General features: G+C 60.4%; 45 protein-coding genes and 1 pseudogene. 23 read left to right on the top strand and 23 right to left on the bottom strand.

All coding sequences use genetic code 11. From position 1 onward, the window contains the following. Positions 1–87 precede the first annotated feature (87 nt). Positions 88–495, bottom strand: a complete 408-nt coding sequence (gene cadR / locus B9Q17_RS15165; protein ID WP_004364961.1) for a Cd(II)/Pb(II)-responsive transcriptional regulator — start codon at positions 493–495, stop codon at positions 88–90. Positions 496–590: 95 nt separating this feature from the next. Between cadR and B9Q17_RS15160 the strand changes: the two genes are divergently transcribed. Then, positions 591–1,487, top strand: coding sequence for a cation efflux transmembrane domain-containing protein (locus tag B9Q17_RS15160; protein ID WP_004574643.1), 897 nt, complete (start codon positions 591–593; stop codon positions 1,485–1,487). A gap of 28 nt (positions 1,488–1,515) precedes the next feature. Further along, positions 1,516–1,896, top strand: a pseudogene (locus B9Q17_RS15155) (transposase); the annotation flags it as partial. A 35-nt stretch (positions 1,897–1,931) separates the two neighbouring features. Here the strand turns inward: B9Q17_RS15155 and B9Q17_RS15145 are convergent. The 4 genes from B9Q17_RS15145 to B9Q17_RS15130 all read right to left on the bottom strand — a co-directional run bounded on the left by B9Q17_RS15145 (position 1,932) and on the right by B9Q17_RS15130 (position 5,245). Beyond that, positions 1,932–2,090: a hypothetical protein gene (locus B9Q17_RS15145; RefSeq protein WP_227508344.1), complete on the bottom strand. Its 159-nt coding sequence runs from the start codon at positions 2,088–2,090 to the stop codon at positions 1,932–1,934. A gap of 34 nt (positions 2,091–2,124) precedes the next feature. After that, the gene (locus B9Q17_RS15140) at positions 2,125–2,769 is read right to left on the bottom strand and encodes a DUF2057 domain-containing protein (RefSeq protein WP_227508345.1); all 645 of its coding nucleotides are present in this window, start codon (positions 2,767–2,769) and stop codon (positions 2,125–2,127) included. A gap of 171 nt (positions 2,770–2,940) precedes the next feature. Beyond that, on the bottom strand, positions 2,941–4,617 hold the full coding sequence (locus tag B9Q17_RS15135; RefSeq protein WP_094625840.1) for a choice-of-anchor I family protein: 1,677 nt from the start codon (positions 4,615–4,617) through the stop codon (positions 2,941–2,943). Between the two features lie 154 nt (positions 4,618–4,771). Beyond that, positions 4,772–5,245 carry a Dps family protein gene (locus B9Q17_RS15130; protein ID WP_022988406.1) on the bottom strand — a complete coding sequence of 158 codons (474 nt, stop codon included), beginning with the start codon at positions 5,243–5,245 and terminating at the stop codon, positions 4,772–4,774. A 224-nt stretch (positions 5,246–5,469) separates the two neighbouring features. On the opposite strand from B9Q17_RS15130, the gene B9Q17_RS15125 reads away from it, so the two are divergent. Then, positions 5,470–5,745 (top strand): DUF2061 domain-containing protein, encoded by a 276-nt coding sequence (locus B9Q17_RS15125; RefSeq protein ID WP_022988407.1) that lies wholly within the window; start codon positions 5,470–5,472, stop codon positions 5,743–5,745. A gap of 36 nt (positions 5,746–5,781) precedes the next feature. On the opposite strand, the gene B9Q17_RS15120 is transcribed toward B9Q17_RS15125, so the two are convergent. Beyond that, a complete protein-coding gene (locus B9Q17_RS15120; RefSeq protein WP_094625839.1) occupies positions 5,782–7,221 on the bottom strand; it encodes a dihydrolipoyl dehydrogenase in 1,440 nt (479 codons plus the stop codon). Positions 7,222–7,403: 182 nt separating this feature from the next. Here B9Q17_RS15120 and B9Q17_RS15115 point away from each other — a divergent pair, with 182 nt between their 5' ends. Then, a complete protein-coding gene (locus B9Q17_RS15115) occupies positions 7,404–8,075 on the top strand; it encodes a LysE family translocator (RefSeq protein ID WP_094625838.1) in 672 nt (223 codons plus the stop codon). Here the strand turns inward: B9Q17_RS15115 and B9Q17_RS15110 are convergent. Next, positions 8,020–9,072 carry a 3-deoxy-7-phosphoheptulonate synthase gene (locus tag B9Q17_RS15110; RefSeq protein ID WP_094625837.1) on the bottom strand — a complete coding sequence of 351 codons (1,053 nt, stop codon included), beginning with the start codon at positions 9,070–9,072 and terminating at the stop codon, positions 8,020–8,022. The genes B9Q17_RS15115 and B9Q17_RS15110 overlap by 56 nt on opposite strands. 303 nt (positions 9,073–9,375) lie before the next feature. Here B9Q17_RS15110 and B9Q17_RS15105 point away from each other — a divergent pair, with 303 nt between their 5' ends. Beyond that, entirely contained in the window at positions 9,376–10,233 is an 858-nt protein-coding gene (locus B9Q17_RS15105) for a secretin N-terminal domain-containing protein (RefSeq protein ID WP_244177409.1), read from the top strand. On the opposite strand, the gene B9Q17_RS15100 is transcribed toward B9Q17_RS15105, so the two are convergent. Beyond that, positions 10,234–10,737, bottom strand: coding sequence for a DnaJ domain-containing protein (locus B9Q17_RS15100; protein WP_094625836.1), 504 nt, complete (start codon positions 10,735–10,737; stop codon positions 10,234–10,236). It lies immediately after the preceding gene. Between the two features lie 292 nt (positions 10,738–11,029). On the opposite strand from B9Q17_RS15100, the gene B9Q17_RS15095 reads away from it, so the two are divergent. Both B9Q17_RS15095 and B9Q17_RS15090 read left to right on the top strand, forming a co-directional pair. Further along, entirely contained in the window at positions 11,030–12,127 is a 1,098-nt protein-coding gene (locus B9Q17_RS15095; RefSeq protein ID WP_094625835.1) for an efflux RND transporter periplasmic adaptor subunit, read from the top strand. Then, entirely contained in the window at positions 12,127–15,207 is a 3,081-nt protein-coding gene (locus tag B9Q17_RS15090) for an efflux RND transporter permease subunit (protein WP_094625834.1), read from the top strand. Before B9Q17_RS15095 ends, B9Q17_RS15090 begins: the two co-directional genes overlap by 1 nt. Here the strand turns inward: B9Q17_RS15090 and B9Q17_RS15085 are convergent. Then, positions 15,177–16,133 (bottom strand): helix-turn-helix transcriptional regulator, encoded by a 957-nt coding sequence (locus tag B9Q17_RS15085; protein WP_244177408.1) that lies wholly within the window; start codon positions 16,131–16,133, stop codon positions 15,177–15,179. The genes B9Q17_RS15090 and B9Q17_RS15085 overlap by 31 nt on opposite strands. A 155-nt stretch (positions 16,134–16,288) precedes the next feature. On the opposite strand from B9Q17_RS15085, the gene B9Q17_RS15080 reads away from it, so the two are divergent. The 4 genes from B9Q17_RS15080 (at position 16,289) to B9Q17_RS15065 (ending at position 20,269) form a co-directional block, all read left to right on the top strand. After that, positions 16,289–16,600 (top strand): DUF3301 domain-containing protein, encoded by a 312-nt coding sequence (locus B9Q17_RS15080; protein ID WP_094625832.1) that lies wholly within the window; start codon positions 16,289–16,291, stop codon positions 16,598–16,600. Positions 16,601–16,735: 135 nt separating this feature from the next. Then, positions 16,736–18,055 (top strand): substrate-binding domain-containing protein, encoded by a 1,320-nt coding sequence (locus B9Q17_RS15075; protein ID WP_094625831.1) that lies wholly within the window; start codon positions 16,736–16,738, stop codon positions 18,053–18,055. Between the two features lie 45 nt (positions 18,056–18,100). After that, complete coding sequence (locus B9Q17_RS15070; RefSeq protein WP_058341932.1) at positions 18,101–19,396, top strand: pyridoxal phosphate-dependent aminotransferase; 1,296 nt, start codon at positions 18,101–18,103, stop codon at positions 19,394–19,396. A gap of 48 nt (positions 19,397–19,444) precedes the next feature. Continuing rightward, entirely contained in the window at positions 19,445–20,269 is an 825-nt protein-coding gene (locus B9Q17_RS15065) for an inositol monophosphatase family protein (protein ID WP_094625830.1), read from the top strand. Positions 20,270–20,521: 252 nt separating this feature from the next. On the opposite strand, the gene slmA is transcribed toward B9Q17_RS15065, so the two are convergent. The 9 genes from slmA to B9Q17_RS15020 form a co-directional block, all read right to left on the bottom strand. Next, complete coding sequence (gene slmA / locus B9Q17_RS15060; RefSeq protein ID WP_036219146.1) at positions 20,522–21,109, bottom strand: nucleoid occlusion factor SlmA; 588 nt, start codon at positions 21,107–21,109, stop codon at positions 20,522–20,524. A gap of 256 nt (positions 21,110–21,365) precedes the next feature. Further along, positions 21,366–22,175, bottom strand: coding sequence for a thiazole synthase (locus tag B9Q17_RS15055; protein ID WP_094625829.1), 810 nt, complete (start codon positions 22,173–22,175; stop codon positions 21,366–21,368). 58 nt (positions 22,176–22,233) lie between these two features. After that, complete coding sequence (thiS, locus tag B9Q17_RS15050) at positions 22,234–22,434, bottom strand: sulfur carrier protein ThiS (protein ID WP_094625828.1); 201 nt, start codon at positions 22,432–22,434, stop codon at positions 22,234–22,236. Positions 22,435–22,451: 17 nt separating this feature from the next. Then, a complete protein-coding gene (locus B9Q17_RS15045) occupies positions 22,452–22,850 on the bottom strand; it encodes a DUF423 domain-containing protein (RefSeq protein WP_094625827.1) in 399 nt (132 codons plus the stop codon). Beyond that, the gene (locus tag B9Q17_RS15040) at positions 22,837–23,640 is read right to left on the bottom strand and encodes a symmetrical bis(5'-nucleosyl)-tetraphosphatase (RefSeq protein ID WP_094625826.1); all 804 of its coding nucleotides are present in this window, start codon (positions 23,638–23,640) and stop codon (positions 22,837–22,839) included. The genes B9Q17_RS15045 and B9Q17_RS15040 overlap by 14 nt, the downstream gene beginning before the upstream one ends. Continuing rightward, positions 23,633–24,463: a 16S rRNA (adenine(1518)-N(6)/adenine(1519)-N(6))-dimethyltransferase RsmA gene (rsmA, locus tag B9Q17_RS15035; protein ID WP_022988427.1), complete on the bottom strand. Its 831-nt coding sequence runs from the start codon at positions 24,461–24,463 to the stop codon at positions 23,633–23,635. The genes B9Q17_RS15040 and rsmA overlap by 8 nt, the downstream gene beginning before the upstream one ends. Continuing rightward, a complete protein-coding gene (pdxA, locus tag B9Q17_RS15030) occupies positions 24,460–25,470 on the bottom strand; it encodes a 4-hydroxythreonine-4-phosphate dehydrogenase PdxA (protein ID WP_058341936.1) in 1,011 nt (336 codons plus the stop codon). The genes rsmA and pdxA overlap by 4 nt, the downstream gene beginning before the upstream one ends. Further along, positions 25,467–26,810: a peptidylprolyl isomerase gene (locus B9Q17_RS15025; RefSeq protein WP_094625825.1), complete on the bottom strand. Its 1,344-nt coding sequence runs from the start codon at positions 26,808–26,810 to the stop codon at positions 25,467–25,469. Before B9Q17_RS15025 ends, pdxA begins: the two co-directional genes overlap by 4 nt. A gap of 69 nt (positions 26,811–26,879) precedes the next feature. After that, positions 26,880–29,201, bottom strand: a complete 2,322-nt coding sequence (locus B9Q17_RS15020) for an LPS-assembly protein LptD (RefSeq protein ID WP_094625842.1) — start codon at positions 29,199–29,201, stop codon at positions 26,880–26,882. A gap of 240 nt (positions 29,202–29,441) precedes the next feature. Between B9Q17_RS15020 and B9Q17_RS15015 the strand changes: the two genes are divergently transcribed. From B9Q17_RS15015 to trpC, 8 genes are all read left to right on the top strand, one after another. Continuing rightward, complete coding sequence (locus B9Q17_RS15015) at positions 29,442–30,488, top strand: aminoglycoside phosphotransferase family protein (RefSeq protein WP_094625824.1); 1,047 nt, start codon at positions 29,442–29,444, stop codon at positions 30,486–30,488. After that, positions 30,485–31,159 (top strand): N-acetylmuramate alpha-1-phosphate uridylyltransferase MurU, encoded by a 675-nt coding sequence (murU, locus tag B9Q17_RS15010; RefSeq protein WP_094625823.1) that lies wholly within the window; start codon positions 30,485–30,487, stop codon positions 31,157–31,159. The genes B9Q17_RS15015 and murU overlap by 4 nt, the downstream gene beginning before the upstream one ends. Before the next feature lie 94 nt (positions 31,160–31,253). Next, a complete protein-coding gene (gene rpe / locus B9Q17_RS15005; RefSeq protein ID WP_022988433.1) occupies positions 31,254–31,940 on the top strand; it encodes a ribulose-phosphate 3-epimerase in 687 nt (228 codons plus the stop codon). Beyond that, positions 31,937–32,626, top strand: a complete 690-nt coding sequence (locus B9Q17_RS15000; protein WP_058341941.1) for a phosphoglycolate phosphatase — start codon at positions 31,937–31,939, stop codon at positions 32,624–32,626. The genes rpe and B9Q17_RS15000 overlap by 4 nt, the downstream gene beginning before the upstream one ends. Positions 32,627–32,862: 236 nt before the next feature. Further along, positions 32,863–34,350: an anthranilate synthase component I gene (gene trpE / locus B9Q17_RS14995; protein ID WP_058341942.1), complete on the top strand. Its 1,488-nt coding sequence runs from the start codon at positions 32,863–32,865 to the stop codon at positions 34,348–34,350. A 16-nt stretch (positions 34,351–34,366) separates the two neighbouring features. Then, entirely contained in the window at positions 34,367–34,945 is a 579-nt protein-coding gene (locus tag B9Q17_RS14990; RefSeq protein WP_094625822.1) for an aminodeoxychorismate/anthranilate synthase component II, read from the top strand. A 15-nt stretch (positions 34,946–34,960) separates the two neighbouring features. Beyond that, positions 34,961–35,989, top strand: coding sequence for an anthranilate phosphoribosyltransferase (trpD, locus tag B9Q17_RS14985; protein ID WP_094625821.1), 1,029 nt, complete (start codon positions 34,961–34,963; stop codon positions 35,987–35,989). A 164-nt stretch (positions 35,990–36,153) separates the two neighbouring features. Next, positions 36,154–36,975, top strand: a complete 822-nt coding sequence (gene trpC, locus B9Q17_RS14980; protein WP_094625820.1) for an indole-3-glycerol phosphate synthase TrpC — start codon at positions 36,154–36,156, stop codon at positions 36,973–36,975. A gap of 132 nt (positions 36,976–37,107) precedes the next feature. Here trpC and B9Q17_RS14975 read toward each other — a convergent pair whose 3' ends face one another. The 5 genes from B9Q17_RS14975 to B9Q17_RS14955 form a co-directional block, all read right to left on the bottom strand. After that, complete coding sequence (locus tag B9Q17_RS14975) at positions 37,108–37,719, bottom strand: DUF4202 domain-containing protein (protein WP_094625819.1); 612 nt, start codon at positions 37,717–37,719, stop codon at positions 37,108–37,110. Between the two features lie 63 nt (positions 37,720–37,782). Next, the gene (locus B9Q17_RS14970; protein ID WP_022988440.1) at positions 37,783–38,400 is read right to left on the bottom strand and encodes a glutathione S-transferase family protein; all 618 of its coding nucleotides are present in this window, start codon (positions 38,398–38,400) and stop codon (positions 37,783–37,785) included. A 77-nt stretch (positions 38,401–38,477) separates the two neighbouring features. Beyond that, on the bottom strand, positions 38,478–39,218 hold the full coding sequence (locus B9Q17_RS14965; RefSeq protein ID WP_094625818.1) for an alpha/beta fold hydrolase: 741 nt from the start codon (positions 39,216–39,218) through the stop codon (positions 38,478–38,480). A gap of 1 nt (position 39,219) precedes the next feature. Beyond that, the gene (locus tag B9Q17_RS14960) at positions 39,220–40,320 is read right to left on the bottom strand and encodes a M14 family zinc carboxypeptidase (RefSeq protein WP_094625817.1); all 1,101 of its coding nucleotides are present in this window, start codon (positions 40,318–40,320) and stop codon (positions 39,220–39,222) included. Between the two features lie 82 nt (positions 40,321–40,402). Continuing rightward, positions 40,403–41,380, bottom strand: a complete 978-nt coding sequence (locus B9Q17_RS14955) for an META domain-containing protein (protein ID WP_094625816.1) — start codon at positions 41,378–41,380, stop codon at positions 40,403–40,405. Positions 41,381–41,530: 150 nt separating this feature from the next. Here B9Q17_RS14955 and B9Q17_RS14950 point away from each other — a divergent pair, with 150 nt between their 5' ends. From B9Q17_RS14950 to modA, 4 genes are all read left to right on the top strand, one after another. Beyond that, entirely contained in the window at positions 41,531–42,268 is a 738-nt protein-coding gene (locus B9Q17_RS14950; RefSeq protein ID WP_094625815.1) for a glutathione S-transferase family protein, read from the top strand. 106 nt (positions 42,269–42,374) lie between these two features. Then, positions 42,375–43,358 carry a sterol desaturase family protein gene (locus tag B9Q17_RS14945; protein WP_094625814.1) on the top strand — a complete coding sequence of 328 codons (984 nt, stop codon included), beginning with the start codon at positions 42,375–42,377 and terminating at the stop codon, positions 43,356–43,358. Continuing rightward, positions 43,324–44,256 carry an alpha/beta hydrolase gene (locus B9Q17_RS14940; RefSeq protein WP_094625813.1) on the top strand — a complete coding sequence of 311 codons (933 nt, stop codon included), beginning with the start codon at positions 43,324–43,326 and terminating at the stop codon, positions 44,254–44,256. The genes B9Q17_RS14945 and B9Q17_RS14940 overlap by 35 nt, the downstream gene beginning before the upstream one ends. Beyond that, positions 44,190–44,917, top strand: a 728-nt coding sequence (gene modA / locus B9Q17_RS14935) for a molybdate ABC transporter substrate-binding protein (RefSeq protein WP_094625841.1), incomplete at its 3' end; no start/stop codon positions are given. The genes B9Q17_RS14940 and modA, both read left to right, overlap by 67 nt.

Here is a 44,917-nt window from a genome sequence, read left to right as displayed (position 1 = left end):
GGGTAAGCGGATTAAATGGTTGATCTTACCTTTGCATGAGAGTGAGACAGACCGGCATCTCATCGGATTATCTGGTTGATGCTTCACCTACTGCTGGTGCATGTTTCCTTCGCTAATTCCAGCAAGAACCCCACACGCCTCAACTTCCCGGTCATCGTTGCAACTCGCTCTCAGTGAAACGAGTTGTTTCTCAAGCGCTTGCAGAGCGGTTATCTGCGACCGCACATGAGAGATGTGATCATCGAGCAAGGCGTTGACGGCGGTACAAGGCTGATGAGGGTCGTCCTGATAGCTCTGTAGTTCGTGAATCTCAGCCAGTGACAGGCCCAGGATTCTGCAGCGACGGATGAAGGCCAGCCCCTCACCATGCTTCTCGGTATAGACACGGTAACCGTTGTCCTGCCGATCAGGCGGCGGCAACAAGCCCTGCTGTTCATAGAAGCGGATCGTCTGTGTTTCGACCCCTACCAACTGCGCCAACTGACCAATGCGCATCAGCCTCCTCCCCAACGGATTCTTTACTCTATTGACCTTATAGTAGCTTTATAGTTTTAAATGGTACCACAACATTGTTCAAGTGGAGTCGTATCATGAGCAAATCCTGTGGTGGCGCCTGTGGCGGTGATGCAACGTCCGCAGCGGATACCGATATACAGGCCTCCTCCGAGGCGCCAGGGAGATGGGTCAGTGTTTATGCCGTGCCGAAGATGGACTGTCCATCAGAAGAACGAATGATTCGCCTAGCCCTGAACGGCTTTGAGGAGATTCGGGCGCTGTCCTTCGACTTGTCGAACCGCCGGCTGAAGGTCGTGCATGACGGCGAGGTCGAGCCCGTCACCTCGAAACTGAAGACCTTGGGGCTAGGCGCCTCGCTTCAGGAAACCGTCGCTGCAAATCCGGAGACCATCAAGGCCGCCGAGTTTTCGGCAGCTTCTGCTAAGCAAGAATCCGGGACCCTGCGCTGGTTGCTCGGCATCAATGCACTTCTGTTCGTGGTGGAAATGACTGCCGGTCTGATCGCCCAGTCCACCGGCCTGATTGGAGAATCCCTGGACAATTTTGCCGATGCGGCGGTGTACGGGCTTGCCCTTTATGCGGTTGGACATAGCGTGAAAATGCAGGTACGTGCCGCGCATCTTGCTGGTGTACTGCAACTGATCTTGGCTGTGGGCGTGCTCGTAGAGGTGGTGAGACGCTTTGTATTCGGTAGTGAGCCTGAATCGCTGGTGATGATGGCTATCGCATTCGTCGCATTGATTGCCAATACCAGTTGTCTGCTGCTCATATCCAAACATCGGGAAGGCGGGGCGCACATGAAGGCAAGCTGGATATTCTCGGCCAACGACGTGGTGATCAACCTGGGGGTCATCACCGCCGGCGCCCTGGTCGCGTGGACCGGTTCCAATTATCCGGATCTGATTATCGGCACCATCGCGGGGGGCATTGTACTTAACGGTGCCAGACGCATTTTGGCGTTGAAGGGTTAAATAATGCTCATTATTGGCAAAAAGCTCTTGGGACGCCACCACACGGCTCCAGGCAGAAGCCGCCCTGGACGAGTGGATAGCCACCATCCCGAAGGGCCAAAAGGAAGTCTGGAGCGATCTGGTCAGGGCAGTGGGAAACTGGCGCGAAGAGACCATGACCTACTTCGAGACGGACATGCCCGTCACCAACGCTTACACGGAGTCCATCAACCGACTGGCCAAGGACAAGAACCGTGAAGGGCGCGGTTACTCCTTCGAGGTGATGCGGGCACGAATGCTCTACACCACGAAGCACAAGAAAAAGGCACCGACTGCGAAGGTCTCTCCTTTCTACAAGAAAACCATCGGTTACGGACTGCCGGACTTCGCAGAGGAACTCAACTACGGAGTCGATCTATCAACCATCTGAGGGTGGTATCAGATTGATGGGGTGAAGGTGCCCCATCAACCATTAAATCCGTATACCCCAATTTTCTTACGCAGCTGAATCTGGAAATCACCGTTGAGCTTGTAGGTGAATCCGTCCTTTTCGTAGATGGTCGCAGCGTTTACAGAACCTGCGGCAACAGTAGACACAGCAACAGCCAGAAGAAGCTTCTTCATTTCTTATAACTCCACTTTCAGTTTGGTTTGGTGTTTATCGGTTGCTGGAATCGACCCAGCTGTCCCACTCTTTTCGAGTTTGTTCGTCAGCTTTCAGATACCAGTAGCGCAGCATCCTGCTGACCATTTCCTGATCCGGATCGACGTGCGAATCCAGCAACAACCCTTCCTGGTTGGTTAACGGTGCCGGGCCTGCGGTGGCTGCCGGTGCAGTCACTGCGGCTGCGGCGCCGGAACGGTTATAGGCGGCCAGCTCACGGGCATAGTCCCGCACCAGCTGGAAACCTTCTTTCTCGAGCACATCGGCGGTGAACGCCACTCGTTCGCCCTGGCGGTCTGTCAGCTGCCAGTCGCCCTGCTGATTGAAACTGTCCATCTCGTTCCGGGAATCAATGTCAGGTGCGCTCAGAGTCAGCTCGGTGTCAGTAGCGTCAAAACGCACAACAAAGGCGTCGCTGGTTTCCAGCACTTCTTCCCGGCCGATTTCGGTGGTGCACTCCACCACCAGTTGCGCGGTGCCATCGGCCAACGTCATAGCCTGGCCAGCCGAAGCCGTTTGTTCACTGCCCTGAACCGCCTGAACGTTCACGCAGGGCCCGAGAGTCAGCTGTACCTCGGCCAAAACCGGCAGCGGCATCAGGGCCATCATCAAACTGGTAATGCGGGTAAATCTCGTCACGTTCTGAATCCGATGACTAAGGTGTTAACTCAACTGAGACGACACTATGGAGGGGGGTTGTGACAGAGTTATTACAAAGTGTTATGGAAAGTCGGTTTTTAAGACTCAGTATCCGAAAAAACAAAACCGCACCCGAAGGCGCGGTTTTGATGGGCAATAAAGGCTTCAGGATCAGTTGGCTGAGTCGCCCACCACGTCAATGCCATAGAACGTGGTGGTGCCGCTCACCTCGTTACCCACGGCCAGGATCGGCTGGCCGTTAGGGCTGTCTTCGGCGCGGATAAAGGCCAGGCCTTCCGGGCCCAGGTCACCGGCCTTACCAGCTTCTACCGCCGCCTTGTCGGCAGAGAAATCCCGGTTGTTCAGGTACTGCACAAACTGCGGGTTCTGGGGGTTGGTCACGTTGTACACCATGATGCCACCCACCCGTTCCAGGCCGATAAAGGCGTAGTTCTGGCCGTTGATCTCGCCAATGGTGACCGCTTCCGGCTCCGGGCCTTTGTCGTCTGAACGGTCGTCGGCTCCGTTTTCATCGTTACTGGCGTTAAAGCCGTGAGGGATCAGGTTGCCGGTGATGCGCTCGAAATCATTGCCGGAATCGAACACCCGCTGGCCCTGCTCGTTCCAGATAGAGAAAGAACGGGCGCCGTAGCTGTAGAGTTCACCGAACACACAGTCTTTCTCTACATCAGTGGCACTGCTGGACGGATCGCAATCATTAGCCATGCCCAGGGTGCCGGTCACTTTCAGACGGCCCAGGTTGGCGCTGTCCTGCAGTTCCTTGCGCTGGGCCTCGGTGCCGAAAGCCTCGCTCAGCTGAAGGTCTTTAACCCGGTATTCTTCACTGAAGCCATCGTAATCCCGGGAGTCGCCCTCGTTGGCGGTGATGTAGTAGGTCTTGCCGTTGTAGCCATAGCTGGCCATGGCATCCGGCAGGTACATGCCCTTGATGGGCCAGTTGCGCAGGTTGATGCCGCCATCCTTGTTGCTGGCATCCAGCTCGTTACCCAGCATGCGGTGGTCTTTGAAGCCCAGCGGCAGCACGTCCAGAATGCGGGTATTTTCAATGTCCAGCACCGCGACGGCGTTGTTTTCCTGCAGGGCGACCCAGGCGCGGGTGTTATCAACCGAAACCGCAATGTATTCCGGCTCGAAATCCTGGGCGGCAGAGGCACCCGGGCCAAAGATACGGATACCGGCTTCACGCAGGGCCTGCTCGCGGCCGTTGAAGGCGCGGAAGTCGGCGGTTTTCACTGTCGCTTTGTCCACACCGTTAGCCAGGTCGATCACACTTACAGAACCTTCGGGGTCTCGGGTGTAGTCGTCATTCGGTTCACCTTCGTTGGCAACTAGCACTTTTTGACCATCGCGGGTGAAAGTCACCATGTCTGGCAAGGCGCCCACGGTCACTTCACCGGCCTTGGACAGGTCAGATGCGTTGTAGAACACCACCTTGCCGTTGTCCTGCTTCACCTCGGCTTCGATGGCGACGGCGACCAGGTCACCATACACCGCCACACTGTTAGCGGAGGCGCCTTCTCGGCTGGCGTCGATGGTGTTAACCAGCACCGGTGCAGACGGGTTACGAATATCCAGTACGTCCACGGTGGCCGCATTGGCATTCACCACAAACAGGCGCTGGTTGGCAGCATCATGAGCGACGATTTCGGCGGCGCTTTCATCGAACACATTGCCCGGAGCCTTGTAGCTTCCCAGTACATTGAGTTCGATCAGACCCGGCAAGGAAGCCTTGGGCTGGGTGTCAGAACCGCTGCCGGTAGCGCAGGCAGCAAGGCCAACGGTGGCGGCCAGAATGGCGGAGGTCAGAAGGGTTCGCTGGAAAATCATGTTTACCTCGGGTTGTGTCGTCGGTGTGTAAATGACGACCCAAGCTATGGCAAACAGATGACAAAACCGCGTCAGAAAAAAGACAAGTCGATGACGCACATACAAAAATGGCGGCTCCGGGGAGCCGCCATTTCAGGTTACCGTTCTGCCTGGCTTACTGGCCCAGGTAGCTCCGGTACATCCACACGTCTTTCTCCTGCCCGGAGATGTAATCACTCATCAGGGCGGAGGTGCCTTCATCACCGGCTTCACCGGCCAGTTCCAGCAGTTCGCGCTGCTTGGCGATCAGCTTGCCGAAGCTTTCAACAATGTTCTCAACCGCTTCTTTACCGTTGGATACGTCTTTGCGCTCCGGTACTTCGGCGGTTTCGATGTAGGTGCTGAACGCGTGAGCCGGGCGGTGGCCCAGGGTCAGTACACGCTCGGCAATTTCATCCACTTTCAGCAGAAGGTCGTTGTACAGCTCTTCGAATTTCTCGTGCAGCAGGAAGAAGTTCTCACCCTTGATGTTCCAGTGGTAACCACGCACGTTCATGTAAAAGATCTGGTAGTTGGCCAGCAGATCATTCAGTGAGCTAGCCAGTGCGGCGGTTTTTTCGGTATCCAGACCAATAAAGTTCTTACCCATTTGAACCTCCTGATTCGTCGTCGGGTTGTCTCTGGTTACTACTCTAAGTCAGTTCCGGGCCCTGAGCCCAGTTCCATTACTTAATGTCATTAATAGTAAAAGCTTATTCGATAGCCTGAAACCTTATAGCTCGAACCTATCGCAGGATATCGCATGATCTATTTGAAAATAATTCTCGTTTGTCCTTAAATTGAATCATAGACCTGATAAACGCGGAGTTGATCATGAGCACACTGAAACTGTTTGTCCACGAGCACAGCACGAAAGGTGATCAGTCGGTTTTGAAAACGATTACCTTCGCCATCACCCACTTTACCGTGGCCTTCACAGTGGCCTATCTGCTGACCGGTGACATCCTGATCGGCAGCCTGATTGCCATGGTGGAACCGGCCATCAACACCGTGGCCTACTTCTTCCATGAGAAGATATGGGCACGGCACCAGCAAAATGCAAGGGACGCTGCCGCCGCACCGGTAAGCTTGCAACATCACACGTCATAGTGAACTGACACAGGTCAGCTCCCACTGCGGCCCGGGTTAAACACCCGGGCCGCAGTCCATGCAGCCTTCCGCGGGCTCCGGGCCCAGTTTCAGGTTTCTGTTCAGGTCTTTCAGGGCTGATCGCAAGCCCTCTTCAATCACCGGATGGTAGAACGGCATTTCCAGCATGTCGCTCACGGTCATCCGCTTCTGGGCGCACCACGCCAACAGGTGGGCAATGTGCTCGGCCGCAGGGCCGAACATTTCCGCGCCCATGAACAATCCGCTGCCATGCTCGCCGTACACCCGTAGCAGGCCCCGGTTCTTGCCGATCACCTTGCTGCGGCCCTGGTTCTCGAAACTCACTTCACCGACGGCAAAGCAGCCCCGGCACTTTTCATCCACCTGGTGAATGGTCAGGCCCACCGAGGCAATCTGGGGGTCGCTGAACACCACGGCCAGCGGGGTTTTGCGCAACCCGGTCTGTACCTCCGGATATGCCGCCGCGTTGTCTCCGGCGATGCGGCCTTCATCTGCGGCCTCATGCAGCAACGGCCGGTGGTTATTCACATCCCCGACGATAAAAATATGGCTGTCGCCACAGCGCAGGGTGTAAGGGTCGAACTCCGGCATGCCCCGGTCGTCCAGCTCGATGCCGGCGTTCTGGATGTCCAGGTTATCGATATTCGGCCGGCGCCCGGTGGCCGCCAGAAGATAGTCGAAGGTTTCCTGGTGCTCTTTGCCGTCTTCCAGCCAGGTAATCTGCACACCACCGTCTGTCCGTTCCACCCGGCGGGTTTCGGTTTTCGGGCTGAAGGCAAACTCTTCGCTGAAGGTTTTCAGCGCGTAGTCACGGATTTTCTCATCCCGCAGGCCGCCGATGCCGCCGCTGACGCCGAACAGGTGCACCTTAACCCCCAGCCGGCTTAATGCCTGCCCCAGCTCCAGGCCGATGACCCCGGGGCCGAAGACCGCGACAGAGTCTGGAAGGTCCTGCCAGTCGAAGATGTCGTCGTTCACAATCAGCCGGTCCCGGGCTTCCTTGAAGATACCCGGTATGTTGGGGCGGGAGCCGGTGGCGATGATGATGCGATCGGCACGGACTTCGGTATGGTCGCCGACTTCCAGGCGGTGGGCATCCAGAAAGCGGGCATGGCCCATCAGGCGATGTTCTTCCGGCAGTTTCTCCATGGAGCGGACCACCGGCGCCACAAACTTGTCCCGCTCGGCACGTACCCGCTGCATTACCAGCCGGCCATCAATTCGGACATCGCCAGCCAGCACACCGAAGTCGCCGGCGGATTTCAGGTCGTGGGCCCGCTCGGCAGCGGCAATCAGCAGTTTGCTGGGCATGCAGCCCACCCGGGCACAGGTTGTGCCGTACTGTTCGCCCTCGATCAACACCACACGGTCGGTTTTCTTTGCCACCCGCTGATAAGCCACCATGCCGGCAGTGCCGGCGCCGATGATCGCTACATCCACGTCACGCTTGTTCATCTGGCCTCCTATGAAAACCGGAAATTCCCGTCTTTTCTGCAGGTTAAGTTATAAGTATAGAAAGCTTACGGAATCCTGACAGGTGAAACCGGAAAAAAATCCTTCTATGCTTGCCGGCAACCACCTTCACAGGTTTACGACCATAACGCTCAACAGGTGACTACGTTAACAGGAGCAAACAGGTGCAGAATTACTGGCTGGAGTTTCTGACGGTCGCACTGGTGCACTTACTGGCGGTTGCCAGCCCGGGGCCCGATTTTGCAGTGATGCTGCGCCAGGCCCTCACTCAGTCACGGCGCAACGCCTTGCTGACCGCCATCGGTATTGGCCTGGGTATTCTGCTGCACGTGGGTTATTCGTTGCTGGGCATCGGGCTGATCATCCAGCAGTCGGTGATGCTGTTCACCGTGTTGAAGGTGGTTGGCGCGGTTTATCTGCTGTACATCGCCTGGCACTGTCTGCGGGCCAGGCCGGGCGGAGTGCATGTGGATGCGGCTGAAAAGACCCTACAGACAGGAATGGCAGCCTTCCGGCTCGGGTTTCTGACCAACGCCCTGAACCCCAAGGCAACGCTGTTCTTTGTGTCCCTGTTCTCGGTGGTGATCAACCCGGGCACACCCATTGTGCTGCAGGCAGGCTATGGCCTGTACATGGCACTGGCCACGGGCCTGTGGTTTGCCATGGTGGCGGTGTTCTTTACCCACCCCCGTGTCCGCCGGGGTTTCAACCGGTTCGGACACTGGCTTGATCGGGCCATGGGGGGCATCCTGGTGCTGCTGGCCGGGCAGCTGTTGTTGTCTACAGTGAGCGGATCAGAGCCTCCGTCTGTTCCCAGCCCAGGCACGGATCGGTAATCGAGCAGCCGTAGACCAGCTCTTTACCGTCATCCTGGCGACCGAATTCCAGGAAGCTCTCCAGCATCAGGCCCTTGATGTGCCGGTTGCCGTTGCGCTTCTGGGCCATCACATCCCGGGCAATATCCACTTGCCGCTCGGCCTGTTTGCAGGCGTTGTCGTGGCTGCAGTCCACCATCACAGCCGTTGATACGCCAGCTTTTTCCAGTTCTGCCACTGCCTTGGCGATGCTCAGCTCATCGTAGTTGGTCACGCCCCGGCCGCCGCGCAGCACCAGGTGGGTGTCCGGATTGCCAACGGTGGAGATCATCACCGGTGAGCCACTGTGGGAAATGCCCATGTGGTGGTGAGGGTGCGAGGCAGACTTCATGGCATGGCTGGCCACGGTAATGCCGCCATCGGTACCGTTCTTGAAACCGGTAGGCATGGGCAGGCCGCTGACCATTTCCCGGTGGATCTGGGATTCGGTGGTGCGGGCGCCAATGGCGGTCCAGCTCACCAGGTCACCCAGGTAATCCATCATGAATGGACTCAGAGCTTCGGTGGCCAGCGGCAAACCAAGCTCGGATAACGCCAGCAACAACTTGCGGGAACGCTCCAGGCCCTGCTTCAGGTCGCCCTGGCCGGTGCGTTCCGGATCGTACAGCAGACCTTTCCAGCCCACGGTGGTGCGGGGTTTTTCCAGGTAGGCGCGCATGACAATCAGGAACCGGTCACTGACGTCGTCTGACAGCGCTTTCAGGCGGGTGGCGTAGTCCAGGGCGGCCTGTTCGTCGTGAATGGAGCAGGGCCCCATAACAATCAGGGTGCGGTCGTCCTGACCGTGCAGTACAGCGCGGATCTGTTCACGGTAACCGGCAATGGCCCGAACCAGTTGCTCATCGGCAGGAAACTGCTGGCGCAACTCGGCGGCGGAGGGCAGTCTGGCTTCCTGGCGGTGCTGGCAGGCGCTTGAGGTTTGCGCATCCAGTGTTTCAGATTTCAGCGGCATGTTCATGTCTGTGTTCCCGTTTCCCTGTATCAGAATCAAAAAAGCCCCGGCTGGGCTACCAGTCGGGGCTTTTCGGAGTCCGGTGGCAGCCTGGGTTGCTTGCCGGGCTGCCTTCCTCGTTGTGTTCGGTCGATGAAGATCTTACGGGCGGCCCGGGCTCTGGCTAAAATAAAAGCCATAATCAAACCACCAAAAATACACAGCAGAACCTGCGGCCTTCAGTTTTTCACCGAAAGCTTTCAGAACGTTCAATTGACAGGCTGTGTGTAGAGTCTTCATGCTTTTCACTATATACCCGCGGTTTTCAGATTGGCAACCCGCAATCCGGATTATTTTCCGGTGGGTGTCGTTAACGTGGCTTCGGAGGCCCAGATGCACAATCCTTTCGCCCGGTTTTCCACTCTGGCCCTGCTGGCCGTTCTGATACTTGGCCTGGCGGCTCCGGCGGCGGCCCGGGCAGAACAGGAAACCCGCATTTACCAGCTGCAGAACCGCACCGCCGAAGACATGGCGCAGCAGGTACGCACCCTGTACCAGCAAGCTCCAGTGTCGGTAACGGCCCGTGGAACACAACTGGTTGTAAGGGGAGAGCCAGTGTTGCTGGATGAAATCGGCACCCTGGTCGGCTCGCTGGATGTACCTCCGGTACAGATGCGCATTACCGTGCGCTACCGGCAGAGTTCAGACAGCTCGGGTTCCGGTGCTGGTGTCAGCGTAAACCGTAACCGGGTATCCGCCGGGGTCGAGCAAAGCAGCCGTTCCAGCAACTCAAGCTCCCAGCGCCACCTGGTGGTTCAGGACGGGCAATCTGCTCACATTACCTCCGGCAGCGTGCGCCCCCTCCCCTTCGCCGTTCAGGGTGGCCGCAACCCGGCGGTGATCCTGGAACAGGTGGAAACCCGCAGCGGGTTTGTGGTCAGCCCCCAGTCGATTTCCGGCCAGGCAGTGGAGCTGAACATTGTATCGTTCGAGGAAGACCCGGCAGCACTGCCCGGCTATGAAACCGAGGCGCTGGTGACCATCCGCCGGGTGGAGCCGGGGCAATGGGTGTCTCTGGGCGGGGTCAGCACATCGGAAAGCCGCCAGCAGGGCGGCCTGGTCTATCAGCGCAACAGCAGCCTGGCGGAACAGCTGGCCATCGATGTGAAAGTGGATATCCTGCCCTGATCAGGCGCCGCGTTTGCCGATCAGCAGGTCCCGGGCTTCGTTGAGCTTGGCGGCCAGGTAATCGTTACCACCGCGATCCGGATGCACCTTCTGCATCAGCTTGCGGTGGGCAGCCACCACCTCTTCACGGGTGCAACCCGGCGTCACTCCCAGAATATCGCAGGCTTCCCGCTCGGTCATAGCGCCGGCAACCGGTGCACGCTGGTCACCCGTACCGGCCTGTCCCGAAGCTTCCGGCCCGGAGGAATCGTCCATGGCCTTGCGGAACATCGGCGCGTAGCGCATCAGCGCCGGCAGTTTTCTCAGCAGTGGAATCAGGGCCGCAATGCCGGCAGTGATCACGTGCACCCGGCCGGTCAGCACCATAAACAGCAACAGGGCACCGCCAGCCACCAGCACCACTTTCCAGATGGCCGCTTTCTGGCCTTCCGGCGACAGCGCACCCCATTTTTTCAGGATGACAAACACGGCGGCCGCCAGGGCCAGGCCGAGAATCAACTGCATTCCAAATCCTCACCCGCTTGTATCGTCACCGGAGCATAACAGATTACCGCGGAGATCAGATCCACCCCCGTCATTTAGACGTAAGACGCAGCAGTACATATACTGCGTTTTTTCTGCAAACGGGTGACAAACTCAAGTGCTTTTTGTAGCATCCTATTGGTTAACGCTGAGCTGACGCCCGAGTGAGCAGCAAGCGTCTGGTCGCTGTCATCTGATGCGCAAGGAAAGCTGTCAGCCTTCCCATCCCAGCGACGTTATCAGTCTCAAGAACTCTATTCCCAGGAACAGACCTATGCGCACCGCATCCCGTTTTGTCATCGTCATCATTTTCCTTGGTGTCGTCCTTGGCGGCATCTTCGGCTACAAGTTCATGCAGTTTGGCCAGATGAAGGAAATGCTGTCACAGCCGCAGCCGCCGGCGATCATTTCCGTGACCGAGGCAACCACCGAAAACTGGCAGCCGGCCATCAAGGCGGTGGGCAGCGTAGAAGCCATCAACGGTATTGAGGTGGCCAACGAGGTGCCGGGAGTGATTGAAAGCATCAGCTTTGAATCCGGCGATACGGTTAAACAGGGAGACGTCCTGGTTCGCCTGGATGCCGCTATCGACGAAGCCGCCCTCCGCACCCGCCGGGCCGAGGCTCAACTGGCGCAGCAGGAGTTCAAGCGGATTTCCGACCTACTGCCGCGGCGCGCCGTGTCCCAGTCCCAGTACGACGAAGCCAAGGCCAACTACGATGCCGCCCGGGCACGGGTGAACGAGGCCGAGGCCCAGCTGAACAAAAAGGTGATCAAGGCCCCGTTCGACGGCAAGCTGGGTATCCGGATGGTGGATCAGGGCCAGTACATTGGCACCGGCACTCCGATCGTCGAGATCAACATGCTGCATCCGATCTACGTGGACTACACCCTGTCCGAGAAATACCTGCCGGATGTCGACCAGGGCTATCCGGTGTCTGTCACTGTAGCCGCAGTGCCTGACCGCACCTTTGAGGGTGACGTCAGCGCCATTAACACCTCGGTGAACCCGGAAACCCGCACCGTGCGCATACGCGCCATCCTGAACAACGAAGATAACCTGCTGCGCCCGGGTATGTTTGCCACTGTCCAGACCGGCCAGCCCCGGGATAACGAAGTGGTCACCCTGCCCCGCGAGGCTATTTCCTATAACACTTACGGCAACTTCGTGTTCGTAGTGGAAGAAAACGATGAAGGCCAGCTGGTGGTCAGCCGCCGCAGCGTCACCACTGGCGAAGTCCGTGAGGGCAGGGCCTCCGTAACGTCCGGCCTCGAATCCGGTGAAACCGTGGTTGCCAAGGGCCTGCTCAGGCTCCGGGCCGGCCAGCGGGTTGAGATTCAGGACGAATCCGGCCAGGAGGCGTCTGAGTAATGAAATTCACCGATATATTTGTCCACCGGCCAGTCCTGGCCACGGTGGTCAGCCTGCTGATCCTGCTGCTCGGTGCCCGGGCCGCCATGGAAATGGAAATCCGCCAGTACCCGAAGCTGGAAAGCACCACGGTGACGGTAACCACCGCCTACCCCGGTGCCAGTTCGGACCTGATCAAGGGCTTTATCACCACGCCGCTGCAACAGGCCATTGCCGAAGCCAGCGGCATTGATTACCTGACCTCCACCAGCTCCCAGAGCGTGTCCACCATCCAGGCCAAGATGGTGCTGAACTACGACGCCAACGATGCCCTGGCGGAAATCCAGGCCAAGGTGGCCAGCCAGCGCAACGTGCTGCCGGCAGAAGCCGAAGACCCGGTGATCACCTCCACCACCGGTGACGACACCGCACTGATGTACATCGCCTTCTACAGCACCGAGCTGGATGTACCCCAGATTACCGATTACCTGACCCGTGTTGTTCAGCCCAAGCTGCAGGCACTGTCTGGCGTGGGTAAGGCCCAGCTGCTGGGCCGTACCTTCGCCTTGCGGGTATGGCTGGACCCGGAGCGACTTGCGGCGGTCGATATGACGCCGGTGGAGGTGGCCGCCAAGCTGCGCGCCAACAACTACCAGGCCGCTGTGGGCCAGACCCGGGGCAAGTACACCGAAGTGAGCCTGACCAGCGACACCGACATCGCAGACCCGGAAGCCTTCCGCAACCTGGTAGTGAAGCAATCCGGCGGCACGCTGATCCGCCTTCAGGACATTGCCAGGGTGGAACTGGGCTCCCAGAACTACGACCAGCTGGCCCTGTACAAAGGCCAGCCGGCCACCTACGTGGCCATCGAAATGGCGCCCGGAGCCAACCCGCTGACGGTAGCCGGACTGGTGAAAGACGAACTGCCCGACATCGAAAGCCAGCTGCCCAGCGGCCTGAATGTACGCCTGGCCTACGATGCCTCGGACTTTATCGACGACTCCATCAACGAAGTTATCCGTACCCTGATCGAAGCCATGATCATCGTACTGGTGGTGGTGTTCCTGTGCCTGGGCTCGGTGCGGGCCTCGGTAGTGCCGTCGGTGGCTGTGCCGCTGTCGCTGATTGGTGGCGCGTTCGTGATGCTTATGTTCGGCTTCTCCCTGAACCTGCTGACCCTGTTATCCATGGTGCTGGCCATCGGCCTGGTGGTGGATGACGCCATCATCATGGTGGAGAACGTGCACCGGCATATCGAACAGGGCGAATCCCGGTTCGAGGCCGCCATTAACGGCGCCCGGGAGATGGCTACCCCCATCATCGCCATGACCACCACCCTGGTGGCGGTGTACGCCCCCATCGGCTTTATGGGTGGCCTGGTGGGCTCGCTGTTTACCGAGTTCGCCTTCACCCTGGCCGGCACCGTGGTCATCTCCGGCATCGTGGCCCTGACCCTATCGCCCATGTTGTCCGGCAAGGTGCTCAAGCCACACGGCAACCCGGGCAAGTTCGAGCAACTGGTCGAGAAAACCTTCAACGGCCTGGCCAATGCCTATAAAGCAGCACTGACCTCTCTGATGCAGACCAAGTCGGTGGTGGTGTTCTTCGCTGTGGTGGTACTGGGCTCCATTTACTTCATGGTAATGATGAGCCAGAACGAGCTGGCCCCCACCGAAGACCAGGGCATCCTGTTCTATCAGGGCCTGGGGCCGGAAACGTCCACACTGGACTACCTCTATGAGCACGGCCAGGAAGTGCAGGACCGCATGGCCACCGTGCCCGGCTACAACGAAGACTTCATGATCCTGGGTGTGACCAGCCCGAACGCCGTGTTTGGCGGCTTCAAAATGTCGCCCTGGAGCGAGCGGGAAATCAGCCAGTTCGAGGCCCAGCCGCTGCTGGATGCCGAGCTGAAGAATGTCACCGGGCTGCAGACTGCAGTGTTCCCGCTGCCGGCCCTGCCGGGCTCCGGCGGTGGCCTGCCGTTCCAGTTTGTGATCACCACCGGCGGCAGCTACGAGCAGCTGGACCAGGTGGCCGATGAACTGCTGGGCAAGGCCATGCAGAGCGGCAACTTCATGTTCCTGAAGAAATCCATTAACTTCGACAAACCTAGCACCCGCATTAACGTGGACCGTGACCGGGTGGCAGACCTGGGCCTGTCGATGCAGGATGTTGGCCAGTCGCTGGCCAGCATGCTCAGTGGTGGTTACATCAACCGTTTCAACATGGAAGGCCGCTCCTACCAGGTGATTCCGCAGGTGGACGACCAGTTCCGCGCCAGCCGTGAAGCACTGGATGACTACTACATCCGCGCCGGCAACGGCGAGCTGGTGCCGCTGTCCAGTGTGGTCAGCTTTACCGAGGAAGTGGAACCATCCAACCGCACCCAGTTCAACCAGCTGAACTCGCTCACGCTCGAAGGGGTGGTCATGCCCGGCGTGGCAGCCGGTACCGCCATGGAGTTCATGGAGCAGACTGCTGGAGAAGTGTTCCCGCAGGGCTTCAGCTTCGACTACACCGGCGAATCACGGCAGCTGGCGACCCAGGGTAGCGCCCTGGTGGTGACCTTCTTCCTGTCCTTGCTGGTGATCTACCTGGTACTGGCGGCGCAGTTCGAAAGCTGGCGTGACCCGATCATCATCCTGGTGTCGGTGCCTATGTCCGTTGCCGGCGCCATGGCGTTCATCGTACTGGGCTTCGCCAGTATGAACATCTACACCCAGGTGGGCCTGATCACCCTGATTGGTGTGGTGTCGAAGAACGGCATCTTGATTGTGGAATTCGCTAACCAGCTACAGAAAGAGCAAGGCCTGAACAAGGTAGAGGCGGTGATTGAGGCTGCAGCTATTCGCCTGCGGCCGATCATCATGACCTCACTGGCACTGATCTTCGCCATGGTGCCGCTGCTGATTGCAGTAGGGCCTGGCGCCGAAAGCCGGTTTGCCATCGGCCTGACCATCAGTGCCGGCCTGGGCATTGGCACCCTGTTCACCGTGTTCGTATTGCCGGCGTTCTACATCCTGCTCGCCCGTGATCATCACGGCTCCGCCGCTGATGAGCACGAAGATCAGGAAAGTGCCGGCGCCAGCAGCTCCTGAGCCTGCATACGCCGGCGCCACTGAACCGTTTCGCTGGGCAGCTCTCCGAAGTGTTCCCGGTAGAGCGCCGCGAAACGGCCAAAGTGGCTGAAGCCTTCATCACCTGCGTAGCGGGAGATATGGGGCACTGCGCACTGGCAATCCACCAGCCGCCGGCGCACGCGAATCAGCCGGCAGCGCTGGTAATAGCGGTAGGGTGTCATGCCGGTCTGCCGTTTCATCAGGTAGTAGAGGTTACGCTCGCTCACTCCGGCGTGGCTGGATAAATCCTGCAGGTCAAAGGGCCAGTCCGGCTCTGTCCGTATCTTGATGATGGCCTTGAGTAGCCGCCGGTCGGGCTCCGGAATGGCTGTCGTTGCCGAGGCAGCAGCGGTGTTTCCGCGAAGTATCCCGTTGATCTCCTGCAACAGGGTTTCCGCCGCCCGGCATCCGTGATCGTGGTCTTGCAGAAATCCGACCTGGAACAGGAACCCGTGGATACAACGGGTGATCGCATCACCAATGGCCGGGCCTGTATGCGGCGCATCGGGCTGGTCTGCCAGCCGGAGCAGGAGCACACGGCTGTCTGCCGCCACCCTCAGGCTGAAGGTTTGAGCAGGCGGAAATACCTGAAACGGAAAGACCGTGGTCGCTGCCTTACCGGCAGACACAACCTCACACCGCCCCTGAACCCGGAACACCAGCAAGGGCGAATCCAGGCAGCAGTGTTTCAGGATGAGGTTCTGGCTGACCGACAAAGCGGCAACCATGCCCGCTCCGACTTCCAGCGCCGACAACGAGCCGGCTTCGGCTTTCGGCCGGGACAAATCACAAACCAGCCCGGTGCAGCCCAGCAAATCCTGAAGGGCCAGCGTCCACTCCCCGCAGGCGGCGCGGTTCAGGCGAAGGTAAGATTCCAGCTCGGAATTGACGATAAAGTTCTGCATACTACTCAGACAGGTAAAAGGTGAGACTGCTGTTGTAAGCAACATTCCCACAAATCCCTAGCCAGATCTCGCAAAACCCCTGCATTCTTTGTGGTTAATAGGGATTTATTGATGCTTATCAAACTCTCACACAGGCAACATAACAGGACACACCCTTGACCCTCGGAACCCTTTTCTGGCTTTTCGTTGCCGGCTTTCTGGTCTGGTACTGGTGGCAGGCCAAGGCCATCAAAGACTCGGTACTGCAAGCCGCTCACCGTTATTGCAAAAGCATGGACGTGCTTCTGCTCGACGATGCCGTGTACCTGCGGGGCCTGTGGTTCAAGCGGGACCGACAAGGCAGCCTGAGGGTATGGCGCCGGTTCCTGTTCGACTTCGCCACCACCGGTGAGGAACGCTATACCGGCCGGGTGATCATGCTCGGCCGCAAGATCGTGCATATGGAGCTGGACCCACACCGGTTCTGACTGAAGACTGCTTACAATTCGCTACCTGAAAATTCCGAATCCAGGCCTTGCCCGGCCGACCTGAAACATAACTGTCATATTTATGTAGCATCCTTGCGCCAGCACAACTTCTTGTCCTGAATAGGTTTTCTGGCGATGTCTTATTCCGTTTCTGCAGCTTTCAAAGCCGGCGCACTGGCGCTGTTGACTGCCCTGCCCCTGTCTTCCACCCTGGCCCATAACCTGGAAATTCACGGCTCCAACACCGTAGGTGCCACCCTGGCCCCCATGCTGGTGACCGGCCACCTGGAACACATCGGTAGCGGCGCGGTTAAGACCGACTCCACCGGCGTGGAAAACGAAAAGATTCTGAGCATTGCCAGCGAAGGCGGCACCGTGAGCGTGCTGGTGGCTGCCCACGGTTCCAGCACCGGTTTTCGTACCCTGGCCAGCGGCCAGGCCGGCATCTGGGCGTCCTCGCGGCCGGTGAAACCGGGGGAAGCGCAGCAGGTCAGTGCACAGGCCGACCTGACCGCACTGGAAAGCGAGCACGTAATTGCCATCGATGGCCTGGCCATCCTGGTGCACCCGTCCAACCCGGTCAGCAAGATGAGCATACAGACGCTGGGGCAGATCTATGCCGGCGAAATCCGCAACTGGTCACAACTTGGCGGCCCGGACCGCGACATCAGCCTGTACGCCCGGGACGACCGTTCCGGCACCTGGGATACCTTCAAATCCCTGGTTCTCGGTAAAACCTACACGCTGGACAGCGGCGCCCTGCGCTATGAATCCAACGACCAGCTTTCCGACGACGTGTCCCGGGACCCGGGCGGCATCGGTTTCTCCGGCCTGGCCTCGGTGCGCAACAGCAAGCTGCTGGCCATTTCCGACGGCAATGCCCCGGCCCTGAAACCGAACCAGCTCACCGTGGCCAGCGAAGACTATCCGCTGTCACGCCGGCTGTTCATGTACACCATGGGCAACCAGACTCCGGAATTCGCCCGCGGACTGATTGAGTTCGCCCTCGGCACTGAAGGGCAGGCGCTGGTGGCCGAATCCGGCTTTATTTCCCAGAACCCGATTGCGGTAAAGCCGGAGCTTGATAGCTCGGTGCCGGAAACTTTCAAACGCCTGACCGCCGAGTATCAGCGCCTGACGGTGAACTTCCGGTTCTCGGAAGGCCGCACCAAGCTGGATAACAAGGCCCAGCGTGACCTGCTACGAGTCATCGATTACCTGGAACAGCATGGCCGCTCCGCGGACGACCTGTTGCTGATCGGCTTTGCCGACGCCCAGAGCCACGAACTGCGGGCCCAGATGATTTCCGAACTGCGCGCGCTGTCCGTTCGCAAGGCCCTGCACCAGACAGGACTGCCCCGGGTGGCCTACACTGGTTACGGACAATACATGCCTGTCGGTGGCAGCGGTAACCAGAGAAACGGCCGGGTGGAAGTGTGGATCAGGGCGCGATAATTTTCCTATACTGCCATTGTCACCTCCAACCAACAGACCGGGACAATGGACATCAAAAACGACCACCGCTTCGCCATCAACCTGAACGTTCGGGGCATCCAGCCTTCCTCTACCCTGCGTATCAACGAACTCAGCAACCAGCTGCGATCGGAAGGTAAGGACATTATCAAGCTGGGACTGGGCCAGTCTCCGTTCCCGGTACCGGAACGTGTGGTTAATGCCCTCAAAGAACACGCCCACGAGAAAGACTACCTGCCAGTGAAGGGGCTGAAAGGCCTGCGCCAGGCCATTGCCGGTTACATCAACCGGGCCGAGCGCATGCGCTGTACCTGGGAAGACGTGCTGATCGGCCCGGGCTCCAAGGAGCTGCTGTTCATCCTGCAGCTGGCCTACTACGGCGACCTGCTGATTCCGCGCCCGAGCTGGGTGTCCTACGCGCCCCAGGCCCGCATCATTGGCCGTTCGGTGCACTGGCTGCCCACCCACGCAGAGAACAACTGGCAGCTGACGGCGGAAGAGCTGGACATCATCTGCCGGGACGATCCTTCACGCCCGCGCATCCTGATTCTGAACTACCCGTCGAACCCCACCGGTTGTACCTACACCGACGATCAGCTGCTGGCCATCGCCAACGTGGCGCGCAAGTACAACCTGATCCTGTTGTCGGATGAAATCTACGGCGAAGTGCACTTCGAGGGCCGGCACAAGTCCATCGCCCGCTACTACCCGGAAGGCACCATCATCAGCACCGGCATGAGTAAATGGCTCGGCGCCGGCGGCTGGCGTCTCGGCACCTTCATCTTCCCGCCGGAACTGCGCCCGCTTCAGGACGCCATGGCAATCATCGCCAGCGAGACCTTCACCTCCACCAGTGCGCCCATCCAGCATGCGGCAATCACGGCATTCGAAGGCGGTGAAGACATCGACGAGTACCTGAAACAGTCCCGCCGGGTGCTGAAAGTGGTGGGCGAGTACATGTACTCCCGCCTGAGCGCCATGGGCGCCGTGGTTCGTAAGCCCGAGGGAGCTTTCTACCTGTTCCCGGACTTCTCCGCCTTCAGTGAAAAGCTGGCCCGCAAGGACATCAAAACCTCCCAGGCCTTCTGCACCGCCCTGCTGGAAGACACCGGCGTGGCCATCCTGCCCTCCAGTGATTTCGGCTTTGTGCCAGACCACATGGGCGCGCGTTTGGCGTTCGTGGATTTCGACGGCACCCAGGCACTGGAACTGGCCGGCGGAAGCTATGCAGACCAGGAGCTGGGGGAGGACTTCGTCCAGGAAGCCGGCCCGCGCCTGGTACTGGCCATGGACAAGATGGAGAAGTGGCTGAACAGCCTCTGATTCTGTCGTGCTAGACTGGCACCCTCATGTTTTCTGACCGGGGGTGCCATGTCTGACTCTGTTTCTCTGCGCGAAATCACCGATTTTGCCGAAGCCCTGGCTGTTGAAGCCGGCGAACTGATCCGCCACGAGCGTGACCAGAACACCCTTCGCACCGACTACAAACACCAGACCGAACTGGTCACCCATGCCGATGTGATGGCGGATGAGTTCATCACCAACGCCATCCGCGAGCGCTTCCCGGATCATCGCATCCTGTCTGAAGAAACCATGCCGGACCTGTCCCAGGCCGAGTCCCTGGACACCCCGCTGTGGGTCATCGATCCCATCGACGGCACGGTAAACTACGCATACGGCCACCCCCAGGTGGCGGTGTCCATTGCCTATGCAGAGCGCGGGCAGGTGCAGGCGGGCGTGGTACACGCGCCCTTCCCCGGCGAAACCTTCCGGGCCACCAAGGGCGAAGGCGCTACGCTGAATGGCAGTCCCATCAAACACAGCGGTGCGACGGACCCCAGGCAATCCCTGTTCGCCACCGGTTTCCCCTACACCAAGGACAACCTGGAACCGCTGGTACGCCGGCTGGATGCGATGATCCACCAATGCCGCGACCTGCGCCGCATCGGTTCAGCGGCACTGGATATCTGCTGGGTGGCCTGTGGCCGTCTGGATATCTACTACGAAAACGTCAGCCCCTGGGACTTCGCCGCCGCCCGCCTGATCGCCTGGGAAGCCGGCGCCACGGTGGGCCACTTCGGCGATGTACCCGATGACTACCCGGCCGACCTCTGGGGGCGCGACATCCTCATCTCCGCCCCGGCAATATGGGAGCCGATTCGCGCCATACTCCGTTCTGCGTCTGGTTACGACTGAGTTTCAGTGTTCGTTCACACCTAGCTTGCAGGTTTCGGGGGCATAGTCTTAGTAGCCTTCAGGTTGGGCGGTAGGGCGCTGGCTGGATACCCTTTCCCGAAATTTCGGAGGCCATGAATGGCCGAAGACAAGCGCCACATGGATGTGCCGAAGGAGCGCTTCTGCGAAGGGCAAGCCCCACCCACAACACCCCCGACCTCGCAGGCTACCAAGACTATGCCCCCGAAACCTGCAGGCTAGGCGTACCAGAACTCAGCCCCAGACGGCCTCGGCAACCAGGCTCCAGGCCTCGTCGAAGTCGGTGGAGGGCAAACGGGAGAACGAGGAGCGGACGAAGCGCTGGATGCGACCTTCGAGGAACACCATTACGAAATCGGCACCCCGGGCTGCGCTGGTGCGGGGCCGTAGACCCTGGCGGATTTCGCCTTCTTTCAGGGCCTGGCGGAACTGGGTTTCCAGGCGCTCGAAAAACTGGGACGCGCGCTTGCGCAGCGACTCGTCTTCGCCCATCAGGGCATCGCCGGTCAGCACGCAGCACAGGCCCGGGTTGCGCTCGGCGAACACCAGTACCAGGTGCACCAACTGCTGCAAACGCACGCGAACGTCTTCCTGCTCCTGCAACACCACCTGGCAACGGGAGAAAACTGCTTCCTCGGCAAACTCGATCAGGGCTTCGAACATTTTGCGTTTGCTGGGGAAGTGCCGATACAGGGCGGCTTCGGTTACACCCACGGTTTTGGCCAGGCCAGCGGTGGTGATCCGGGCCCCGGGGTCTTTTTGCAGCAATTCAACAAGGGCCTGCAGGATTGTGTCCCGCCGGCTGGGTTTTTGAGTGGTCATATCAGGACTACAGCGCTCTGTTTTTTTGCCACGGAATCCACGGAAAAACACGGAAGGAAAAAACGAAAAGATTCTTTTGCCACGAAATCCACTAAAAAACACGAACAAAGATGACTGATTAGAAAACCAAAAGGCCTTTGGCTTTTATTTCGTGTTCTTTAGTGGATTTCGTGGCAAAACAGTCCTTATCCTTTCATTTTTCCGTGTCCTTCCGTGGATTCCGTGGATTCCGTGGATTCCGTGGCTAATTATTAAATCAAAAAAAGGTGCCGTCGATCGGCGACGACGCACTGGCGTACAGCTTCTTCGGCATACGTCCAGCAAGGTAGGCCTCGCGGCCGGCTTCGATGGCCAGGCGCATGGCGTTGGCCATTTTGATCGGGTCTTTGGCCTGGGCGATGGCGGTGTTCATCAGTACGCCGTCGCAGCCCAGCTCCATGGCGATGGTAGCGTCTGACGCGGTGCCTACGCCCGCATCCACCAGTACCGGCACCTTCGCGTTCTCGACAATCAACCGGATGTTGTAGCGGTTCTGGATGCCCAGGCCGGAGCCAATGGGGGCGCCCAGAGGCATGATGGCAACACAGCCCATTTCTTCCAGGCGCATGGCCAGCAGCGGGTCGTCGGAGCAGTACACCATTACCTTGAAGCCGTCTTTGATCAGCTCTTCGGCGGCTGCGAGGGTTTCCGGCATGTTGGGGTAAAGGGTCTTGTGTTCGCCCAGCACTTCCAGCTTCACCAGGTCGTGGCCATCGAGCAGTTCCCGGGCCAGTTTGCAGGTGCGTACCGCGTCTTTGGCGGTGTAGCAGCCGGCCGTGTTCGGCAGGATGGTATAGGCATCCGGGGAAACCACGTCCAGCAGGTTGGGCTCGTCCGGGCTCTGGCCGATGTTGGTTCGGCGTACCGCTACGGTCACAATCTCGGCACCGCTGGCTTCAATGGCGTGGCCGGTTTCCATCAGGTCGTGGTACTTGCCGGTGCCTACCAGTAAGCGGGACTGGTACACCTTGCCGGCAATTTCCAGGGGTTTGTCTTCGGGGAGCTGAATCTCTGGTGTGTCTGTCATAGCCTGCCTGATTTCTGTCGAAATGAGAGTCGGGAGTGGTCGTTCGCAGCAAGGAGGATTAACCGCCTCCGATGGCGTGTACCACTTCCACACGATCACCTTCGCTGAGGGAAAAGTCCGGGTGCTGGCTGCGGGGTACGATGTCTTCGTTCACTTCCACCGCCACGCGTTTGCCGGCCAGTGCGAGTTGCTCAATCAAGGCGGCAATGGTGGCTCCGTTCGGGAGCTCCACGGCTTCGCCATTAACCTTTACCTGCATGGTTGTGATCACCTTTGTTATTTCTTCAGGGCTGCGATGGCCAACAGTGCCCAGCCCACCATGAAACACAGCCCGCCTACCGGAGTAACCGGCCCAAGCCAGTGGGTTCCTGTCAGCACCAGCAGGTACAGACTGCCGCTGAACAGCAGGATGCCCACCAGCCAGAAGCCGCAGGCCACAGCCAGGAGTTTCCGGGGCAGGCCGAGTACCGGCATCAGGCTGGCCACGACTAGGATCAGAGCGTGGTACATCTGGTAGCTGACCGCGGTCTGGAACACTTCAAGGCCCCGTTCGCTCACCAGGTTACGCAAGCCGTGGGCACCGAAAGCGCCGGCCATCACCGCCAGCAAACCGGCAACGGCGCCGGCTACCAGTGCCCAGCGTACAATCCGGGTGTTACTGTCAGCTGCAGTCACAGTGAATTTTTTCTCCGGTATCCAGGTTCATCATGGTCAGGGCACCGCCCCATACACAGCCGGTGTCCAGGCCGATAAACCGTTCGCTGCCGGTTTTACCTTCCAGGGCCGCCCAGTGGCCGAACACCACAGTTACGTCGTCCTTGCGCGGGTAGGTAAACCAGGGTGCGAAACCTTCCGGGGCGTTGGCAGCAGCTTCCTTGGTGGCCAGTTCCAGGCTGCCATCCTGTGCAATAAAGCGCATACGGGTGAAGTAATTGGTGATCACCCGCCAGCGATCCATGCCGGTGAGGGTATCACACCAGCGTTCGGGCTGATTGCCATACATTTGGCTGAAGTATTCGCCGGCATTGTCGCCGCGGATCACCGTTTCCACTTCCCGGGCACAGGCCACGGCCTGTTCCACGCTCCAGATATGGGGCAGGCCTGCGTGGGCCATCAGCAGGTTGCGATCGGCATCGTGCACACACAGGTGTTGCTGGCGCAGCCAGTGAATCAGCCGCTCATGGTCCGGGGCTTCCAGAATGTCGTGCAGGGTGTCTTTCTTCTTCGGGCTGTGGCCACCGAGCGCTACCGCCAGCAGGTGCAGGTCATGGTTACCCAGCACCACCACCGCGGAACTGCCCAGGCTTTCGATGTAGCACAGAGTTTCCAGCGAGGATGGCCCCCGGTTGATCAGGTCACCGGCCACCCAGAGCCGGTCCCGGGACGGTGAAAAATCCACCTTGGCCAGCACGTCCCGCAGGCGGTCATAGCAACCCTGAATATCGCCGATGGCGTAGTCAGTCATTACTTACCTCGTTGTTCCCGGCCGGCGCGGCGCCGCTGTCCACCAGCAAATCCGCAATCTTTACATAGTCCGCCAGGCTCAGGTTTTCCGGGCGTAATCCGTCGTTGATGCCGAGGGATTGCAACTGCTCCACCGTTACCATCGCCCCCAACGCCTTGCGCAGGGTTTTGCGACGGGCATTGAAGGCAGTACGCACCACGGCCTGCAGGGTTTTCAGGTCTTTCGCCGGGTGCGGCAGTTCTTTGTGGGGCACCAGCCGGACAATGGCGGAGTCCACCTTCGGGGCCGGGCGGAAGGCGCCGGGGCCGACTTCAAACAGCGGCTGCACCTTGCAGAAATACTGGGCCATGATGCCCAGGCGGCCGTAGTTGTTGTCGCCGGGTACCGCCGCCAGCCGCTGGACCACTTCTTTCTGCAGCATGAAGTGCATGTCCTGCACCACGCCACTCTGCTCCAGCAGGTGGAAAATCAGCGGGGTGGAAATGTTGTACGGCAGGTTGCCGACAATGCGCAGGGGGCGGTCGGTCATCAGCTCACGAAAATCGAAGCTCAGGGCGTCGGCCTCGTGAATCTGAAATTCCGGGTAGTTGAAAAACTTGGTGCGCAGCACCGGGATCAGGTCCCGGTCCAGCTCCACTACCTGCAGGCGCGGATTGATCGCCAGGATCTCTTCGGTGATGGCGCCCAGGCCGGGGCCGATCTCGACAATGGCATCGTCCGGCTTGGGGTTGATGGAACGGACAATGCGTTCGATCACGCCCGGATCGTGCAGAAAGTTCTGGCCGAAGCGCTTGCGGGCCTGGTGGCCGTGTTTGTTACTCATGATGATTCTCCGGCCTGTGCGGCCTTGCGGCAGCGGGCCATATGCTCGCCCACCCGAATGGCGGTGTGCAGGCTGCCGGCGTCGGCCTTGCCGGTGCCGGCCAGGTCAAGCGCGGTGCCGTGGTCGACCGAGGTGCGGACAATGGGCAACCCGAGGGTGATGTTTACGGCACGGCCAAAGCCCTGGAATTTCAGCACCGGCAGGCCCTGGTCGTGGTACATGGCCAATACCGCATCGGCATTGTCCAGCCAGTGCGGAGTAAACAGGGTATCCGCCGGCAGCGGCCCGGTCAGCTGTGTGCCTTCGGCGCGCAACTGTTCCAGGGTTGGCTCGATCACCTCGATTTCTTCCCGGCCCAGGTGGCCGCCTTCCCCTGCGTGGGGGTTCAGGCCCGCCACCAGGATGCGCGGCTGCTCAATGCCGAAGAAGGTTTGCAGGTCGGCATTGAGAATACGGGTTACCTGGGTCAGGCGCTGCGGCGTGATGGCCGCCGATACGTTTTTCAGGGGTAAGTGGGTGGTTACCAGCGCCACCCGGAGTTCTTCCGTGGCCAGCATCATCACCACCCGTTCAACGCCACACAACTCCTGCAGGAATTCGGTGTGGCCGCTGAAGACAATGCCGGCTTCGTTGATCACGCCCTTGTGCACCGGCGCGGTGACCATGCCGTCAAAGTCGCCGTTCAGGCAGCCCCTGGCCGCAACGGTCAGGGTATCCAGCACATACTGGCTGTTGGCGGCATCCAGCTGCCCGGCTAGCGTTGACTGGCAACCATCCACATGCCGAACCGACAGGTGTCCGGCCCGGATTTCCGGCACCATGCCCGGTTGCCAGTCGTGAAGCTGGACCTCAAGGCCAAGCGCGCTGGCCCGGGCCTGTAACAACTCGCGACTGGCAATCACCACCAGCCCGGCGTCCCGGGCTTCGGTAGCCAGCTGCAGGCACAGTTCCGGGCCGATGCCGGCCGGCTCGCCCGCCGTCAGCGCCAGGATGACCGGTGTACTCATGACGGGTCTGCTTCCTCGCTTTGCGGGTTCATATCGGCGAACTCGCCCTTGAACTCCACGAAGGCTTCATCACGGACTTCCCGCAGCCAGTTCTGCAGTTCCTGCTCGAACTTGCGCTGATAGATGGCCTGGCGGGCCTGGGATTCGCGGGCCTCGGCGGTGACATCCTGCTTGCGACGTTCCTGAACCTGCAGAATATGCCAGCCGAACTGGGAGCGCACGGGGCCGTAGATTTCACCCACGTCGGCATCCAGCATGGCCTGCTCAAACTCGGGGACCATCTGGCCCGGGCTCACCCAATCCAGGTTGCCGCCATCGGAGCCGGATACCGGGTCGTCTGACAGCTCACGGGCCAGTTCGGCAAAGTCGGCACCGTCCTGCAACTGTCGGTAGATATCGCGGATCCGCTGCTCGGCCTGGGCCTCGGTCACCGCTGCCGACGGGCGAACCAGGATGTGGCGAACCTTGTGCTGTTCGATAATCTGCTGCTGCTCGCCACCACGTTTGTCCATCACCATCACCAGGTGGAAGCCGCTGTTGTTCTCCAGCACGGCAGACGGCACACCCGGCTCCAGGCCCGGCACCACCGGCGCCACCAGTGACGGCAGCTGGCTCTCAGAGCGCCAGCCCATATCACCACCCTCAAGGGCGTTGCTGGCATCGGATTCGGCAACAGCTACTTCCCGGAAATCCCGGCCATCCAGAATCTGCTGGCGCAGGTTATCCGCCAGGTTACGGGCCTGGCGCACAGACGCCTCGTTACCCGGCTCGTCTACCTGGATAAAGATATAGGCCAGGCGGTATTCAGCACCATCGCTGCCGGCACCGGCCTGGGCTTGCAGGTAGTTTTCCACTTCGTTGTCGGTAATGCGCACCCGGTTGCCCACCTGGCGCTGCTGCACCCGGCTGGTGAGCATCTCGTTGCGGATCTGCTCCCGGGCCTGCTGGTAGGTCACACCTTCTTCCGCCAGCTGGCTTTCGAACTGGGCCATGGTCATGCCATTGCTGCGGGCGATGTTGGCCAGGGTTTCGTTCAGCTCGTTATCGCTGATGCGCATGCCCATTTTGTCCGCCATCTGCAGCTGGACGGATTCAGCAATCAGCTGTTCCAGTACCCGCTGCTCCAGCATCTGGCGTGGTGGCAGGCCGGTACCCTGGGCACTCAGCCGGCCCACAATGGTGTTCACCCGGGCTTCCAGCTGGGTCTGCAGGATGACATCGTCGTCGACAATGGCGACCACCCTGTCCAGCAGCTTGCGTTCAGCCTGTACCGCCAACGACATGGTCATCATGGCCATGGTCAGCAGCAGGGTCAGTCCGTGGCGTAAAGTCGCCTTCATAGTCACCTCTTGGTTTGTGCATTCCGGGTCGTCAGCCAGGCAAGGCCCGGCTAACGGTATTGGTTCGTTTTAGCGGCGCTGAGTTCCGAAACGGCGGCGCTCGCGCTCGTCATAGCCGTAGATGGCATCGGCAATGTTGTCAGATGCTCCGCCACTGCCGCCCAGGCCTTTCAGCTCGATCCGGAACAGCAGTCGGGTATCCAGTTCTTCATCGTCGGTCAGGTAGTTCTGGTGCACTACCTGCACACTCCAGCAGCAGTTGTTGTATTCCAGTCCGGCCAGGGTACCCACGGTACGGTCCAGTTCCGAATCCCACACCCAGCGGCCGATGGCACTGACCCGGTTGGTGACCGGCAACACGGCACCTACATCGGTCTGTTCAATGTCATCGGGCCGGCTGTAGGTATGGCCCAGCGTTGCCAGGTACCGATAATCCTCGGAATGGAAAATCAGCTGGCTGCGGCCTTCCTCGGTTCTCTGGGTGTCATGGTCCCACAGGCCGGAGCTGCGGATTTCCAGGTTATCAACCGGGTTCAGCACCAGCTCACCGGCCAGCGGCGAGTTACTTCGGTCAGAAGCACCCTGCCCGAACAGGCTCACTTCCCGGTCATCAAAATAGCGCACCTGGCCAATACTGACCCGGGCCCGCTCGGCGCCGGTCAGCAGGTCGTTGAAGCGACTGGTCAGGGCCACGGTCAGCTGGTTGGCGTCCCCTACCCGGTCACCGCCGGTGAAGCGATCGCGCTGGAACAACTGGTCGAATCGGAAGCTTTTCAGGCCGGTGTCAAAATCCGGGATGTCGTTCTGGTCGGCCTCTGCATCAGCCCAGGCATAATACAGCCGGGGTTCCAGGGTCTGGTTATAGGGAATATCGAACAGGCTGGAGCGGCGGTCAAAGTACAGGCCGTTGTCCCACTCGAACACCGGCACCGTACGGTCAAAACTGCTGTTGCCGAGCGTGTAGTCTTCCAGGTCGTAGCGGGTGTAATCCAGGCTCACCGACGGCCGGCTGAAGCCCCAGAGCGCGCGCATGGGCAGGGCTAGTTCAGGAATCGCCCGCACCCGCTGGCCATTGGCCCGGTTCAGGCCGGTCAGGTTTTCGTTATCCCGATAGAACCAGGAGTACTGGCTTTCGATGCCCGCCTCGAAGGCCCCCACTTCAGTGGTTCCGGCATACAGCACTTCCGGCAACAGGTTATAGGGTTTGTTGACGTCGGCAATACGTTCGGCAATGGTCTGGTAGCCATTCAGGTAGGCATCAAAATACTGGTTCTGGTCGGAATAACGTACACCACCGCGACGCTGCAGGTGAGTCGCCTGGTCAATTTCCAGGGAGCGGTTCAGGTCGCTCAGGTAGTCTTCGTCAGACACCACCGAGTAGTCGCCGTAACCGGTCCAGCCACCGCCGAAGGCTGCCCGGGTCGACAGATCCAGGGCCCAGCGCTGGCCGTCCGCGCCCGGATTCTCGTCTTTGTAGTAGGAATCGTCATCGATGTAGCCCAGCTGCAGCACCGACTCCCCGAACCGGCTCAGATACCGGCCTTCCAGTTCGGTAAACAGGCCCCGGCCATGAATGTACTGAGGCGTGAGCGTGGCGTCGTAGTGGGGCGCCAGGTTCAGGTAATAGGGCAAGGCCAGGAAGGCGCCGCTACCGGCACTGGACGAGCCGAACTGCGGGTACAGAAAACCGGTCTTGCGGCGGTCATCAATGGGGAAACTGATGTAGGGCCAGTAGAACACCGGGGCATCCAGCACCTCAAGGCGCACATGCCTGGCGGTGCCAAAGCCTTCAGCCTGGTCCAGCTCGATATCCGAGGCAACGATGGCCCAATCGTTCTGGCCCGGGCCGCAGGTGGTCAGCAGGCCATCGGTAATCAGCACCTGGTTTTCACCAATGCGCGACAGGGACGATGCCTCGCCGCGCATCTCGGATTCGTGCAGCAGGAAGGTGGCGGTGTTGATATCCAGCTGACCGCTTTCGGTGGAGTAGCGGGCGTCTTTACCGGTCAGCAGGAAGCCTTCGCCCCGGCTCACCAGAGGCCCCTGCAGGTTCAGGCTTCCGGAGCGGGTGTCGTATCGTGCCTCCGAGCCGGAGGCCTGGAAGCTGCCCTGGCGCAGCCTTACATCCCCCTGCAGGTACAGCTCCGCATCCAGCTCGTAGCGGGCACTGAGCGCACTGGCCTCCAGAGGTGCCTCGGTCTCACCGGCCGGCAACACTGGCATGGCGCCGCCGGCGGTGCCGGAAGGCAGGTAACCGCCATCGCAGAAGACCGGCAAACCAGCCTGTACTTCAGCCGGTAACTGGCTGCGGGGCCGCCAGTCGATCTCGGCCGCACTCGGCGCCTGCTTGCCGGCATCCTGGGCCAGGCCTGCTGCCGGCACCAGGGCCATCGCCAGCAAAAGCCCGCCGCAACGGGGCTTGAACCATAACAGGTGACGGTAACGGCTGGGCACGACGGCAATATTCCTGTTCCGGATAAATGGCGACTGACACTAAAAACAGCTGCCTAGTTTACACGCGCCCCCCGGGGTTGTTAACGGAAACCCCGCTGCAAATCCGTTTTACCCTCTTTATACTCCTCTGCTAACGTTCCCGGACACCAAAGACAACTCAGGACGCACCCGACAACCATGGATACCCGCCTGCAACTGCTGACCGACTGGGTCAGGCAAATTCCCGGTTTCAACAGCGCCAGCCCGGAACCGGTTTCCGGTGACGCCAGTTTCCGCCGTTACTTCCGGGTGTGGCGGGAAATGCCGGGCCAGCCCCGAACACCGTTTATTGTCATGGATGCCCCGCCGGCACACGAAGACTGCCGGCCCTTCGTCGCCATCGCCGAGCACTGGCATCGCCACGGCGTGCATGTGCCGGCCATCGAGGCGCAGGATCTGCAACAGGGGCTGTTGCTGCTGGAAGATTTCGGTGATCGGCTGATGCTCGCAGAACTGGATGGCGACAGCGCCGACACCCTGTACCGCCAGGCGCTGGACGAACTGGTGCGAATCGGGCAAATGCCACCGCCCGCGAATTATCCGTTGCCGGCCTATGATGACGCCCTGCTGGACCGGGAGATGGCCCTGTTTCCGGACTGGCTGCTGGAACAGCACCTGGAGCTGAAGCTGGACAACCAGGACCGGGCGTTGCTGGAAACCGCCTTCGGCCTGCTGAAAGAAAGCGCCCTGGCCCAGCCGGAAGTGACCGTGCACCGCGACTACCACTCCCGCAACCTGCTGATTCGCCCGGGCCAGGCCGCCCCCGGGGTGATCGACTTCCAGGATGCCGTGACCGGCCCGGTAACCTACGATGCAGTCTCCTTGCTGAAAGACTGCTACGTGCACTGGCCGGAAGCCGATATCGCTAACTGGCTGGAACATTATCGCCAGGCCAGCCTGGACGCCGGGCTGCACCGGGCCGATGCCGACACCTTCCGGCAGTGGTTTGAACTGATGGGCATGCAACGGCACCTGAAAGCCGCCGGCATCTTTGCCCGGCTGGCCATCCGGGACGGAAAGGCCGGCTACCTGGCCGACATTCCCAGAACCGTCCGCTACATCCGCGACGCCAGCGCCCGCCAGCCAGCCTTCCGGCACTTCCACGAATGGCTGTGCGAGGTGGTGATTCCCGCCATCGAAGAACGCATTGGCCCGTTGCCGGCTGCGGAGGCCCGCCAGCCGTGAAAGCGATGATCCTGGCAGCAGGCAAAGGCGAGCGCATGCGCCCGCTGACCCTCACCACCCCGAAACCCCTGCTCGAAGCCGGCGGCAAACCGCTGATTGCCTACCACCTGGAAAACCTGCACCGGGCCGGCTTTCGCGACGTGGTCATCAACCACGCCTGGCTTGGGCAACAGATCGAACAGGCCCTGGGCACCGGCGAGGCATTCGGCCTCACGATCCGTTATTCCCCGGAAGGCGAACCACTGGAAACCGCCGGCGGCATTGTCCGCGCCCTGCCCCTGCTGACCGGCGGCGGGGAAGACTGGTTCCTGGTGATCAACGGCGACATCTGGACAGACTTCCCCCTGGCCGAACTGCAATCGCCCGCCACTCCAGATTGCGATGCACTGCTGGTCGTCACTGACAACCCGGCACACCATTCTGACGGCGACTTCGCCCTGCAGAAAGACGGCACTCTGGCCAGCGAAGGCAAGGACAAACTTACCTTCACCGGCATCAGCCTGCTGCACCGGCGGCTGTTTACCGGCCTGGACGACAGCGCCGGCAAATTGGGGCCTGTGCTTCGCCGCGCCATGGTGGCCGGGCGGGTGCGGGGCCTGCACCATCGAGGCCAGTGGATGGACATAGGTACTCCGGAGCGATTAGCAGAACTGGATCGCAAATTGCGCTGATATCCGTAGCACCCGCGCTGCGAAAAGCCGCGCCAAGCTGGTAGACTTGCCCCATTCCATTCAGCCGACGAATCACCTGATCGAGAGAGCCACGATGAACCCCTATCTGATTGCGCCGTCCATCCTCTCCGCCAACTTTGCCCGGCTGGGCGAAGAAGTTGATAACGTACTTGCCGCCGGCGCCGATGTGGTGCACTTCGATGTCATGGACAACCACTACGTGCCCAACCTGACCATCGGCCCCATGGTGTGCGAAGCCCTGCGCAAGCACGGCGTAACCGCCCCCATCGACGTGCACCTGATGGTATCGCCGGTAGACGACCTGATCCGCATGTTCATCGACGCCGGCGCCAGCTACATCACCTTTCACCCGGAGGCGAGCAAGCACATCGACCGCTCCCTGCAACTGATCCGCGACGGCGGCTGCAAGGCCGGCCTGGTGTTCAACCCGGCCACGCCCCTGAGCTACATGGATTACGTGATGGACAAGCTCGACATGGTGTTGCTGATGTCGGTGAACCCGGGCTTTGGTGGCCAGAAGTTCATCCCCGGCACCCTGGACAAACTTCGGGAAGCCCGCAAGAAGATTGATGCCAGCAACTACAACATCCGGCTGGAAATCGACGGCGGCGTGAAGACCGACAACATCCGGGAAATCGCCGAAGCCGGTGCCGACACCTTCGTGGCCGGTTCCGCCATCTTCAACACGCCGGATTACAAAGCCACCATCGATGCCATGCGCGCCGAGCTGGAACAGGCCCGCAAGGTGATTGGCGGATGAGCCTGAAAGGTCTGTTTAATCCCCGCTGGCCCGGCGTTGCCCTGTTCGACCTGGACGGCACCCTGGTAGACAGCGCGCCAGACCTGGCCGCGGCGGTCGACCAGATGCTGGAACACCTGGGCCGCAAGCCCGCCGGTCTGGAGAAAGTGCGCAACTGGGTCGGCAACGGTGCCGGCATCCTGGTGCGCCGGGCCCTGGCTGACAAAACCGACTGGGAACCCGCGGCACTGAAAGACGAAATCCTTTACAACGACGCGCTGGAAATCTTCTACCACGCCTACGGCCAGATTAACGGCCGCAATGCCGTCGTGTTCGACGGCGTAACCGAGTGCCTGAACCACCTGCGCAGCCTGCGCTGCAAAATGGCCGTGGTGACCAACAAGCCGGACCGATTCGTGGCCCCGCTGCTGAACAAGACCGGGCTGGACCAGTACTTCCGGATCTGGGTGGGCGGCGATACCCTGGAAGTGAAGAAACCGGACCCGGCACCGCTGCTCTACGCCATGGAACAACTGGGCGGCACCCGGGGCACCACCGTGATGGTGGGTGACTCCGCCGCAGACGTTAACGCCGCCCAGGCCGCCGGCATTCCCTGCGTGGCCGTGCGCTATGGTTACAACTTCGGGGGCTCGGTAAACAGCCTCGGTGCCGACGCGGTTGTTGATTCGCTGGCCCAGCTTTTGTAATCTCGCAAGGACGTTTTACTTTGAACACATCATTTCGGGAGATTCCTGCCGTGCAGGGACTGAATCTGACTGCAGCGCGAGGCATCCTGACAACCCGCGCAACACGATGGTGGCGATGGCGCACCGGCTGAGCAAGCCACGGGGCTGATGGCACACGCCTGCATGCCCGCACCACCTGTCACAACGGTGTAACACCGTTCTGACAAAACGCAGATCAGATTTCAGGAAACCGAACCATGACACCCGAGCAATTCCGCGAGCTCGCTGAAGCCGGCTATAACCGCATCCCTGTGTACCGCGAAGTACTGGCGGACCTGGACACTCCCCTCAGCACCTATCTGAAACTGGCCAGCGGGCCCTATTCCTACCTGTTCGAATCGGTACAGGGCGGTGAAAAATGGGGCCGTTATTCCATCATTGGCCTGCCCAGCCAGGAAGTGCTGAAAGTCTTTGACCACCGCATTGAAGTGAGCCGTAACGGCGAAGTGGTCGAGCAGGCGGAAGTGGACGACCCGCTGGCCTTCGTCGATGAATACCAGCAGCGTTTCAACGCCCCGGACCTGCCCGAACTGCCCCGCTTCAACGGCGGCCTGGTGGGCTATTTCGGCTACGACACCGTGCGCTACATCGAAAAGCGCCTGCGCAACAGCTGCCCGCCCGACAAGATCGGCACCCCGGATATCCTGCTGATGGTGTCCAACGAAATCGTGGTGTTCGACAACCTGCGCGGCAAACTGCACCTGATTGTGCATGCGGACCCATCCGCCACGGACGCCTACGAGCACGCCCAGGCCCGCATCGACGAACTGGAAAACCAGCTGCACCGGCAGACCGCCAACGCGCCCCGCACCCCGGAACACCTGCGCGGCAAGATGATCAGCGAAAGCGATTTCCTGTCCGGCTTCAGCCAGGAAAAATTTGAAGCGGCGGTGAACAAGATCAAGGGTTATGTGCTGGACGGCGACGTGATGCAGACCGTCATTTCCCAGCGCATGTCGATCCCGTTCGAGGCACCGCCCCTGAACCTGTACCGCTCGCTGCGGGTACTGAACCCATCGCCGTACATGTACTTCCTCGACCTGGGCGACTTCCACATTGTTGGTTCCTCGCCGGAAATCCTGGCCCGGGTAGAAGACGAAGAAGTGACGGTGCGCCCGATCGCCGGCACCCGCAAGCGCGGCGCTACCGAGGCCGAAGACAAGGCGCTGGAAAACGAACTGCTGGCCGACCCGAAAGAAATCGCCGAGCACCTGATGCTGATCGACCTGGGCCGCAACGACGCCGGCCGCGTCTCGGAAACCGGCACCGTCAAGCTCACCGACAAGATGATCGTCGAGCGCTATTCCCACGTGATGCACATTGTCTCCAACGTCACCGGTCGCCTGAAACAGGGCACCAGCTGCCTCGATGTGCTGCGCGCGACCCTGCCCGCCGGCACCCTGAGTGGCGCCCCGAAAATCCGGGCCATGGAAATCATCGACGAGCTGGAGCCGGTGAAGCGCGGCGTTTACGGCGGCGCCGTGGGCTACCTGTCGTTTAACGGCAACATGGACACCGCCATCGCCATCCGCACTGCCGTGATCAAGGACAATACCCTGCACATCCAGGCCGGCGCCGGCGTGGTGGCAGACTCCATTCCCCGCCTCGAATGGAAAGAAACCATGAACAAGGGCCGGGCCATCTTCAAGGCTGTGGCCATGACCTACAACGACTACGACCACTGAGGCGGAGGAACAGATTATGTTGCTGATGATCGATAACTACGATTCCTTCACCTACAACGTGGTGCAGTACCTGGCCGAGTTGGGTGCTGATGTGCAGGTGTACCGGAACGATGAAATCACCATTGAGCAGATTGAAGCCCTGAAGCCCGAGCGGCTGGTGATTTCCCCGGGCCCCTGCACGCCCAACGAGGCGGGCATCTCCATGGACGCCATTCGCCACTTCGCCGGCAAGCTGCCGATCCTGGGCATTTGCCTGGGCCACCAGTCCATTGGCCAGGTGTACGGCGGCGATATCATCCGCGCCGGGCGGGTGATGCATGGCAAGGTGTCGGCGGTGTACCACAATGATATAGGCGTGTTCCGCGGCCTGAACAATCCCTTGCAGGCTACCCGTTACCACAGCCTGGTGATCGACAAAAACACCCTGCCCGATTGCCTGGAAGTGACCGCCTGGACCCGCAACGACGACGGCTCCGTAGAAGAAATCATGGGCGTGCGCCACAAGACCCTGCCCATCGAGGGCGTGCAGTTCCACCCCGAGTCGATCATGACCGAGCAGGGCCACGAACTGCTGCGCAACTTCCTGAGAACATAACAAGAGGCCGACCCCATGGACATGAAACAAGCCCTGAACCGCATTGCCTCCAACCTGGACCTGTCCCGGGACGAGATGAAGGATGTGATGCGTATTGTGATGAACGGCGAGGCCACAGACGCCCAGATCGGTGCCTTCCTGATGGGCCTGCGTCTGAAAAGCGAAACCATCGACGAAATCACCGGCGCCACCGAAGTGATGCGCGAACTGGCCACCAAGGTGGAAATCAACGCCAGCCCGCTGGTGGATATCGTGGGCACCGGGGGCGATGGCGCCAACCTGTTCAACGTCTCCTCGGCATCCGCCTTTGTAGTGGCCGCCGCCGGCGGTTATGTGGCCAAGCACGGTAACCGCGGCGTGTCCTCCAAAAGCGGCAGCGCCGACCTGATCGAAAAGGCCGGCATCAACCTGGACATGAAACCGGAAGAAGTAGCCCGCTGCGTGGAGCAGATCGGCGTCGGCTTCATGTTCGCCCCGTCCCACCACGGTGCCATGAAACACGCCATCGGCCCCCGCAAGGAACTGGGCTGCCGGACCATCTTTAACATCCTCGGCCCCATGACCAACCCGGCCGGCGTCACCCGTCAGCTGATTGGTGTGTTCACCAGGGAACTGTGCCGCCCGATGGCAGAAGTGATGCAGCGCCTGGGCGCGGAACACATCATGGTCGTCTGCTCCAAAGATGGCCTGGATGAAATCAGCCTGGCGACAGTGACCCACGTTGCTGAACTGAAAGACGGCGAAATCACCGAATACGACCTGACCCCGGAAGACCTGGGCATCAAGAGCCAGTCGCTGGTGGGCCTGACAGTGGATTCCTCCGACGAATCCCTGAAACTGATCAAGGCCGCTTTCGGTCGCAACCACGACGAAACCACCGAAAAAGCCCGCGACATGATCGCCCTGAACGCCGGCGCGGCTATCTATGTTGCCGGCCTGGCCAAGACCACCAAAGAAGGCGTGGATATGGCGCTGGACGCGATGGGTTCTGGCCTGGCGGCCGGCAAGATGTCTGAGCTGGCTGACTTTTCTCAGTGCTTTTAATCCCGGCCTGTTGAATTCGGTGCCGGACGACCGGCTGGGGAGGGGCGTTCCAAAACACGCCCACAAGTACGTCCCTGTAGGGCTTGACTGCAGCCATCCCTGGCTGCAGACAGTTTTGGAACGCCCCTCCCCAGCCGCTCTCGCAAACTATTTACGGGCCTGCTATGACTGACAGACATTTGGATAAGACTCCCACTATTCTTCGGAAAATCGTTGACCGGAAATGGGAGGAAATTGACGAACGGAAGCCGAAGGTTTCCATTGCTGACCTGAAGGCTATCGCGGGTGACCAAGCCCCGGCACGTGGGTTCGCGAACGCACTGCGGACTCGCATTGAAGCGCAGAAGCCTGCCGTGATCGCCGAGATCAAAAAAGCCTCTCCGAGCAAAGGCATCCTGCGCGATCCGTTTGAACCGGAACGTATTGCCGAGAGCTACGAGAAAGGCGGCGCAGCCTGCTTGTCAGTGCTTACCGACCACGATTTCTTCCAGGGCCACGAAGACTACCTGAAAGCCGCCCGAGCGGCCTGCAGCCTGCCGGTGATCCGCAAGGACTTCATGGTGGCGCCCTACCAGGTGTATGAAAGCCGGGCCATTGGTGCCGACTGCATCCTGCTGATTGCCGCGTGCCTGACCAAGGACCAGATGCAGGAACTGGAAGGCATTGCCCATGAGATCGGGCTGGATGTGTTGGTGGAAGTGCATGATGGCGAGGAGCTGGACGATGCGCTGACCCTGAGCACGCCGTTGGTGGGTATCAACAACCGGAACCTGCACAACTTTGAGGTCTCTCTGGAAACCACCTTTGAACTGCACCACCGTATTGCCGATGACCGACTGACGATTACCGAAAGCGGCATCATGACCCGCGCCGATGTGGAAGCCATGACCAGCCGCGGCATTTACGGGTTCCTGGTGGGGGAATCCTTTATGCGGGCGCCGGAACCCGGGGAGAAATTGCAGGAGCTTTTCTTCCCGGAGGGCTAACTCACAGTCAGAACAGGCTGACGGGTACCTTCTGCCAAAATCGTGCGTAGCCAGGGATGGCGGAGCCGAGCGTACAGGGAGGTATTTACAGCGTATTTTGGCAGAAGGTACCCGCCAGCCTGTGCACCCGGATCAACTCTCCGGCTCAGCCAGGGCCTCCTGTAGCAATTCCAGCAGATGCGCGGGCATGCCTTCCGCCAGTTTAAGTGCTGCTTCGTGGGCCCGGGGGCTCATTTTGTCCCAGGTGCGGCGCACGATGCGCAGCCACTTTTCCTTGTCGAAATCCGGATTGTCTTCGAAGAACCCGGCAAAGTACCGCTCCAGAAACACCATGCAGGCCACGTCTTCCAGCAACTGGGTATCTTCGTCTTCCCGAAGCTTGCGCTTGGTGATGATCGTCTCTACCCGCTCGCATTCTTCCTGCGGATAGCCGCATTCCGCCATAATCTCCGCCGCCCGGCGGCCGTGCATCCGGCCACAGGCCAGGCGCCATTGATAATAGTTCTTGCGGCCCTCACCATAGTCGCTCCGGGGCATGGTCCAGCGCTCCAGGTGCTGGGCCCGGCAGGCAATCTGCATGCGCTCTGAAGGTTCCGGTTCCAGCGCGAACAGCCAGCGGGTCATGTGCAGGCTGTAGGCGTATTCCCTGGGCAGTTGCTGGCCGTCTACCTGCTCAGTATTCGGGTCTGCCTGATTGGCCCGGTCGATGGCTTCCAGTGTGTTCATCAAGGTTTGTTGCGTCATACCATGTCCTGTTGCTGATCCTGACCGGGTTGTGGCTTTGTTGGGCAATCCTGGCTGCTGGCATCAAGCCTGGGCCGAAGGCCGGGCCTTGATGCGGTCGAACCAGGCCTGCAGGTTGGTCTGCTCCGGCTTGATACGGATATTCACCACCCGGGCGAAGGCTACGGTGGTGAAGGCATTGATGTCGGCCGCGGTAAAGCGGTCGCAGCAGATGTAATCCTTGCCTTCCAGGTGCTTGTTCAGGAAGTGCATGAACTTTTCCACGCCCTGCCCGCATTCTTCGCCCCATTCCTTGATGGGGTTCATCCGGTCCTTGAAGTAGCCGGTGGTGTGCTGGAAACACATGCCGGTGGGCATGAAGAAATAGAACTCCAGCCAGCGCAGCCACTGCTCTACCTGAGCTTTCTCGGCGGCAGTCTCGCCCATCAGTTTCGGGGTATCCGGGTAGGCTTCCTCAAAATAGCGGCAGATGGCCATGGTTTCGGCAATGCAGGTGCCGTCGTCCAGTTCCATCACCGGGACTTTCTTCATGGGGTTTCGGGCCACGAATTCCGGCGTCAGGTTTTCGCCTTTCTGGATATCTATCTCAATAAATTCCGCCTTGTCCAGCAGGCCTTTCTCGGCCATGAACATACGCACGCGGCGGGGGTTGGGTGCAGTCCGGGTTTCGAAAATTTTCATCTTGTTATTGGCTCCCTGGCAGAAAAACGGGCTTTGAATACAGCAGGTTGACCGGAAAAAACGGTTGCGTCAAGAAACTATCGGGTGCCGGGTATCCAGTCACCCATTTGCCGGATTACCCACTCCGGCTCATCCAGCGGCAGGTCGTGGCCGGCATCCGCGTGCAGCTTCAGGGTCCAGCACCAGCGCCGTTCCAGTTCGGCACTGCAGTACCAACTGGCAATCCGGTCGCCCTTGCTGGCCAGTATCAGGGCATCGGCCATCGGGCGCTTTTCCAGGGGTTTGAAACGGGCAGCCGCCAGCAACTGGTTGCGGGCGTTGGTGAACGAGACCGGGCGCTGGCGCTGGATGCTGTACCAGGCCTTGCACAGGCTCAGGGGAATATCCCGGCTGGAGGTCAGGCGCAGGATGTCCCGTTCCCGATGGAACAGTTCACGGCGAACCAGTAAACGCAGGATCTTCGGCCAGGCCGCCGGCTGCATTCGCTGCCAGGGCCGGCTGAAACCGGAACTGGTGTTGATCAGCACCAGGTGCTGTAATTCCCCGGGCTCGGCATGCTGGGCCCAGTCCAGGGCCACCATGCCCCCCATAGACAACGCCAGGATGCTGAACGGCCGGGGAATATGGCTCACCTGCCGGCACACCTGCTCGCGAATAGCACGCACTGTGGCCGGGCTGGCTTCCCGGTAATGGATGCCCGTGCCGGGCAGGTCCACCAGGTGGAAATGCTGGCCCGGAAAGGCCGCACGCAAGCGTTCGGGAAAGTCGCCCCAGTGTGCCCGTTCCCGGGTAAGACCCCGCAGGAGGATCCAGTGCATGTTATCGGTTATCCCTGTACCAGTGCATGATGGCGGCTTCCCTGAGCATGGACTCTTCATCGCCCTCCGGCAACCAGTTCCGGTAACTGCTGGCCGCATTTACCAGGAAGTCTATCCAGCTCAGGTGGCTGCGCAACACCCGCTGATGGCGGTGGGGTACCAGCGGGTTGAATAACCCGTCCAGCCGCAGCAGCTGGCGCGGGCGCTTGCGCACCCATTTCCAGGAGCCCATTTCCAGGGTCAGGGGCAGGAACACCCCGTCACTGCTGCGGTTGACCTGCTTGTAGAAGTAATCCCACAGGTCACCGTGAGTCAGGTAATGGGCCGACTGGGGTTCGAAACGATAGTGGTGATTGGGGTAAGCCTGTTCCCAGATCAGCTTGAGGGCCATCACCGACCCGATGCGGCGCATGGGCCGGCGGCGATAGGCATAGGGAAACCAGATCTGGTCCTGCCAGCCGAAACCGGAGTGGCAGTCCAGCGCCACGCTGAAGGGCCGGCCCGGCAGCAGGTCCTGAATCACCGCTTCCAGTGCCAGGTTCTCCGGCTCCATGCCCTGCTCCGGATCGCCGGTGTACCAGGGCATTCGCGGCGACAGGCGCTGGCCACCCAGCAGGAAGGCGCTCTGGTCCTGGGCGGTAATCGGCGCGTTGCGCATCAGGTCGACACCGTTGGGGTTGCCGCGCTGGTTCAGGTACATACCGCCGGGGTTCAGGATCGGCAGCAGGGTGATGCGGACTTTCTCCAGCAAGGCGTTCAGGTGGTCATCCCAACCGAGCCGGGCCAGGAAGGAATCGAGCCAAGCCATCACCACCTGGCTACCAATGCGCTCAAGGCCGTGAACTCCGCCGACAATCAGCACCGCCGGCACATCGTCCCGGGTGGAACCCAGGTCCACCCGGTAGATGGGCAAGTGCAGATCCCGCACGGCAACCTCGCCGGCGACGGTGGTGGTGACCTGTTCGGGGGCTTCGGCCAGCTGTCGCTCCAGCTGCACCAATTCCGGCAGGAAGCTGCGCAACAGGCGCTTCTGGTTGCGGTCGCGGCCGGCCTGTTGTTCGGGAATGGCACTGTGGGGGGTGAGGGCCCGCAATTCGGTCATGGCTGGTCTCTCTGCAGCATCGACCTGTCAGGGTAGACGGCAAATGCTGCAGAAATTTGACCGGGCGGGCCGGGGAAGAGAGTTACAGGTTGTCGGTGGTCGCCGGGAACGCCTTGATCACCTCACCGTTGCCGGTTTCCAGCAGCAATTCACCCTGGCGACCGATGCGGCCATCCACCACCTGCCCCAGCAATTCCAGGTACTTGCGCTCCTGGTTCATCAGCGACGGCGCGCAGGCCATCATGGTGCTGCCCAGGGTACTGAACGACAATCCATCATCACTCAAACGGTAATTGCCCATAAACCGGTTGCAGGATGCACGCCCTGCCACCCGGCCATTGCCCAGGAACTGCAGGGTAACCATGGAGCGGTCGATCAGCCCGGCACCGGCCAGGTCTTCTACCACCCACTGCACACCCCGGAACAGCCGCTCCCGGTCGCCGCCACAGCCTTCAAAGCTGTTGCCGTCCAGGGTCAGCCGGATCTGGGACGGATACTGGCGCTTGTCCAGGCCCACTTCACACAGCTGGTGTGCCACCCGCACTTCCAGCGACTGCGCTTCGGTTTTCGCTTCAAACGTCCGGCCGTGTCGATTGGCCAGGGTTTCGGTCAGCCAGATCTCGTTCAGCGCTTGCTGCTGGTACGGCGGGGTCAGGGTCATCCGGTTGTTCTCGATCAGCGCCGACCAGTCCGGGTCGGCACCGATGGCCTCAAACTGGGATTCTATCGCGCCCGGTTCCAGGCATTCCGGCAGCAGATCACCCTTGAGCGTCAGCGTTGCCCGCTTGCCTTCGGCCAGGAAGCGGGTGGAGGTATCGCCCGGAGCCACGTAGAGGGCACCGGTGTCGGTGGGGGACGGTTTCAGCAATACGCGGCGGTCCAGATACTCAAGGCCCAGAAGCTGGCCGTCTTCAGCCGGGGCAACCCGGATATCCAGCTGGCCGCAGCGATAACTGCCATAGTCCGACAGGGCCAGGGTTTTGGGTTGGGAAGCGCAGGCTGCCAGTACAAGGCTGCAGCCGGCAAGAATGGTCAGCGAAAAAATTCGTCCCTTAAACATCACAACGTCCTATTTTGGTCCAGACTCCGGGGCGCTAGTCTAAAGATTCCGGGCCAGCTTCACCATGCCCAGTCACACGGAACCGGCCTGTTGTGGTACCGGGGCCGCACAGGGTAACCTTGCGCCATCTATTTCAGGGGAATCATCACCATGGCCATGAAACTCTACCAATTCTGCATCTCCCACTATTCCGAAAAGGTTCGCTGGGCCCTGGATTACAAGGGCATCAGTTACCAGCCCGTAAACCTGCTTCCCGGCCAGCACGCCAGAACCATCAAGAAGCTGACCCGGGCCGGGTCCTCGGTGCCGGTGCTGGACCACGATGGCCAGATTATCCAGGGCTCTTCAGAGATCCTGGACTACCTGGATAAAACTTTCCCGGAACCCGCCCTGATGCCCGAAGACCCGGCCCTGCAGGAACAGGTTCGCAGCTGGGAGACAAAGCTGGACGAACTGGCTGGCGCGGCCATCCGCACCTGGGTCTACCACTACTTCCTGCAACGGCCGAAGGTAGTGGTGCCGCTGCTGGCTGCCGGCACACCGTTCTACAACCGCATCCTGCTCAGCCTGGCCTTCAGCCGGGTGGACGAGATCATGCGAAACTGGATGAAGATTAACCAGAAGACCGCCGATGCCGCGCAGGAAACCCTGGAGCAACTGATTACCGAGCTGGCAGAGGTATACGAGCGGCAGCCGTACCTGGTGGGTGACCGGTTCACCCGGGCTGACCTGACCGCTGCAGCGCTGCTGGCCCCGTTGTTCCAGCCCGAGCAATATCCCGTGCCCTGGCCCAAGCCGGCAAAGGTCCCGAAACCGGTGCAGGCCTGGCTGGCAGACTGGCGCCCGAAACTGGAGCCGGTGGTGCAGGTGTACCACAAGCACCGGTAACCGGGGCTGTTGGCCGAAAAGGTCACCTCCGCTGTCGCAACAGGACAGTGCATTTATTGTTGGTTATGCCAAGATAAAACCTGAATAAAAACAAAACAGGTTTCCCATGGCATTACTCGACATGATGCGGGCCGTACTGGAAGACAGCGGCCTGCTGGCACTCTGGCACACACTGGCCCCGTCGCTGGCCCTGGATGAGCGGCAGCTGATTTTCATGGTGGCCACCCCCATCTTTATCGGTATTACCTTCTGGGAGTACCGGAAAATCCGTCACGACCCGAAACTGATGGATACCGCCGAAGCCATCCGCAACTTTGCCCTCGGCGCCGGTTACCAGGTTACCGAGTTACTGTTTGCCGGCATCATAGCCTTTCCTGTCTATGCGCTTTGCTATCACTACCGCCTGTTCGAGCTGGAACTGAACTGGCTGACCGGATTCCTGACCTTCCTGGGCGTGGATTTCTGCTTTTACTGGATGCACCGGGCCAGCCATCGCATGCGCTGGTTCTGGGCGGCCCACGTGGTGCACCATTCCTCCGAACGCATGAACTTTTCCACTGCCATGCGCCAGAACGCCACCAACATTTTCAACTGTATGTGGGTGTTCTACCTGCCCATGGCCCTGATCGGCTTCAACCCGGTGTGGATCGGCGTGGCCTATGCCTTCTCGCTGGTGTACCAGTTCTTTGTGCACACCACGCTGGTGGGCCGGCTGCCCGGCTGGATCGAACGGGTGTTCAATACCCCCAGCCACCACCGTGTACACCATGGCCGCAATCCGGAATACATTGACCGCAACTACGGCGGCACCTTGATCATCTGGGACCGGCTGTTCGGCACCTTTGCCCCGGAAAACGATGCCAATCCGCCGGAGTACGGCATCACCCGGCAAATCCATTCCACCAACCTGATTGTGCTCTGGACCCACGAATATGTGGACATGTTCCGCGACATGAGCCGTCCGGGCGGTCTACTCTCCCGTCTCGGACATTTGTGGCGACCACCGGAGTGGCAGCGCCCGACCATCAGCAACAGCGAACAACCGGGCACCCTGCATGAGCGAAACCACCCTGAACCTGACCGCCACTGACGGACACCGGATAACCGGCACCCTTTTTTGCCCGGACACCCCCTGCGCGGCTTTAGTGATCAGCCACGGCATGGCCGAGCACGGCAACCGCTATGCCGGCCTGGCCCGCTGGCTGGGTACTCAGGGCGTGGCGGTGGTCACCTACCACCACCGGGGCCATGGCCCGGACTGCCGTCCGGAAGACCTGGGCCACTACGCAGACCACCAGGGCTGGCAGAAAGTGGTGGACGATCTCGGCCTGGTGGTGGATCACATCCGCCAGCAGTTCCCGCAGCGGCCGGTCACCCTGCTGGGCCACAGCATGGGGTCGTTCATCGCCCAGAGCTATGCTGCGCAGCACGGTGACAAGCTCGACACACTGGCGCTCAGTGCCACCAACCGCATTCACAAACCCCAGCTGCGGGCGTCCGCCGCACTGGTCTGGCTGATCCGTCTGCTGCGCGGCCGCCGGCACCACAGCAAACTCATAAGCGCCATGACCTTCGGCCAGTTCAACCGGCACTTCCGCCCTAACCGTACCGACTGCGACTGGCTCAGCCGGGACCCGCAACAAGTGGACCGCTACCGGGCAGATCCGCTGTGCGGGTTCGAGTGCAGCGCCGGCCTGTGGCATGATTTCATCACTGGTATGCTTGGCATCAATCCCGGACAATGGCCGCAGGATCTTCCGGTACACCTGTTTGCCGGCACCGATGACCCGGTGGGCGAGATGGGCAAGGGTATCCGCCAGCACTTCCGGGCGATCCGCGAAGCCGGCATCCAGAAGGTGACCTTCCGGCTGTTTGACGGAGGCCGCCACGAGATGCTGAATGAACTCAATGCCGAGGACGTATGGCAACACCTTCTGCAATGTATTCCGGTTCGGGAAAACGCCTGCACCGAGCCCTTGCCGGCCTGATCGGCACTGCCCTGCTTGTTTTCCATTCTGCAGCCCTCGCGGAAACGGCCACCCTGGCGGTAGCCGCCAACTTCACCGGCACCATGAACCGGCTGGCGCCGTTGTTCGAACAACAGACCGGTCACCAGTTGCGCATCAGCTACGGCTCTACCGGCAAACTCTATGCCCAGATCCGCCATCGCGCGCCGTTTGATGCCTTTATGGCGGCAGACCGGGAACGCCCCCGGTTACTGGAACAACAGGGGCTGGCGGTCGCCGGCACAGGATTTGACTATGCCGAGGGCCGGCTGGCGCTCTGGAGCAGAACCCCCGATCTGTTTACCGATGGCACGGCCTGGCTGGCCCGACAACCCGAGCGGCTGGCCATCGGCAACCCGAAAACCGCCCCTTACGGCATCGCTGCCATGGAAGTGCTGGAGAATCTCGGGCTCGCACAAGCCCTCCGCCCCGCGCTGGTCAGCGGCGACTCCATTGCCCAGACCTTCCAGTTTGTCGCCACCGGCAATGCCGTCTCAGGGTTTGTAGCACTGGCCCAAACGCGGGCATGGAAGGAGGAAGGCTCCCTGTGGCTGGTACCGAATGATCTGCACACGCCCATCAGGCAACAGGCTGTTTTGCTGGGCCACGGCGAGGATAATCCGGCGGCCCGGGCGTGGATGTT

The sequence above is a fragment of the Marinobacter vinifirmus genome, assembly GCF_002258215.1.
GTDB lineage: Bacteria > Pseudomonadota > Gammaproteobacteria > Pseudomonadales > Oleiphilaceae > Marinobacter > Marinobacter vinifirmus.
Note: the sequence above shows the minus strand (reverse complement) of the source record. Positions and strands in the feature narration are given on the sequence as shown.

What these genes read in the sequence shown, in the direction of transcription:
- cadR (WP_004364961.1), bottom strand. Translation starts at nt 495, where the DNA reads ATGCGCATTGGTCAGTTGGCGCAGTTGGTAGGGGTCGAAACACAGACG.
- B9Q17_RS15160 (WP_004574643.1), top strand. Translation starts at nt 591, where the DNA reads ATGAGCAAATCCTGTGGTGGCGCCTGTGGCGGTGATGCAACGTCCGCA.
- B9Q17_RS15145 (WP_227508344.1), bottom strand. Translation starts at nt 2,090, where the DNA reads ATGAAGAAGCTTCTTCTGGCTGTTGCTGTGTCTACTGTTGCCGCAGGT.
- B9Q17_RS15135 (WP_094625840.1), bottom strand. Translation starts at nt 4,617, where the DNA reads ATGATTTTCCAGCGAACCCTTCTGACCTCCGCCATTCTGGCCGCCACC.
- B9Q17_RS15130 (WP_022988406.1), bottom strand. Translation starts at nt 5,245, where the DNA reads ATGGGTAAGAACTTTATTGGTCTGGATACCGAAAAAACCGCCGCACTG.
- B9Q17_RS15125 (WP_022988407.1), top strand. Translation starts at nt 5,470, where the DNA reads ATGAGCACACTGAAACTGTTTGTCCACGAGCACAGCACGAAAGGTGAT.
- B9Q17_RS15120 (WP_094625839.1), bottom strand. Translation starts at nt 7,221, where the DNA reads ATGAACAAGCGTGACGTGGATGTAGCGATCATCGGCGCCGGCACTGCC.
- B9Q17_RS15110 (WP_094625837.1), bottom strand. Translation starts at nt 9,072, where the DNA reads ATGAACATGCCGCTGAAATCTGAAACACTGGATGCGCAAACCTCAAGC.
- B9Q17_RS15100 (WP_094625836.1), bottom strand. Translation starts at nt 10,737, where the DNA reads ATGCAGTTGATTCTCGGCCTGGCCCTGGCGGCCGCCGTGTTTGTCATC.
- B9Q17_RS15095 (WP_094625835.1), top strand. Translation starts at nt 11,030, where the DNA reads ATGCGCACCGCATCCCGTTTTGTCATCGTCATCATTTTCCTTGGTGTC.
- B9Q17_RS15090 (WP_094625834.1), top strand. Translation starts at nt 12,127, where the DNA reads ATGAAATTCACCGATATATTTGTCCACCGGCCAGTCCTGGCCACGGTG.
- B9Q17_RS15085 (WP_244177408.1), bottom strand. Translation starts at nt 16,133, where the DNA reads ATGCAGAACTTTATCGTCAATTCCGAGCTGGAATCTTACCTTCGCCTG.
- B9Q17_RS15075 (WP_094625831.1), top strand. Translation starts at nt 16,736, where the DNA reads ATGTCTTATTCCGTTTCTGCAGCTTTCAAAGCCGGCGCACTGGCGCTG.
- B9Q17_RS15070 (WP_058341932.1), top strand. Translation starts at nt 18,101, where the DNA reads ATGGACATCAAAAACGACCACCGCTTCGCCATCAACCTGAACGTTCGG.
- B9Q17_RS15065 (WP_094625830.1), top strand. Translation starts at nt 19,445, where the DNA reads ATGTCTGACTCTGTTTCTCTGCGCGAAATCACCGATTTTGCCGAAGCC.
- slmA (WP_036219146.1), bottom strand. Translation starts at nt 21,109, where the DNA reads ATGACCACTCAAAAACCCAGCCGGCGGGACACAATCCTGCAGGCCCTT.
- B9Q17_RS15055 (WP_094625829.1), bottom strand. Translation starts at nt 22,175, where the DNA reads ATGACAGACACACCAGAGATTCAGCTCCCCGAAGACAAACCCCTGGAA.
- thiS (WP_094625828.1), bottom strand. Translation starts at nt 22,434, where the DNA reads ATGCAGGTAAAGGTTAATGGCGAAGCCGTGGAGCTCCCGAACGGAGCC.
- B9Q17_RS15040 (WP_094625826.1), bottom strand. Translation starts at nt 23,640, where the DNA reads ATGACTGACTACGCCATCGGCGATATTCAGGGTTGCTATGACCGCCTG.
- rsmA (WP_022988427.1), bottom strand. Translation starts at nt 24,463, where the DNA reads ATGAGTAACAAACACGGCCACCAGGCCCGCAAGCGCTTCGGCCAGAAC.
- pdxA (WP_058341936.1), bottom strand. Translation starts at nt 25,470, where the DNA reads ATGAGTACACCGGTCATCCTGGCGCTGACGGCGGGCGAGCCGGCCGGC.
- B9Q17_RS15025 (WP_094625825.1), bottom strand. Translation starts at nt 26,810, where the DNA reads ATGAAGGCGACTTTACGCCACGGACTGACCCTGCTGCTGACCATGGCC.
- B9Q17_RS15020 (WP_094625842.1), bottom strand. Translation starts at nt 29,201, where the DNA reads ATGGCCCTGGTGCCGGCAGCAGGCCTGGCCCAGGATGCCGGCAAGCAG.
- B9Q17_RS15015 (WP_094625824.1), top strand. Translation starts at nt 29,442, where the DNA reads ATGGATACCCGCCTGCAACTGCTGACCGACTGGGTCAGGCAAATTCCC.
- rpe (WP_022988433.1), top strand. Translation starts at nt 31,254, where the DNA reads ATGAACCCCTATCTGATTGCGCCGTCCATCCTCTCCGCCAACTTTGCC.
- B9Q17_RS15000 (WP_058341941.1), top strand. Translation starts at nt 31,937, where the DNA reads ATGAGCCTGAAAGGTCTGTTTAATCCCCGCTGGCCCGGCGTTGCCCTG.
- trpE (WP_058341942.1), top strand. Translation starts at nt 32,863, where the DNA reads ATGACACCCGAGCAATTCCGCGAGCTCGCTGAAGCCGGCTATAACCGC.
- B9Q17_RS14990 (WP_094625822.1), top strand. Translation starts at nt 34,367, where the DNA reads ATGTTGCTGATGATCGATAACTACGATTCCTTCACCTACAACGTGGTG.
- trpD (WP_094625821.1), top strand. Translation starts at nt 34,961, where the DNA reads ATGGACATGAAACAAGCCCTGAACCGCATTGCCTCCAACCTGGACCTG.
- trpC (WP_094625820.1), top strand. Translation starts at nt 36,154, where the DNA reads ATGACTGACAGACATTTGGATAAGACTCCCACTATTCTTCGGAAAATC.
- B9Q17_RS14975 (WP_094625819.1), bottom strand. Translation starts at nt 37,719, where the DNA reads ATGACGCAACAAACCTTGATGAACACACTGGAAGCCATCGACCGGGCC.
- B9Q17_RS14970 (WP_022988440.1), bottom strand. Translation starts at nt 38,400, where the DNA reads ATGAAAATTTTCGAAACCCGGACTGCACCCAACCCCCGCCGCGTGCGT.
- B9Q17_RS14965 (WP_094625818.1), bottom strand. Translation starts at nt 39,218, where the DNA reads ATGCACTGGATCCTCCTGCGGGGTCTTACCCGGGAACGGGCACACTGG.
- B9Q17_RS14960 (WP_094625817.1), bottom strand. Translation starts at nt 40,320, where the DNA reads ATGACCGAATTGCGGGCCCTCACCCCCCACAGTGCCATTCCCGAACAA.
- B9Q17_RS14955 (WP_094625816.1), bottom strand. Translation starts at nt 41,380, where the DNA reads ATGTTTAAGGGACGAATTTTTTCGCTGACCATTCTTGCCGGCTGCAGC.
- B9Q17_RS14950 (WP_094625815.1), top strand. Translation starts at nt 41,531, where the DNA reads ATGGCCATGAAACTCTACCAATTCTGCATCTCCCACTATTCCGAAAAG.
- B9Q17_RS14945 (WP_094625814.1), top strand. Translation starts at nt 42,375, where the DNA reads ATGGCATTACTCGACATGATGCGGGCCGTACTGGAAGACAGCGGCCTG.
- B9Q17_RS14940 (WP_094625813.1), top strand. Translation starts at nt 43,324, where the DNA reads ATGAGCGAAACCACCCTGAACCTGACCGCCACTGACGGACACCGGATA.